Annotated in this window: 56 protein-coding genes and 1 pseudogene (2 of these 57 only partly in view); 17 read left to right on the forward strand and 40 right to left on the reverse strand. The window is 70.6% G+C overall.

Annotated features, from left to right (window positions below; genetic code table 11):
- The 16 genes from dprA to proS form a co-directional block, all read right to left on the reverse strand.
- A protein-coding gene (dprA, locus tag ACF1B9_RS25770) for a DNA-processing protein DprA (protein ID WP_391742952.1) crosses the window boundary here: on the reverse strand, positions 1–15 show its start. It extends 1,095 nt beyond the left edge of the window; the window shows 15 of its 1,110 coding nt (coding positions 1–15); its start codon is at positions 13–15; its stop codon lies beyond the left edge, outside the window.
- Positions 16–164: 149 nt separating this feature from the next.
- Positions 165–1,790 (reverse strand): YifB family Mg chelatase-like AAA ATPase, encoded by a 1,626-nt coding sequence (locus tag ACF1B9_RS25775; protein WP_391742880.1) that lies wholly within the window; start codon positions 1,788–1,790, stop codon positions 165–167.
- Positions 1,790–2,149, reverse strand: a complete 360-nt coding sequence (locus ACF1B9_RS25780) for a YraN family protein (RefSeq protein WP_365691389.1) — start codon at positions 2,147–2,149, stop codon at positions 1,790–1,792. The genes ACF1B9_RS25775 and ACF1B9_RS25780 overlap by 1 nt, the downstream gene beginning before the upstream one ends.
- A 126-nt stretch (positions 2,150–2,275) precedes the next feature.
- Positions 2,276–2,584 (reverse strand): DUF2469 domain-containing protein, encoded by a 309-nt coding sequence (locus ACF1B9_RS25785; protein ID WP_003965949.1) that lies wholly within the window; start codon positions 2,582–2,584, stop codon positions 2,276–2,278.
- Between the two features lie 64 nt (positions 2,585–2,648).
- A complete protein-coding gene (locus ACF1B9_RS25790; RefSeq protein ID WP_391742879.1) occupies positions 2,649–3,137 on the reverse strand; it encodes an NUDIX hydrolase in 489 nt (162 codons plus the stop codon).
- Positions 3,127–3,873: a signal peptidase I gene (lepB, locus tag ACF1B9_RS25795; RefSeq protein ID WP_391742877.1), complete on the reverse strand. Its 747-nt coding sequence runs from the start codon at positions 3,871–3,873 to the stop codon at positions 3,127–3,129. Before lepB (ACF1B9_RS25795) ends, ACF1B9_RS25790 begins: the two co-directional genes overlap by 11 nt.
- A gap of 51 nt (positions 3,874–3,924) precedes the next feature.
- Positions 3,925–4,824 (reverse strand): signal peptidase I, encoded by a 900-nt coding sequence (gene lepB / locus ACF1B9_RS25800; protein ID WP_391742950.1) that lies wholly within the window; start codon positions 4,822–4,824, stop codon positions 3,925–3,927.
- On the reverse strand, positions 4,721–5,800 hold the full coding sequence (lepB, locus tag ACF1B9_RS25805) for a signal peptidase I (protein ID WP_391742876.1): 1,080 nt from the start codon (positions 5,798–5,800) through the stop codon (positions 4,721–4,723). Before lepB (ACF1B9_RS25805) ends, lepB (ACF1B9_RS25800) begins: the two co-directional genes overlap by 104 nt.
- Positions 5,793–6,563, reverse strand: a complete 771-nt coding sequence (gene lepB, locus ACF1B9_RS25810) for a signal peptidase I (RefSeq protein WP_391742874.1) — start codon at positions 6,561–6,563, stop codon at positions 5,793–5,795. Before lepB (ACF1B9_RS25810) ends, lepB (ACF1B9_RS25805) begins: the two co-directional genes overlap by 8 nt.
- Positions 6,564–6,608: 45 nt before the next feature.
- Entirely contained in the window at positions 6,609–6,959 is a 351-nt protein-coding gene (gene rplS, locus ACF1B9_RS25815; protein WP_391742873.1) for a 50S ribosomal protein L19, read from the reverse strand.
- Positions 6,960–7,126: 167 nt separating this feature from the next.
- On the reverse strand, positions 7,127–7,948 hold the full coding sequence (trmD, locus tag ACF1B9_RS25820) for a tRNA (guanosine(37)-N1)-methyltransferase TrmD (protein WP_391742871.1): 822 nt from the start codon (positions 7,946–7,948) through the stop codon (positions 7,127–7,129).
- On the reverse strand, positions 7,948–8,532 hold the full coding sequence (gene rimM, locus ACF1B9_RS25825) for a ribosome maturation factor RimM (RefSeq protein WP_391742869.1): 585 nt from the start codon (positions 8,530–8,532) through the stop codon (positions 7,948–7,950). Before rimM ends, trmD begins: the two co-directional genes overlap by 1 nt.
- 79 nt (positions 8,533–8,611) lie before the next feature.
- Positions 8,612–8,851, reverse strand: a complete 240-nt coding sequence (locus ACF1B9_RS25830) for an RNA-binding protein (protein WP_020868149.1) — start codon at positions 8,849–8,851, stop codon at positions 8,612–8,614.
- Positions 8,852–8,853: 2 nt separating this feature from the next.
- Positions 8,854–9,297, reverse strand: coding sequence for a 30S ribosomal protein S16 (rpsP, locus tag ACF1B9_RS25835; protein WP_351083101.1), 444 nt, complete (start codon positions 9,295–9,297; stop codon positions 8,854–8,856).
- 157 nt (positions 9,298–9,454) lie between these two features.
- Positions 9,455–10,048 carry a hypothetical protein gene (locus ACF1B9_RS25840; protein WP_030928573.1) on the reverse strand — a complete coding sequence of 198 codons (594 nt, stop codon included), beginning with the start codon at positions 10,046–10,048 and terminating at the stop codon, positions 9,455–9,457.
- A gap of 228 nt (positions 10,049–10,276) precedes the next feature.
- Complete coding sequence (proS, locus tag ACF1B9_RS25845; protein ID WP_391742868.1) at positions 10,277–11,692, reverse strand: proline--tRNA ligase; 1,416 nt, start codon at positions 11,690–11,692, stop codon at positions 10,277–10,279.
- 239 nt (positions 11,693–11,931) lie between these two features.
- Between proS and ACF1B9_RS25850 the strand changes: the two genes are divergently transcribed.
- The gene (locus ACF1B9_RS25850) at positions 11,932–12,792 is read left to right on the forward strand and encodes a methyltransferase domain-containing protein (protein WP_391742866.1); all 861 of its coding nucleotides are present in this window, start codon (positions 11,932–11,934) and stop codon (positions 12,790–12,792) included.
- Positions 12,793–12,848: 56 nt separating this feature from the next.
- Here the strand turns inward: ACF1B9_RS25850 and ftsH are convergent, their stop codons facing one another.
- Positions 12,849–14,762: an ATP-dependent zinc metalloprotease FtsH gene (gene ftsH / locus ACF1B9_RS25855; protein WP_391742864.1), complete on the reverse strand. Its 1,914-nt coding sequence runs from the start codon at positions 14,760–14,762 to the stop codon at positions 12,849–12,851.
- Positions 14,763–14,916: 154 nt separating this feature from the next.
- On the opposite strand from ftsH, the gene yhfZ reads away from it, so the two are divergent.
- The 8 genes from yhfZ (at position 14,917) to ACF1B9_RS25895 (ending at position 22,679) form a co-directional block, all read left to right on the forward strand.
- A complete protein-coding gene (yhfZ, locus tag ACF1B9_RS25860; RefSeq protein WP_391742862.1) occupies positions 14,917–15,855 on the forward strand; it encodes a GntR family transcriptional regulator YhfZ in 939 nt (312 codons plus the stop codon).
- A 90-nt stretch (positions 15,856–15,945) separates the two neighbouring features.
- On the forward strand, positions 15,946–16,332 hold the full coding sequence (locus ACF1B9_RS25865; protein WP_391742861.1) for a PRD domain-containing protein: 387 nt from the start codon (positions 15,946–15,948) through the stop codon (positions 16,330–16,332).
- A gap of 69 nt (positions 16,333–16,401) precedes the next feature.
- On the forward strand, positions 16,402–16,758 hold the full coding sequence (locus tag ACF1B9_RS25870) for a DUF2620 domain-containing protein (RefSeq protein WP_351083089.1): 357 nt from the start codon (positions 16,402–16,404) through the stop codon (positions 16,756–16,758).
- Between the two features lie 42 nt (positions 16,759–16,800).
- Positions 16,801–18,135 (forward strand): YhfT family protein, encoded by a 1,335-nt coding sequence (locus ACF1B9_RS25875; RefSeq protein WP_391742859.1) that lies wholly within the window; start codon positions 16,801–16,803, stop codon positions 18,133–18,135.
- Positions 18,136–18,170: 35 nt separating this feature from the next.
- Complete coding sequence (locus tag ACF1B9_RS25880) at positions 18,171–19,133, forward strand: phosphotriesterase (protein WP_391742857.1); 963 nt, start codon at positions 18,171–18,173, stop codon at positions 19,131–19,133.
- Positions 19,130–20,245: an aminotransferase class V-fold PLP-dependent enzyme gene (locus ACF1B9_RS25885; protein ID WP_391742856.1), complete on the forward strand. Its 1,116-nt coding sequence runs from the start codon at positions 19,130–19,132 to the stop codon at positions 20,243–20,245. The genes ACF1B9_RS25880 and ACF1B9_RS25885 overlap by 4 nt, the downstream gene beginning before the upstream one ends.
- A 2-nt stretch (positions 20,246–20,247) precedes the next feature.
- Positions 20,248–21,411, forward strand: a complete 1,164-nt coding sequence (locus ACF1B9_RS25890) for an alanine racemase (RefSeq protein ID WP_391742854.1) — start codon at positions 20,248–20,250, stop codon at positions 21,409–21,411.
- A gap of 26 nt (positions 21,412–21,437) precedes the next feature.
- A complete protein-coding gene (locus tag ACF1B9_RS25895) occupies positions 21,438–22,679 on the forward strand; it encodes a phosphopentomutase (protein ID WP_391742853.1) in 1,242 nt (413 codons plus the stop codon).
- 71 nt (positions 22,680–22,750) lie between these two features.
- On the opposite strand, the gene ffh is transcribed toward ACF1B9_RS25895, so the two are convergent.
- The 5 genes from ffh to ACF1B9_RS25920 form a co-directional block, all read right to left on the reverse strand.
- Positions 22,751–24,298, reverse strand: coding sequence for a signal recognition particle protein (gene ffh, locus ACF1B9_RS25900; RefSeq protein WP_391742851.1), 1,548 nt, complete (start codon positions 24,296–24,298; stop codon positions 22,751–22,753).
- A gap of 132 nt (positions 24,299–24,430) precedes the next feature.
- A complete protein-coding gene (locus tag ACF1B9_RS25905; RefSeq protein ID WP_391742849.1) occupies positions 24,431–26,890 on the reverse strand; it encodes a [protein-PII] uridylyltransferase in 2,460 nt (819 codons plus the stop codon).
- 59 nt (positions 26,891–26,949) lie between these two features.
- Positions 26,950–27,288: a P-II family nitrogen regulator gene (locus tag ACF1B9_RS25910; RefSeq protein ID WP_327272692.1), complete on the reverse strand. Its 339-nt coding sequence runs from the start codon at positions 27,286–27,288 to the stop codon at positions 26,950–26,952.
- Positions 27,285–28,643: an ammonium transporter gene (locus ACF1B9_RS25915; protein ID WP_391742949.1), complete on the reverse strand. Its 1,359-nt coding sequence runs from the start codon at positions 28,641–28,643 to the stop codon at positions 27,285–27,287. The genes ACF1B9_RS25910 and ACF1B9_RS25915 overlap by 4 nt, the downstream gene beginning before the upstream one ends.
- A 370-nt stretch (positions 28,644–29,013) precedes the next feature.
- A complete protein-coding gene (locus tag ACF1B9_RS25920) occupies positions 29,014–30,489 on the reverse strand; it encodes a hypothetical protein (RefSeq protein WP_391742847.1) in 1,476 nt (491 codons plus the stop codon).
- A gap of 426 nt (positions 30,490–30,915) precedes the next feature.
- Here ACF1B9_RS25920 and ACF1B9_RS25925 point away from each other — a divergent pair, with 426 nt between their 5' ends.
- Complete coding sequence (locus tag ACF1B9_RS25925) at positions 30,916–31,575, forward strand: bifunctional DNA primase/polymerase (RefSeq protein ID WP_391742845.1); 660 nt, start codon at positions 30,916–30,918, stop codon at positions 31,573–31,575.
- 161 nt (positions 31,576–31,736) lie between these two features.
- Here ACF1B9_RS25925 and ftsY read toward each other — a convergent pair whose 3' ends face one another.
- Positions 31,737–32,948: a signal recognition particle-docking protein FtsY gene (ftsY, locus tag ACF1B9_RS25930; protein WP_351074110.1), complete on the reverse strand. Its 1,212-nt coding sequence runs from the start codon at positions 32,946–32,948 to the stop codon at positions 31,737–31,739.
- A gap of 110 nt (positions 32,949–33,058) precedes the next feature.
- Between ftsY and ACF1B9_RS25935 the strand changes: the two are divergent.
- Positions 33,059–33,453 (forward strand): annotated as a pseudogene (locus ACF1B9_RS25935) (cytosine permease); the annotation flags it as partial.
- A gap of 218 nt (positions 33,454–33,671) precedes the next feature.
- The gene (locus ACF1B9_RS25940; RefSeq protein WP_391742844.1) at positions 33,672–34,637 is read left to right on the forward strand and encodes an LLM class flavin-dependent oxidoreductase; all 966 of its coding nucleotides are present in this window, start codon (positions 33,672–33,674) and stop codon (positions 34,635–34,637) included.
- Positions 34,638–34,716: 79 nt separating this feature from the next.
- Here the strand turns inward: ACF1B9_RS25940 and ACF1B9_RS25945 are convergent, their stop codons facing one another.
- The 4 genes from ACF1B9_RS25945 to ACF1B9_RS25960 all read right to left on the reverse strand — a co-directional run bounded on the left by ACF1B9_RS25945 (position 34,717) and on the right by ACF1B9_RS25960 (position 41,373).
- Positions 34,717–36,135 carry a sugar porter family MFS transporter gene (locus ACF1B9_RS25945; protein WP_391742843.1) on the reverse strand — a complete coding sequence of 473 codons (1,419 nt, stop codon included), beginning with the start codon at positions 36,133–36,135 and terminating at the stop codon, positions 34,717–34,719.
- 220 nt (positions 36,136–36,355) lie between these two features.
- On the reverse strand, positions 36,356–40,123 hold the full coding sequence (locus tag ACF1B9_RS25950) for an AAA family ATPase (protein ID WP_391742841.1): 3,768 nt from the start codon (positions 40,121–40,123) through the stop codon (positions 36,356–36,358).
- 316 nt (positions 40,124–40,439) lie between these two features.
- Complete coding sequence (locus ACF1B9_RS25955) at positions 40,440–40,652, reverse strand: hypothetical protein (RefSeq protein ID WP_018551753.1); 213 nt, start codon at positions 40,650–40,652, stop codon at positions 40,440–40,442.
- A gap of 439 nt (positions 40,653–41,091) precedes the next feature.
- Positions 41,092–41,373 (reverse strand): acylphosphatase, encoded by a 282-nt coding sequence (locus ACF1B9_RS25960; RefSeq protein WP_030928628.1) that lies wholly within the window; start codon positions 41,371–41,373, stop codon positions 41,092–41,094.
- Positions 41,374–41,518: 145 nt separating this feature from the next.
- Here ACF1B9_RS25960 and ACF1B9_RS25965 point away from each other — a divergent pair, with 145 nt between their 5' ends.
- Together ACF1B9_RS25965 and ACF1B9_RS25970 are read left to right on the forward strand one after the other, a co-directional pair.
- Positions 41,519–42,463: a CAP domain-containing protein gene (locus tag ACF1B9_RS25965; protein ID WP_391742839.1), complete on the forward strand. Its 945-nt coding sequence runs from the start codon at positions 41,519–41,521 to the stop codon at positions 42,461–42,463.
- A gap of 71 nt (positions 42,464–42,534) precedes the next feature.
- Positions 42,535–42,939: a winged helix-turn-helix transcriptional regulator gene (locus ACF1B9_RS25970; protein ID WP_391742838.1), complete on the forward strand. Its 405-nt coding sequence runs from the start codon at positions 42,535–42,537 to the stop codon at positions 42,937–42,939.
- A 262-nt stretch (positions 42,940–43,201) separates the two neighbouring features.
- Here the strand turns inward: ACF1B9_RS25970 and ACF1B9_RS25975 are convergent, their stop codons facing one another.
- From ACF1B9_RS25975 to ACF1B9_RS26020, 10 genes are all read right to left on the reverse strand, one after another.
- Entirely contained in the window at positions 43,202–43,849 is a 648-nt protein-coding gene (locus tag ACF1B9_RS25975; RefSeq protein ID WP_391742836.1) for a LysE family translocator, read from the reverse strand.
- Positions 43,850–43,976: 127 nt separating this feature from the next.
- Positions 43,977–44,846 (reverse strand): bifunctional DNA-formamidopyrimidine glycosylase/DNA-(apurinic or apyrimidinic site) lyase, encoded by an 870-nt coding sequence (gene mutM / locus ACF1B9_RS25980; protein ID WP_391742834.1) that lies wholly within the window; start codon positions 44,844–44,846, stop codon positions 43,977–43,979.
- A gap of 105 nt (positions 44,847–44,951) precedes the next feature.
- Positions 44,952–45,776 (reverse strand): ribonuclease III, encoded by an 825-nt coding sequence (gene rnc / locus ACF1B9_RS25985; RefSeq protein ID WP_391742832.1) that lies wholly within the window; start codon positions 45,774–45,776, stop codon positions 44,952–44,954.
- 19 nt (positions 45,777–45,795) lie between these two features.
- Complete coding sequence (rpmF, locus tag ACF1B9_RS25990; RefSeq protein WP_003965982.1) at positions 45,796–45,969, reverse strand: 50S ribosomal protein L32; 174 nt, start codon at positions 45,967–45,969, stop codon at positions 45,796–45,798.
- Positions 45,970–45,971: 2 nt separating this feature from the next.
- Positions 45,972–46,643, reverse strand: a complete 672-nt coding sequence (locus tag ACF1B9_RS25995) for a YceD family protein (protein ID WP_391742831.1) — start codon at positions 46,641–46,643, stop codon at positions 45,972–45,974.
- A gap of 181 nt (positions 46,644–46,824) precedes the next feature.
- Entirely contained in the window at positions 46,825–47,898 is a 1,074-nt protein-coding gene (locus tag ACF1B9_RS26000) for a cell division initiation protein (protein ID WP_391742830.1), read from the reverse strand.
- Positions 47,899–47,996: 98 nt separating this feature from the next.
- Positions 47,997–48,476 carry a pantetheine-phosphate adenylyltransferase gene (gene coaD / locus ACF1B9_RS26005; RefSeq protein WP_391742947.1) on the reverse strand — a complete coding sequence of 160 codons (480 nt, stop codon included), beginning with the start codon at positions 48,474–48,476 and terminating at the stop codon, positions 47,997–47,999.
- A gap of 26 nt (positions 48,477–48,502) precedes the next feature.
- A complete protein-coding gene (gene rsmD / locus ACF1B9_RS26010; RefSeq protein WP_391742828.1) occupies positions 48,503–49,087 on the reverse strand; it encodes a 16S rRNA (guanine(966)-N(2))-methyltransferase RsmD in 585 nt (194 codons plus the stop codon).
- 115 nt (positions 49,088–49,202) lie between these two features.
- Positions 49,203–51,434, reverse strand: coding sequence for an ATP-dependent DNA helicase RecG (gene recG, locus ACF1B9_RS26015; protein WP_391742827.1), 2,232 nt, complete (start codon positions 51,432–51,434; stop codon positions 49,203–49,205).
- A 210-nt stretch (positions 51,435–51,644) separates the two neighbouring features.
- Entirely contained in the window at positions 51,645–53,258 is a 1,614-nt protein-coding gene (locus ACF1B9_RS26020) for a DAK2 domain-containing protein (RefSeq protein WP_391742825.1), read from the reverse strand.
- 258 nt (positions 53,259–53,516) lie between these two features.
- On the opposite strand from ACF1B9_RS26020, the gene rpmB reads away from it, so the two are divergent.
- On the forward strand, positions 53,517–53,702 hold the full coding sequence (rpmB, locus tag ACF1B9_RS26025) for a 50S ribosomal protein L28 (protein ID WP_030928661.1): 186 nt from the start codon (positions 53,517–53,519) through the stop codon (positions 53,700–53,702).
- 83 nt (positions 53,703–53,785) lie between these two features.
- Here the strand turns inward: rpmB and thiD are convergent, their stop codons facing one another.
- Both thiD and ACF1B9_RS26035 read right to left on the reverse strand, forming a co-directional pair.
- The gene (gene thiD, locus ACF1B9_RS26030; protein WP_391742823.1) at positions 53,786–54,592 is read right to left on the reverse strand and encodes a bifunctional hydroxymethylpyrimidine kinase/phosphomethylpyrimidine kinase; all 807 of its coding nucleotides are present in this window, start codon (positions 54,590–54,592) and stop codon (positions 53,786–53,788) included.
- A gap of 10 nt (positions 54,593–54,602) precedes the next feature.
- Complete coding sequence (locus ACF1B9_RS26035) at positions 54,603–55,574, reverse strand: thiamine-phosphate kinase (RefSeq protein ID WP_391742822.1); 972 nt, start codon at positions 55,572–55,574, stop codon at positions 54,603–54,605.
- Positions 55,575–55,897: 323 nt separating this feature from the next.
- Here ACF1B9_RS26035 and ACF1B9_RS26040 point away from each other — a divergent pair, with 323 nt between their 5' ends.
- Both ACF1B9_RS26040 and ACF1B9_RS26045 read left to right on the forward strand, forming a co-directional pair.
- On the forward strand, positions 55,898–56,131 hold the full coding sequence (locus ACF1B9_RS26040) for an Lrp/AsnC family transcriptional regulator (protein WP_093899132.1): 234 nt from the start codon (positions 55,898–55,900) through the stop codon (positions 56,129–56,131).
- Positions 56,132–56,151: 20 nt separating this feature from the next.
- Complete coding sequence (locus ACF1B9_RS26045; protein WP_391742819.1) at positions 56,152–56,640, forward strand: DUF3515 domain-containing protein; 489 nt, start codon at positions 56,152–56,154, stop codon at positions 56,638–56,640.
- A 48-nt stretch (positions 56,641–56,688) separates the two neighbouring features.
- Here ACF1B9_RS26045 and ACF1B9_RS26050 read toward each other — a convergent pair whose 3' ends face one another.
- On the reverse strand, positions 56,689–56,721 hold the final stretch of the coding sequence (locus ACF1B9_RS26050) for a D-alanine--D-alanine ligase family protein (RefSeq protein WP_391742818.1). The gene runs 1,125 nt beyond the window's last position; the window shows 33 of its 1,158 coding nt (coding positions 1,126–1,158); its start codon lies beyond the right edge, outside the window — the gene reads right to left on this strand; it ends in the stop codon at positions 56,689–56,691.

Genomic DNA, 56,721 nt, shown 5'->3' on the forward strand with positions numbered 1-56,721 from the left:
GTCCCCCGGTTCCATGACGCGGGTCAGTGCGGCCCGTGCCACCCGTTCCCGATCGCTCACCGCCGCTCCCGGCCGGCTCGGGGACCCCGGCACCGTGCCGTGCTCCGAGCGCCGCCCGGGAAGGTCTCCCGGCTCCTGCTCCCGGCCGCTGTCGGCGCGGGGCGTCATGACACCCCGGCATTCGTCGCGGCGCCCCGTGGAATCCCGGTCCGCAGTTCCAGTGCCACCGCGATGTCGCAGGCTTCCGGACGGTCGGCGCCGCGCAGATCGGCGACCGTCCACGCGACCCTGAGCACCCGGTCCAGGCCGCGCGCGGTGAGCAGGCCCCGCTCCATGTCCCGCTCGGCCGCCATGAGCGCGCCCGGTGCCGCGGCCAGCCTGGTGCGCAGCTCATGGCCGGGCACCTCGCTGTTGGTCGTCCACGCGGTGCCGGCCAGCCGGTCCGCGGCCCGCGCCCTGGCCTCCCGGACCCGGGCCGCCACCGTGGCCGTCGACTCTCCCCTGCCGCCCTGCCCCATCAGGTCACGACGCCCGACCGGGTCGACGCCCACCCGGAGATCCACCCGGTCGAGCAACGGCCCGGAGAGCCTCGCCTGGTAACGCCTGACCGTCGAGGGCGGGCAATCGCAACCGGCGCCACTGAGGGTGTGTCGTCCGCACGGGCAGGGATTGGCGGCGAGGACCATCAGGAACCTGGCGGGCAGCCGCACCACCCCGGCGCTGCGGGCCACCACCACGTGCCCCGACTCCAGCGGCTGGCGCAGCGCGTCGAGCGCCCGCACGGAGAATTCCGGCGCCTCGTCCAGAAAGAGAATCCCCCGGTGCGCCAGGGAGACCGCACCGGGCCGCGGCAGCCCGTTGCCCCCGCCGACCAGGGACTGCATCGTCGCCGAGTGGTGCGGTGCGCAGTACGGCGCCCGGGTGATCAGCGGTTCCCCGGGCGGCAGAATGCCCGCCACCGAGTGCACCGCGGTGACCTCCAGCGACTCCTTCCTGGTCAGCGTCGGCAGGATCGCCGACAACCGCTCGGCCAGCATGGTCTTACCGGCGCCCGGCGGTCCGGAGAGCAGCAGGTGGTGACCGCCCGCCGCGGCGACCTCCAGTGCCTTGCGCGGCCGTTCCTGCCCCGCCACGTCCGCCAGGTCCGGCGGGCTGCCATCACCGGTTCCGGCCCCCCGGGCGAGCCCGGTGCCCATACCCGCGCCGGGCACCATCAGCCCGGCCAGCATGGCGTCGGGCCGCCCCTCGTCGCAGGACACCCGCTCGTCCGGCACCGGCTCGTCGCAGAGGACCGCGATCAGTTGCCGCAGGCTCCGCACCCCGAGCACCGAGACCCCGGGCACCAGCGCCGCCTCCTCCGCGGTCTGCTCGGCCACGACGACCTGGCGGTACCCGGCCTCCGCCGCGGCGAGCACGGCGGGCAGCACGCCGCGCACCGGCCGCACTCGGCCGTCGAGCCCGAGCTCACCGATCATCACCACATCGGCGATGGCCGCCGGATCGATCCGCTCGGCGGCACCCAGCACCGCACAGGCGACCGCGAGATCGAAACCGGAGCCGCTCTTCGGCACGGAGGCGGGCGACAGCCCCACCGTGAGCTTCTTCTGCGGCCACTCGGCCCCGGAGTTCACGACCGCGGCCCTGACCCGGTCCCGGCTCTCCACCAGACTCTTGTCCGGCAGCCCCACCAGGGTGAACGCGGCGACCCCCGCCTCCAGGTCCGCCTGGACCTCCACCACCACACCCTCGACGCCGACGAGCGCCACCGAACACGCCCGCGCGAACCCCATCAGGCCACCCCGCGCGCATGCTCGGCGACGGGCGCTCCTCGCCTGGGCAGCAGCACGCCGACCAGATCGATCCGCACCCCGCCGGGTGGCGGGCCGCCGTGCCCGTGGAGCCAGATCCCGGCCAGCCTGCGCAGCCGCTCCGCCTTGACCGGTGTGACGGCCGCCATCGGATGCTCGAAGGCACCCGCCCTCCGGGTCTTCACCTCGCAGACCACGAGTGTGTCGCCGTCCATCGCGACGATGTCGATCTCACCGGCGCGACAGCGCCAGTTCCGTTCCAGTACGGACAGGCCCGCGTCGGTCAGCAGCCGCGCCGCCAGATCCTCGCCGTACCGCCCGAGTGCCCCCCGTGCGTTCATATCGGCACCACCTCCGGGACCGACTCTGGCGTGTTCGGTCCCAGCCGGTGGATCTTGGTGGACAAGTCCGCGATTGTGGATAAGCCAGCCACCCGGAAGTGGGAATCACCCCCTGGAATACGGGGCTCAGCCGCCCGGAAGTTCGAGATCGCTCTTGTTGAGCTCCTCGATGTTGACGTCCTTGAACGTCAACACCCGTACCTGCTTGACGAAGCGTGCGGGCCGGTACATGTCCCAGACCCAGGCGTCCGCCATGGATACTTCGAAGAACACCTCGCCCTGAACCGAGTGCACCTGCATCTCGTAGTCGTTGGTGAGGTAGAAGCGCCGTTCGGTCTCGATCACGTATTTGAACAGACCGACGACATCTCGGTACTCCCGGTAGAGCTTCAGCTCCATCTCGGTCTCGTACTTTTCGAGGTCCTCGGCGCTCATTGGCATGTTCCCCTTCAGCCGTGCGTGCCCCCATTGTGCGCCAGACCCGGGCACCCCCGGGCGCTTAGGCGATTTCGGGGGCCAGAACCATTGGCGTACACGGAGGCCCCTCGGCGAGCAGCGTGCGCAGCAGCTCGGCGAGCCTGGTCGGGTACACCGTCTCACGCGCCGCCGACAGTTCGGCGGAGGTCCACCACCTCAGACCCGCGACGCTGCGCTGCTCCAGCCCGGTCAGCCCGCGTGTGTCGGTGGCGGTCTGCGTCGTACGTGCCAGGTAGTACCACTCGTCCTGGTCCCAGCGGCGGCCGTCGAACGGGAACGAGCACATCCGTTGCCAGAGCAGCGGGCCCAGCTCGACGTCCGTGATCCCGGTTTCCTCCGCGAGTTCGCGCAACGCGGCCTGCTCCCGGGTCTCGTCGCCCTCCAGACCGCCACCGGGGGTGAACCACCAGGTGCTTGCAGGGTGCTCCGGTTCGAACCCGTGCATCAGGAGAATGCGGTCGTCGGGGTCCAGCAGCACCACACGGGCAACCTTCCGTTTCTCAGTGCGCACCGGCGGTCACCCGTTCACTCTTCTTCCGTGCCGACCGCGTGGACCATGCCTTGAGCGGACCGTACGCCGCTCCGCCGAGGATGAGCACCGCACCCACCGCCACGGCACCGAGCTGCAGCCGCAGCGGTCCGGGCGACGACACCCCGCCGGGGAGGGAGGCGAAGGCCTGCGGTCGCCCGACCATGCCGTTCAGCGGCCAGGCGACGGCGTCCACCCTGGCCTGTACCGCGCTGCGCGGCACGGACCCCTGTCCCGGGTCGTCCAGATGGACCCGCGAGTCCAGCGAAGCACTGCGTTCGTCCCCGAGCAGGAAGAGCTGTCCCTTGGGCACATCCGCCGTGAAGTCGCTCACCGAGGCGAGGTTCTTCGTGTGCAGATACGGTTCCTCAATGGGTTCGCCGTTGACCTCGAGGCGGCCCTTGTCGCAGCAGGCGATCGTGTCGCCGCCGATTCCCACCACCCGCTTCACCATCGGCATGTCGCCCCACGTCGGATCGGTGAAGACCAACACGTCGCCGCGGCGCACCTCGCTGCCGTCGATCCGCTCCGCGAGCACCCGGTCACCGGCGTGCACCGTCGGTGTCATCGACTCGGTCGGCACGGTGTACGGCTTGTACGCCACGGCCGCCCAGGCGAAGCCGCCGAGGAAGAGCACACAGCCGACGGCCACGGCCAGCCCCGACAGCCTGCTGCCGAGCCGACCGTGGCCGTCACCCGTACGTCCTGTTCCACTCATCCCAGCGTCCCCCACCTCGGAGATCGACAATCGCTGATCCGAGTCGGCACCCTACCCGGCGGTACGTCCGCTGGTCAGCCTCTTGCGACGCCACATCACGAGGGGCACCGCACCGGCTACACCGAGTGCTCCGGGGGCCAGACCCATCGCCGCGTTGATCCCCGGCTGGTCGAAGGTCTTCGGGACCGGCAGGGTCGCCCAGCGGTTGATCGGCCACGCCACGACGACGGCCCGGCCGACGACCTCCTTGTTGGAGACCGTGCCGCCACCCGGCAGCCCCTGGTGGTAGCGGGAGTCGAGGGAGTTCTGGCGGTGGTCGCCCATCACCCAGATGCGCCCCTCTGGCACGTTGATCGGCCCGAACGGCTCGTCATTGCAGGGCGTGTTCCCCGGGAAGATGAACGACGTGTCGTCCAGCGCCTTGCCGTTGACCACGACCGGGCCGTCCTTCTTGCACTCCACCGTGTCGCCGCCGACCGCGATGACCCGCTTGATCAGGTCCTTCTCCTCGGCGGACGGCATCAGTCCGATGAAGCTGAGGAACTTCTGCACCACATTCGGATTGCTCGTCTGGGTGCTCTCCAGCCAGCCGCCCGGGTCGTGGAAGACCACGACCTCGCCGCGCTTGGGCTCCGCGCCGAACCACGGTGTCAGCTTGTCGACCAGCACTCGGTCGCCCCGCTGCAGGGTGTTCTGCATCGAGTCCGAGGGGATCGAGAACGCCTGCACCAGAAACGTCTTGATCAGCAGCGCGAGAACCAGCGCGATACCGATGAGCAGAGGCAGCTCCTTCCAGAAGGAGCGCGGCTTCTTCACAGCCGAATCACCGCCGCCCGGGGAGTCGCCGTCACTCCCCGCGCCGTCCGCCGCCGATCCGGCGGGCTCGACATTCTCCGGATTGCCCGGCCGGTCCTCGGGTTCCCCGTGTCCGGATCGCGCGCCGACCGCCAAATCCCCCACATCCACTCCTTACTCCGTGCCACCGCCCGCGCCCTAGCCGGTGCAGGCCCACCACTCCCATAACGAGCGGGAGTTCCGCAGGGGTCGGGAGAGGGATCACTCCATTGGGATCCTTGGACGACACACTATTCGACGGGCCCGACCCAGCAGCCGTCCCGGCGCGCGCGTCAGGGACCGAGTCGAATGTCGCCGGTTCCTCCAGTTTTCGCCAGTGGCCGAAGGGCCAGGCGATGACCACGGCCCGTCCCACGACCTCGTCCTCGGAGACCGTGCCGTGCTCGGGCTCGTCCAGGTGATAGCGCGAATCGGCCGAATTGGACCGGTGGTCGCCCATCACGAAGATCCGTCCGGCCGGAACCTTTACCTCGAATTTGATGAGGGAGGGCGGATTGCCGGGGTGCAGATACGGCTCGTCGAGCGGCACGCCGTTGACGGTGATCCGGCCGTCCTTGTCACAGCACTTCACCGTGTCGCCGCCGACCGCGACCACCCGCTTGATCAGATCCTGCTCGTCGTCGGAGGGCAGCAGCCCGATGAACGTCAGCGCTTCCTTCACCTGCTTGACGACGACGGGCGAGTCCTTCTTGCCGACGTTCTCCTGGTTCAGCCAGTTCCCCGGGTCCTTGAAGACGACGACGTCGCCGCGCTCGGGCCTGGACCCGAACCAGGGCGTCAGCTTGTCCACCAGCACCCGGTCGCCGATCCGGATGGTCTGTTCCATCGATCCCGACGGGATCACGAAGGCCTGCACCAGGAAGGTCTTGAGCACGAGCGCGATCAGCAGCGCCACGGTGATGAGCAGCGGGATCTCCCGCACGGCCGAGCCGCGCCGCCGCCGTCTGACCTTGCGTGCCAGTCTGCGGCGCTCCGCCCTGGTCGGCAGTGAGCGCGCGGCCGTCGGCACGGTGCCGGCCGACAGCGGTATCTCCGGGTCGGCCCCGCCGTCCCGCCGCCCGCGGCTACCCATGGGCCCGGCCCGGCGCCCGCACCCCGGCGAAGGCGGCGCTGTCCGGCAGCGAGCCCAGCCGACCCAGCGGCCAGCCGATCCAGTCCACCCGGCCGATCACCCGGTCCACCGGAACCATGCCGCCGCCCGGTTCTCCCAGGTGGTCGCGCGAGTCGCGGGAATTACTGCGGTGGTCGCCCATCATCCACAGCGTGCCGTCGGGGACGACGATGTCGAAGCGCACCCGGGACGGCACGTCTCCCGGATACAGGTAGTCCTCGTCGACGGAACGGCCGTTCACCTCGATCCTCCCGCGCCTGTCGCAGCAGACCACCCGATCGCCGCCCACACCCACCACCCGCTTCACGTAGTCGGTCTCGGCGGGCCTCACCAGTCCGAGGGACGCTGCCGCGCCGTGCAGCAGTCCGGTGACGGGATTCTGCCGCGGCGCCTCCTGCACGAAAGAGCCGGCGCCGTCGAAGACCACCACGTCGCCGCGCTGCGGCACAGAGCCGAAACGGTACGCCAATTTGTTCACCAGCACCCTGTCCCCCACCCGCAGCGTGGACTCCATCGAGCTGCTGGGAATCAGGAAGGGCTGCACCACGAAGGCGCTGAGCAGCAGTACGAAGACCGCGCAGGCCGCGCCGAGCGCGGCGGTCCGCCGCCACGACAGCGAGACGGCCGACCGGTCCGGGATACGCGAGAAGCGCGACCCCTCCTCCGACCCTGTTGCGGGTGCGGAGGAGCGGTCGCGCTCCGAGGGCTTGGCTTCCGTGTCCATCGGGGCCAGAGCTTATCCGGCCGTGCTGTGGACCTGGGAGCTAGCTCAGTTGTCGCGCTTCTCCTTGATCTTCGCGGCCTTGCCGCGCAGCTCACGGAGGTAGTACAGCTTGGCGCGACGGACGTCACCGCGGGTGACGAGCTCGATCTTCTCGAAGATCGGGCTGTGCACCGGGAAGGTGCGCTCCACACCGACGCTGAAGGAGACCTTGCGGACCGTGAAGGTCTCGCTGACGCCGGAGCCCTGGCGGCGGATGACCACGCCCTTGAACTGCTGGATACGGGAGCGGCTGCCCTCGATCACTCGCACGTGGACATTGACGGTGTCACCGGGGCGGAACGCCGGGACGTCGGTACGCAGCGATGCGGCGTTGACGTCGTCGAGCAGGGAAGCCATGTTGTCTGCTTTCTTCGCCGATGCCACAGGTCATCGACGGGAGGTAGTGAGGAGCTGGAGGCGCTGATCGCGCCGGACGGGCGTCGGGACCGTTCCCCATGCACATGGAGAACACAGCGGTCGCTTCCCCCTGTGGCAGGGGCGCACGTCGGACGTACAGCAGCGGCCTATTCTTCCACGGCCTCGGGCCTGCGCCAAAATCGGCCCCCGGGCTCCGGTGACCATCCGAGGATGGAGAGGATCTCGCGGTCCTTCTTGTCGAAGCCGCTCGCCTCGCAGCGTTCGATGAGATCGGGCCGGTTGAGTGCCGTACGACGGAACGCCTCGTCCCGCCGCCAGCGTGCGATCTTCCCGTGGTGACCGCTGAGCAGGACGTCCGGGATGCCCCGCCCGCGCCACTCGGGCGGCTTGGTGTAGACGGGCCCCTCCAGGAGATTGGCCATCTCGCCGGGGGCGAAGGAGTCGTCCCGGTGCGACTCGGCGTTCCCAAGCACGCCGGGCAGCAGCCGGGCCACCGCTTCGGTGATCACCAGCACCGCGGCTTCCCCGCCGGCCAGCACGTAGTCACCGATGGACACCTCGACGACCGGCATCCGGGTCGCGTATTCGTCCATCACCCGGCGGTCGATGCCCTCGTAGCGGGCCGGAGTGAAGACCAGCCACGGCCGTTCGGAGAGCTCGACGGCGAGTTCCTGGGTGAACGGACGGCCGCTGGGCGTGGGGACCACGAGCACCGGGGAGTGCGCCCCGGCCTCGTACCCGCCCGCCAGGGCGTCGTCCAGCGCATCGCCCCACGGCTCGGTCTTCATGACCATGCCGGGGCCGCCGCCGTACGGGGTGTCGTCGACCGTGTTGTGCCGGTCGTACGTCCAGTCCCGCAGGTCGTGGACGTGCACGTCGAGGCGGCCGCGCGCACGGGCCTTGCCGACGAGCGAGACGTTCAGCGGTTCCAGGTACTCCGGGAAGATCGTGACGACGTCGAGGCGCATCAGGCGTCCTTCCCGGACTCGGGCGTCCCGTCCGTGTCGCCCTCTTCGTCGCGCGAGGAGGCGATCACGGCCTGGCTCTCGTCGATGAGGCCGGGCGGCGGGTTGATCACCGCGCGCTGCTCCGCCAGATCGATCTCGGTGACGATCTCCTCGACGAACGGGATCATCACCTCGCTGCCGTCCGGCCGCTCCACGATGAAGAGGTCCTGGGACGGCAGATGTGTGATCTCGGTGATCCGGCCGATTCCGGTGCCGTCGGCCAGAACCACGTCGAGGTCCATGAGCTGATGGTCGTAGAACTCCTCGGGGTCCTCGGGGAGTTCCGCCGGGTCGACCTCGGCGATCAGAAGTGTGTTGCGCAGGGCCTCGGCAGCCGTACGGTCGCGTACGCCCTCGAACCGGAGCAGCAGTCGTCCGCTGTGCACCCGGCCGGTCTCGATCGTGAGCGGTCCGGCGCCGGCCGGTTCGGTGGCGAGTACGGCCCCGGGCGCGAGCCGCAGCTCCGGCTCGTCCGTACGCACCTCGACGGTGACCTCGCCCTTGATGCCGTGGGCACGGCCGATCCGCGCGACTACCAACTGCACCTTGTGTCTCTCCTGTCATACGACGACGGGCCGGGGCGGGCGCTTGGCCCTCCCCGGCCCGTGCCGGTGTTCAACTCTGTCAGCGAACCTGATCCACATCGACGAGGTCGACGCGGATACCACGGCCGCCGATGGCGCCCACGACGGTACGCAGTGCGCGCGCGGTGCGGCCGTTGCGGCCGATCACCTTGCCGAGGTCGTCGGGGTGGACCCGGACCTCAAGCACGCGCCCACGGCGCAGGTTGCGCGAGGCGACCTGCACTTCGTCGGGGTTGTCGACGATGCCCTTCACGAGGTGCTCGAGAGCCTCCTCGAGCATGCTCAGGCCTCGGTCGACTCGGCGGCCGCGGCCGCGTCAGCAGCCTCGTCCGCCTTCTTGTCGGACTTCTTCGACTTCTGCGTGATGGCCTCGCCCTTGGACTCCTCGCCGCCGTCCTTGGCCAGGGCCTCGAACAGGGCGCGCTTGTCCGCCTTGGGCTCCGGCTGCAGCAGCGGCGCGGGGGCCGGGAGACCCTTGTGGGCCTGCCAGTCACCGGTGAGCTTCAGGATCGCGAGAACCGGCTCGGTCGGCTGGGCGCCGACGGACAGCCAGTACTGCGCACGCTCCGAGTTGACCTCGATGCGCGAGGGGTTCTGCACCGGGTGGTACAGGCCGATCTCCTCGATGGCCCGGCCGTCACGGCGGGTACGGGAGTCGGCGACGACGATGCGGTAGTGAGGCGAACGGATCTTGCCCAGACGCTTCAGCTTGATCTTGACTGCCACGGAAGTGGTGTCTCCTGGTCTATGACGTGGTTGGGCACAACGAAGATGCCACGTGGGGTTGCGGTACTCGGGTGCCCGATGGACGCGTCAGCCGGAGGAGAGAGGGGTCCTGTGCGACTGTCGAGTACAGCTAGCCATTGTGCCACACCGCATCGGGTCACCCCACCGCGACCGCGGCTTCCGGGATACGGAACGGCTTTCCGCAGCCGCCGCAGACGATCGGCGCCTGTGCCAGAACCGACGGGACGACCCGCACATTGCGTCCGCAGTCGCAGACGGCCTTGACGCGGACGCCTCCGCCGGAGGAACCGTGCCGGGCGGCCGGCCCGCGGAAGGAACGCTTGGTGTCGGCGGCGGTGGCGACCGTGTGCGCCTTGAGGGCGCGCTGCAGCCGCTCGATCGTCGGCCGGTACCTGCGCTTGGCCTCGGGGTTGAGCGTGACCAGGGAGAAGCCACTGCTGGGGTGGGGCTCCTCGGCATGATCGAGGCCCAGCTCCTCGGCGATCGCGAGGAATCGACGGTTGTGGTAGCGGCCGGCCCGCGAGGTGTCGCGGACACCTCTCGCGGCGGCGATGCCATGGACTGCCTCATGCAGCAGTCGCTCGAAGGAGAGTTCGGCGCCACAGGCGGACGAGGACTCTCCGATCAGGGACTCGGGCGCGGCTAGATCCGGCAGCTCGGGGTGGTACCGCTGAATGTCGGCCCACGCCTGCGCCAGCTCTGCGGCAAGTACAGGTGGTGTCGTGCTCACGTCGTGACAACGAGCGCGAGTGCCCCGGTGTTCCGATTCCGGGCCATCCCAAATAATTTGCACGTACCAGTCAGTTGTTGTTGATGCGTCCTGACGAGGGCGGGTGCGCAGATCTGTGGAGAATTCTCACAGCTCGCACCAAGCCGGTACGTAGTACCCCGTACGCCCGGACGCGTAGTCAACCGTCGTAGGCCGGGGTACCGAGGCAGCCGGGTGGGTGGGCGGGCGTCAGTAGGCGCGGGCCACCAGCGCGACATTACCGGGGGCGTCGTCCGAATCCGGCACCGACCCGTCCTCCGCGACCAGGCACCGCACCGAGACCCCCCGTTCCGCGAGCCGGGCCTCCCCCGCCGGGCCGAGGACCGACCAGGCGATACGTGCCCAGCCGCCCGCTGCCGCCGCCTCCGCGGCCTCCTCGACGGAGGCGGCCTCGGTGGTGGACGACTCGCGCCGGTCGCGGGACTCGCGCAGCAGCGCCGCCTGGTCCTCCTCCAGGATCGCCGGAAGGAGCGCGGGCAGGGCCTCGATCGCCACCGGCTCCTTCCCGCCGGGGACGCGCCTGGCCAGCATCGCGGTGCCGTGCTCCAGATCGCGCGGGCCGATCTCGATCCGTACCGGCACGCCCTTCAGTTCCCAGTCGACCGTGCGACGGCCGAACGGGGTGTCGGTGCGGTCGTCGACCTCGGTCCTGATCCCCGCGGCGCGCAGCCGCTCCCCGACGGAACGGGCCGCGGTCAACGCCGCCTCGTCCTCCTTGACCACGAGGACGACCGCCTGGACGGGGGCGAGCCGCGGCGGCACCCGGAGGCCGTGGTCGTCGCCGTGCGCCATGATCAGACCGCCGACCATGCGGGTCGACGAGCCCCACGAGGTCTGCCAGACGAGTTCCCGCCTGCCCTCCCTGGACAGGTAGCCGGTGTGGAAGGCCTTGGCGAAATTGGTGCCGAGCTCGTGGCTCGTACCCATCTGAAGGGCCTTGCCGTCCCGCATCATGCCTTCGAGCGTCAGGGTGTTGACGGCGCCGGCGAACCGCTCGGCCGGGGTCTTGCGGCCCAGGACCACATCGATGCCCAGGACATCGGTCATGAAATCCGCGTAGACGTCCCGCTGGATGTACGCGGCGTACTCCCGGGCCTCCTCGTAGGTGGCATGGGCGGTGTGGCCCTCCTGCCAGAGGAATTCCGTCGTACGGAGAAAGACCCGCGGCCGCATCTCCCAGCGCACCACGTTCGCCCACTGGTTGATCAGCAGCGGCAGATCCCGGTAGCTCCGCACCCATTTCGAGAAGTACTCATTGATGATCGTTTCGGACGTCGGCCGCACCACCACGGGCTCTTCGAGCTCTTTTCCGCCTCCGTGGGTCACGATCGCGAGCTCCGGCGCGAAGCCCTCGACGTGCTCGGCTTCGCGTGTCAGGTAAGACTGGGGGATGAAGAGCGGGAAGTAGGCGTTCCGGGCGCCCGCCTTTTTGATCCGGGCATCCAACTCCTGCTGCATCCGCTCCCACAGGCCGTATCCGTACGGCCGGATGACCATGGTGCCGCGCACCGGACCGTTGTCCGCGAGTTCGGCCTTGTTGATCAGATCCTGGTACCAGCGGGGAAAGTCCTCGGCCTGGGGCGTGAGAACGGGTGCCTTTGCCATGGCGCGCATCGTACGGCGACACCGCACACCACACGGAACGACGGGCCCCGCTGCCGCGGTCCGTCCCCTCGGGTGCACCGGCCAAGCACCCGGCCATTGCCGTCGGGCCCCTGGACGCGGGGGCCGATGCGCAGTTCTCTGACATACGGGGGAACGGGCGCACACGCAGAGGGGGGAGCATCCACTCGGGGCACGACCGATCGGACACGACCGACCTCTCGGCGGATTGGGGCGCTTCCATGACACCTACGCTCGTCCGGCACCACAGCCACGCGGACACGGCCACCCCGGTGGATCCCGACACCCGTGCCCGGGACTGGGCCGAGATCCAGGAGCGGATGCTCGCACCGCTGTACGAAGCGGTGTACGAGCGGCTCGAAGTGGGAACCGGCACCCGGCTGCTCTCCCTCGGCTGCGGCTCCGGTCTCGCGCTGCTGATCGCGGCCGGCCGCGGGGCCCGCGTCACGGGCGTCGACACCGACCCCGACCGGCTGGCACTCGCGCGCGCCCGGCTGCTGCACGATCCGGGCAACGAGGCCGGAACCGGGGCCGGGCATCGCCGGCTCCTCGACGGTGATCCGTCCGAGGCCGCCCCGGCCGACGGAACGCCGTACAACCTGCTCACCGCGTTCACCCCGATCGGCTGCTCGTCCGGGGACGCGGAAGGGCTGGTGTCCGCGCTGCGGTCCGCCGTGCCGCTGGCCGCCCGCGGCAGCACGGTGGTGCTGACCGGGTGGGGTCCGCCGGAGCGGTGTGCGACGGCGCCGGTGCTGCGGGTGGCGGACCGGCTCTCCGACGGGGCGCCGACGCCCCGCACGGACGGCTGGCGCGTGGCGCGCCGGGACGACCTGGAGGAAGTGGCGTTCCGGGCCGGTCTGAAACCGGACGGCTCCGGACGGGTGGCGTGCCCGTTCGGGTACGCGGACATGGACAGCGCGGTGCGGGGGCTGCTGTCGACGCGGCTCTTCGACGCGGCGGTACGGGTGACGGACCGGGCCCAGGTGGAGAAGGAGGTCGCGCAGGCCCTGCATCCACACCGGCGCCGGGACGGCACGATCTGGATGCCGAACGTCTTCCGCTATCTCGTGTGCACCACGTGATCGTGGTCCCGCGGTGCGGCACGTGAGCCCTGTGCGCGCCCGGGGCAGGGCGGCCGCTACTTGGCCAGACGGGTGATACCGGCCGCCCGGTAGGCCGCGGCCTCGTCCAGCGTCTCGTGCTCCAGCAGGGCCGCGGCCAGCGAGTCCAGCCGGTCCCGGTTCTCGCGCAGGAGCCGACACGCCGCCTCGTAGCACTCGTCGACGATCCGCCGCATCTCGCCGTCCACCGCGTCGAGCGTCGCGGGGGCGGCCGACAGACCGTACGCCTGCTGGGCATCGCCCGGGATCGCGGTCAGCCTGCCCACCTTGTGGCTCATGCCCCAGCGGCCGACCATGCCGCGGGCCAGGTGGGTGACCTGCTCCAGGTCGCTCTCCGCACCCGTGGTGATCACATCGAAGACCACCTGCTCGGCGGCCATCCCGCCGAGCGCGCCGATGATGCGGCCGCGCAGGTACTCCTCGGTGTAGGCGTACTTGTCGGCGTCCGGAGTCGAGAGGGTGACGCCCAGGGCCCGGCCGCGCGGGACGATGGTGACCTTGCGGACCGGATCGGCGCCCGGCTGGACCATGCCGAGCAGGGCGTGCCCGCTCTCGTGGTACGCGGTCCTGTGGCGCTCCTCGCCCGACATGACCAGCGAGCGTTCCGCCCCGAGCTGGACCTTCTCCAGGGCGTCCGAGAGTTCGGACTGGCTCACTTCGGACTGCCGGCGCTTGACGGCGAGCAGCGCGGCCTCATTGGCCAGGTTGGCGAGATCGGCGCCGGTCATTCCGGGGGTCGTGCCGGCCACCTGGGCCAGGTTCACGTCCTCGGCGAGCGGGATCTGCCGGGTGTGGATCTCCAGGATCGCCTCCCGGCCGCTCCTGTCCGGCGGGCTGACCTGGACGATCCGGTCGAAGCGGCCGGGCCTGGTGAGGGCGGGGTCGAGGACGTCGGCGCGGTTGGTGGCGGCGAGGACGACGACCCCTTCCGAACCGGAGAAACCGTCCATCTCGGTCAGGATCTGGTTGAGCGTCTGCTCGCGTTCGTCGTGACCGCCCATGCCGGAACCGCCGCCGCGGGCCCGGCCGATGGTGTCGATCTCGTCGATGAAGATGATGGCGGGTGCGACCTTGCGCGCCTCAGCGAACAGTTCCCGTACCCGGCTCGCGCCGACGCCGACGATCATCTCGATGAACTCGGAGGCCGAGGCCGAGAAGAACGGCACTCCGGCCTCACCCGCGACGGCCCGCGCGAGCAGGGTCTTGCCGGTGCCGGGAGGTCCCGCGAGGAGGACTCCACCGGGCATCCGGGCGCCCATCTTCCGATAGGCCTGCGGGTTCTTCAGGAAGTCCACGACATCGTTGAGTTCGCCCTCGACCTCGTCGATCCCGGCCACGTCCTGGAACGTGGTGCGCCTGGCCCCTTCCAGTTCGACGGGCTTGGGCGGCGCCTTGCGACCGAAGCCGCCCATCCCGCCGCCCATGCCCCTCGACATCCGCCGGGCGATGAACACCCAGAGCAGGACGAGCAGCAGCATGGGGGCCAGCGAGATCAGCAGATTGGCCAGGAAGCTGCGCTGCTGGACGACCGGTTCGGCGGTGACCGTGACGTCCTCCTTGACCAGTTCGGCCCAGAGGTTGTCATCCGCGAAGGCGGGCCGCTGAGTGACGAACTTGGTGTACTTCTTGTCGGTCCCGGGGACCGTCGCCTCCTTCTTCAGCTGCCCCTGGATGGCGTCGCCCTTGGAGTAGATCTTGGCGACATTGCCCGAGGTGACCTGCTTGCTGAACTCCGTGTACGCGATCGTCCGCTCCTCCGCCCCGTTGAAGAAGGACAGCACCAGATTGGCGATCAGGTAGACGGCGAGGGCGGTCAGCAGCAGCCTGCCCCAGCCGCCCGGCATCTTCCGTCTCGTCGGCGGGGGCGGCGGGGCGCCCTCGGAGCGCCACGGCTGGTCGGTTCGATCGCGGGGAGGTACGGGGTTGGTCACGCGTGCTCCTCTTCCGGCAGCCGTCAATCGTGACATTAGATGAGAAAACGGAACCAAGCCCCCTGTGGACCTCTCCAGTGGGTCCACAGGGGGAAACAAGATCGCCCGGGTGCATTCCTTGTCAATATCCAGAATCCTGTTTACTGTTTGATACGTGAACGATTTCGATGACCGCTTTCTCACTCGAAACGGCCTCGCCGCCCGGCAGCTCGCCGTCCTGCTGCTCAACCACGAGCCGGACACCCGCCTGCCCCGCGTGCGCGACTTCGCCGAAGAGCTGGGCTGCGGCAACGGGACCGTTCAGGCGGCCTTGCAGCTGCTGGAGGATTCCGGCGCGATCGAGACGACGGCCCGCGGCCATCTCGGCACCTTCCTCGTCCGGTCCGACCGCTCCGTCCTGTGGCGGCTGTCCGGACTCGGCACACTGCTCGCCGCGATGCCGCTCCCGTACTCGCGCAGGTACGAAGGGCTGGCGACCGGGCTGCGCAGCGCCTTCGAGGAGGCGGGCGCCCCGTTCGCGATCACGTTCATGCGGGGTGCCGGAGCTCGTACGGCCGCACTGCTGGAGGGCAAGGTCGACCTCGTCATCCTGTCCCGCTTCGCGGCCGACCAGCTGATCGCCGAGCATCCGGTGGAACTCGTCGCCGATCTCGGCCCCGCCACCTACGTCGGCGCGCACGGGATGCTGGTGCGGCACGGCGTCGACCTGGACTCCCCCGGGCTGCGGGTGGCCGTCGACCACGCGTCCGAGGATCTGCGGATGCTCGTGGAGCGGGTCTTCGCCGGCCGGGACGACATCGAGTGGCTGGAGGCCTCGTACATGCAGCTGCGTGATCTCTTCGCCCGCGACGAGGTCGACGCCACCGTCTGGAACCTGGACGAGGCGCAGGACCGGATCGGACCGGGCGTCGACGTGCTCCCGCTCGGCGACGAGGTCACCCGCGAGCTGTCGCTGCGCAACTCCAGTGCGGCCGTCATCGGGCGGACCGAGGGGACGAAGGCGCTCGCCGCGGTCCGGGACGCGCTCGACCTGTCCCTGGTGACCCGGCTGCAGAGCGAAGTACTGCGGGGCGAGCGCATGCCCTCGTACTGACCGGCGGGTGACGGACATCTCGCTCGTCCGGAACATTCACGCGCCCGAAAATACAGAATCCTGGTTACTGTTGATTTTGGGAGGATCACCATGGACGACCAGCTCGCACTGCGGATCCAGCTCTTCCGCGAAGGCGGTCAGGTCCGGCCCGAAGTGGCCGACTTCGTCACCGCCGAGCTGACCGCCCTCGAAGCCGACGGCCGCACGGTCACCGAAGCGACCGCGGGCATGCTGACCAGTCATCTGATGATGGCGCTCACCCGGCTCCTGGACGGGGAACCGATCGAGCAGTTCCTCACCGACGACCAGGTCGCCGCCGAACTGGCCGGACACCCCGACGCGGTCGAACGCGCCCGTGCCGTGTCCGCGCGGGCGGAGCGGGAGCTCGGCGCCGCGCTCCCCGACTCGGAGGTCAACTTCCTCGGCATGCACCTCGCCGTCCTGGCCCAGCAGTCACCGGCCGCCCCCACTTCCTGACCGGCCCCGGCGCGCGGAACAGACACGTCCCGGCACGCGGAAACAGACGCACAGAGAGAAGAGACAGAAATGACGAAGATCCTCACCGGTGGAGTCGGCAAGGTCGAGGTCGCCCAGGCCATCGCCGAGCTCGGCATCGACTCCCTCGACGTCGTCACCTCCAGCGACATGGACGCCGCGATGAAGCTCCGCGTCGGACAGGCCGACTACTACCTCGGCACCTGCCACACGGGTGCCGGTGCCTCCCTCGGCGTCCTCGTCGGCCTCATGGGCAGCGCCGCCTGCCACACCTTCGGCCGCAGCGTGCCCACCGAGGAGGAGATCACCGCCCTGATCGCCGACGGCAAGAAGGTCTTCGGCTTCTCCATGGACCAGATCGACGCCATCGCCCCCCTCATGGCGCGCGCCATCGCCGCCCGCGGCTGATCCGGCCGCCCCTCCCCCGTCCCGGGCACGAAGGAGTGACTCGTGAGCACCACACTCGCCGCCGGCACCAGCCTTGATTTCACGCTGGCGCAGCAACTGACCGTGATAGCCCTGTGCGCGCTGACCGCGTACATCTCGCACATGGCTCTGGCCGTCTTCAACGACGGCGTACGTCCGTTCCTGCTGGACTTCATCCAGGGGCGCACCACCCGCAGCGCGACGACGGCGGTCTCCTTCGGCCTCTCCGCCGGGTTCATCTTCGGGCTCGGCGCCCCCATGGCGCTCTCCACCGGCGTGCTCAACCCGTGGCTCGTCTTCCTGCCCACCGACATTCTCGGCATGCTGGCACCGAAGAAGTGGCTCGCGCCGATCCTCGGCGGCGCCTGGGGCGCCGTCGTCGTCTTCGGGCTGAACGGCGCCAACAACGTCGCGCACGACCTGCCCGTCGACTTCATCACCGCCATGCAGCAGATGTCGACGCCGATCCTCTTCCTCTTCACGCTGTTCCCGGTGCTCGCCATCACCAAGCAGTTCGGCCGCACGTGGGGCGCCATCTCCGGAGTCCTGGAATTCGCTCTGGTGGTCATGACCATGAAGGTCTGGCCGAAGATGTTCGCCGGGGCGCTGGCCATGGCCGTCGGTGTGCTGATGCTGATCGCCCTGGCCGTCGCCAAGGACATGAAGCAGCGCAAGGCCGACCGGGCCGCGGGGGTCACCGAGGTCGTCCTGGAGGACGACCCCATGGCCTCGCTCTTCAGCGCCAGCGCGGCCCGCCTGCGCACGTACCTCCCGCTGTTCATGGTGCTCGGCGCCGGAGTCTGCGTGCTGGCTCAGATGCACATATTCGGCGGCGGCGAGGCGACCAGCTTCCTGATCGCCAAGGGGCAGTACTCCGAGGCCGCCCAGGTCGACTTCTACCGGGTCTTCGGCTTCATCCCGCTGATCGCGACGACCGCGCTCGCCTCCGGTGCGTACGGCATCGCGGGATTCACTCTCGTGTACCCCATCGGCTACCTGATGCCGAACCCGTTCCTGGCAGCGGTCGTCGGTGCCGTCGTCTTCGCCGCCGAGGTCCTGGCCCTCTCGTACATCGGCAAGCTTCTCGGCAAGCTGCCCAGCGTCCGTGACTCCTCGGAGCACCTGCGCAGCGCGATCGGCGACACCCTGCAGCTCGCGATCCTCTTCGGCTCGCTGATGGCCGCCAACGCCATGGGCGGCGGGCTCGGCATCCTCGTCGTCGGCGGGCTCTACCTGCTGAACGAGGCGATGGGCCGGCCGGTCGTGAAGATGGCCGCCGCTCCCGCCGCGGTGATCGTCGGCGGCATCCTCCTCAACGTCCTGTACTGGCTCGACCTGTTCACCCCGATCAAGGGCTGAGGCCGACCGCGTACACGAAGAAGGAACCCCCCACGATGAACCACCCCGCCCCGCCCACCCTGCGCACCGTCACCGGCGATCTCCCGGCCGGTTCCGTGACCGGTCCCGCCCTCGCCCATGAGCACCTGGTCCTCGACCTGGACCACAAGGGCGACGGCGCGGCCGTCCTCGACCCGCACCGTCACACCGCGGCGGTCACCACCGAGCTCACCGCGCTCCGCGAGGAGTTCGGCCTGGGTCTCGTCGTCGAGCTGACCTGCCGCGGCATGGGCCGCGACGTCGGTGCCCTGGCCCGCATCGCCCGGGAGGCGCGGATCGCCGTCGTCGCCGCGACCGGCTGGTACTACGAACCGTTCCACACCCCCGAGATCGACGGCAGCAGCGTCGAGGAGCTCACCGACACGCTGGTCCAGGAGATCGACGGCGGCATCGGCGTCACCGGCATCCGCCCCGGTGTCCTCGGCGAGATCGGCAGCCACGGCGACAGCCCGACGGCGCCCGAGGCCAAGGTGCTGCGCGCCAGTGCGCGGGCCGCCCTCGCCACCGGCCTGTCCGTCGCCACCCACGCCCAGCTCGGCCGCGGCGGAATCGCCCAGCTGAAGCTGCTGACCGGCGAGGGCCTGCCGGCCCACCGCGTCAGCATCGGCCATCAGGATCTGCTGGACGATCCCGCCGTCCACGAGGAGCTGGCGGCGAGCGGGGCGTATGTCGCGTTCGACACCGTCGGCAAGGACGGCTACCAGAGCGACGGCACCCGGCTGCGGCTGCTGCTCGCCCTCATCGAGGCCGGGCACGCCGACCGGGTGCTGCTGAGCTGTGACATCTCCCGCCACGGCTACCTCCTGGACGAGGGCGGCCAAGGGTACGGACATCTCTTCCGGAGCTTCCTGCCCGAGGTCCGTGCCGCCGGGGTCGACGACGAGCTGATCGACCTGATGACCCGTCGCAATCCGCTGCGCTTCCTGACCGGCGCACGCGTGGAGGAGATCCGAGCATGAGTCCCGTACTTCCGCAGACCTTCCCGCTGGCGACGGTGGGGCTGGACGACGCGATCGCCAGACAGTTCCGGCTCCTGGAGGCCACCGCCACGCACTTCGAGGGCCCCCAGCTCTTCGACGCGGACGCCGGAGTCGTCCCGGGGCTCGGCCGCCCCCGCACGACCGCCCGGGTCGAGGCGGTACTCGCGGACTTCTTCGGCGCCGAGGACGCCGCCTTCGTCCAGGGCGCGGGCACCGGCGCGATCCGCTCCGCCCTCAATGCCGCCGTGCGCGCGGGCGACCCGCTGCTCATCCACCGGGCCCCCGTCTACCGCACCACCGAGGTCACGCTGCGCGGCATCGGCGTGAGGACCGTCGAGGTCGACTTCAACGACACGCGGGCGCTGCGCGAGGCCCTGGAGTCCGGCCGGTTCCGGTGGGCCTACGTCCAGCACACCCGCCAGCGGCTCGCCGACTCGTACGACCCGGCGGAGGTCCTCGCCGCCTGCCGGGCCGCCGGGGTCCGCACCCTGGTCGACGACAACTACGCCGTCATGCGCACCCCCGCCGCGGGAGTGGAGCTCGGCGCCGACGCCTCCTGCTTCTCCCTCTTCAAGCTGCACGGCCCCGAAGGCGTCGGCATCGTGGTCGGCGCACGCGACCTGGTCGGGCACATCCGCCGCGACAACTACTCCGGCGGCGGTCAGGTCCAGGGCTGGCAGGCGCTCGACGCCCTGCGCGCCCTCACGCACGTACCGGTCATGTGGTCCGTGCAGTCCCGGGTGGGCGCCGAGGTGGCCGAGCGGCTGGCCGCGGGCGAGGTGGACGGCGTCGCCGAGGTACGGATCGCCAATGCCCAGGACCGCTGCCTGCTGATCCGCCTCGACCGGCCGGTCGCGCGGGAACTGCCCGCCGTGGCCGCCCGCTTCGGGGCCGCGCCCTACCCCGTCGGCTCCAATTCCCGCTACGAGATCGCGCCGCTCTTCTACCGGATGTCCAGCTCCGCCCTGGACGACTCCCCCGAGCTGGCCGACTGGACCGTGCGCGTCAATCCGATGCGGGCGGGCGCGGATCTCGTCATCGACATCCTGCGCCGCTCGCTCGACGCCCTGAACGACCCGAAGGACGACTGACCGTGTTTCTCGACACCGTGCTCACCCGCAACCCCGAGCTCGTCGACGCCGCGGCCACCCTTCACCGGCGCGGCGAGATCCCGCCCGACAGCTATGTGATGGACCTCGACGCCATCGAGGCCAACGCCGCACTGCTGGCGGCGGAGGCCGAACGGCTGGGCATCGGCCTCTGGTTCGTCGTCAAGCAGCTGGGCCGCAACCCCGAGCTGATCAGGGCCGTCGCCCGGCACATCCCCGCGTTCGCCGCGATCGACCCGCCCGAGGCCCGCACCCTGCACGCCGCGGGCGCACGGGCCGGCAATCTCGGCCACCTCGTCCAGATCCCCCGCCGCGCACTGCCCGAGCTGCTGGCCTGGCGCCCCGAGGCCGTCACCGTCTTCGACCTCGCCAACGCGCAGGCCGTGTCCGAGGCCGCCCAGCGGCTGGGCTTCGTCCAGGACGTTCTGGTACGTCTCGAAGGCGCCCAGGGTTCGGTCTACCCCGGTCAGGAGGGCGGCGTCCCGCTCGGTCGGCTGGATGCCTTCGCCGAGGCCGCCGAACGGCTGCCCGGCATCCGGATCGCGGGCGTCACCGCCTTCCCCTGCGTCCTGTGCGACCCGGCGACCGGCGTTCCCCGCGCCACCCCCAACTTCGCGCTCGCCCTCAAGGCCCGCGAGGTCCTGGCCTCCCGCGGGCACGAGCGCCTCAGGCTGAGCGCGCCCAGCGCCACCTCGATGGCCTCCCTCCCCCTGCTCGCCGAACTCGGCGCCACCCACGGCGAACCCGGCCACGCCCTCACCGGCACCACCCCGCTGCACGCCGTCGACCCGCACCAGCCCGAGAAGCCCGCGTACGTGTACGTCAGCGAGATCGCCCACACCCTCGACGACGGCCGCCCGGCGATCCGCGGCGGCGGCTTCTACGCCCGGTCCCACATCCGCAGCGCCCTGCTGCCGCGCACCGGCGCACGCCTCGGGGTACAGGACGCGCCCGCCGAGAACATCGACTACTACCGGCTGCTCGACGCGCCCGCCGACGGCCAGGACGTCCGGCTCGGGGACACCGCGCTGCTCGCCTTCCGCACCCAGATCTTCGTCACCCGCTCGACCGTCGCCGTCGTCTCCGGACTCTCCTCCGGCACCCCCCGGCTGAACGGGCTGTACGACGCCCAGGGCCGGGCCCTGTGAGGCCCGGCCCGGAAGAGGAGGCCTCCATGGCCAAGACCGTCATCGTCGTCATCGACGGGTTCGGCATCGGCGCCATGCCCGACGCGGGCGCCCTGCGCCCCGGCGATCTCACCGCCGACACCTGCGGACACGTCCTCGACCACTGCCGCGCGGCCCTCGGCCGCCCGCTGCGTCTGCCGGTGCTCGGCGCGCTGGGTCTCGGCCTGGTCCACCCGCACCCGGATCTCGCCCGTCGCACCCTGCTGCCCGTCGCCGCGGGCCGCGCCGCGCTCGGCTATCCCGGGGCCGACACCTTCGCGGGCCACCAGACCATGATGGGCGCCGACTTCAGCCGGGTCACCGTCGCCCGGCTCGCCGACCACCTCGACGAGGTGACCAGGGCCCTGGAGGCGGCCGGGCACCATGTCGTCCCGTTGGACGGCAAGCCGCTCCTCGTGGTCGACGGGGCGGTCCTCGTCCACGACAACCTGGAGGCCGACCCCGGGATCAACTGGAACGCCTCGGGACGCCTCGACGATCTGCCCTTCGACGGCCCTGGCGGCATCCTCGCCATCGCCCGTACCGTCCGCGCGGTCGCGCCCGTCGCCCGGGTCATCGCGGTCGGCGGGCACGCGGACGGCCCGCTCGGGCGGTTCGTACGCCCCGGCGACGCGGGAACCGTCGGCCTCGACACCCCCGCCACCGGCTTCTACCGCAACGGCGGCTTGGAGGTCCAGCACCTGGGGGCCGAGCTCGACCACACCCGCCAGCTCCCCGATCTGGCCGCCCGCGCGGGTGTCCCGGTCACCCTGGTGGGGAAGGCCGCCGACATCCTGGCGTGCGAGGCGGCGCGGCGGCACCCGGCCGTCGGGACCGCCGACGTGCTCGCGCACACCCTCGAAGCGGTACGCGCCCCCGGCGCCGCGCTCGTCGTCGCCAACGTCCAGGAGACCGACCTGGCCGGGCACCAGCAGGACACCGAACGCTACGGACGCCTGCTGGAACAGGTGGACGCCGGACTCGCCGGGCTCGTGGCACTGCTCGACGGCGCCGGCGACCGGTTGATCGTCACCGCCGACCACGGGAACGACCCCACGATCGGGCACGCCTACCACACCCGTGAGTACGTGCCGGTGCTGATCCACCGGCCCGGCACGGACGGCGTGGAGCTGCTGCCGGACGCGGAGAGCCTCGCGGATGTGGGCGCGACCGCGGCCGTCTCGCTGTCCCTGGACCCGGGCGGACTGGCCAACGGCACGGCGCTGCGGCCGGGACGGCACGCCGCGTAGGAACGGACAGGAACATGAGTGAGGGGGCGCCCACCGGCGGTGGGCGCCCCCTCACTCATGTCGTCGGGCGCTCAGCCCATGAACTTCTTGAACTCGTCCGGCAGCTCGAAGTTCTTGTCCTCCTGCGCCGGCAGGCCGAACGCGCCGCCCTGCGCCGCCGCCTCGCGACGGGCCGCCGCGGCCTGCTCCTCGGCCTTGCGCTTCATCGGGTTGCCGCTCTTGCGCTTGCCCTTGGCCTGCTTGACCTGCTTCTTCTGCCGGCCGGGGCCACCGCCCATGCCCGGCATGCCGGGCATTCCCGGCATGCCGCCGCCCTGCGCCATCTTCGACATCATCTTGCGGGCGTCGAAGAACCGCTCCACCAGGTTCTTCACGGCGCTGACCTCGACACCGGAGCCCTTGGCGATACGGGCCCGACGCGAGCCGTTGATGATCGTCGGCTCGGCGCGCTCCTTCGGGGTCATCGACTTGATGATCGCGGCAGTACGGTCCACGTCGCGCTCGTCGATGTTGTTGATCTGGTCCTTGATCTGCCCCATGCCGGGCAGCATCCCGAGCAGCTTGGAGATGGAGCCCATCTTCCTGACCTGCTCCATCTGGGCCAGGAAGTCGTCGAGCGTGAAGTCCTTGCCCTTGCTGGACGCCAGCTTGGAGGCCATTTTGGCGGCCTCTTCCTGGCTGAAGGTCTTCTCCGCCTGCTCGATCAGAGTGAGCAGGTCACCCATGTCGAGGATGCGGGACGCCATGCGGTCGGGGTGGAAGGCGTCGAAGTCCTCGAGCTTCTCACCGTTCGACGCGAACATGATCTGCTTGCCCGTGACGTGGGAGATCGACAGGGCCGCACCACCGCGGGCGTCACCGTCGAGCTTGGAGAGCACCACGCCGTCGAAGCCGACGCCGTCGCGGAAGGCCTCGGCGGTGTTGACCGCGTCCTGGCCGATCATCGCGTCGACGACGAAGAGGATCTCGTCGGGGCCGACGGCGTCGCGGATGTCCGCGGCCTGCTGCATCAGCTCCTGGTCGATACCGAGGCGGCCGGCGGTGTCGACGATCACGACGTCGAACTGCTTGGTGCGGGCGTACTCGATCGAGTCCTTGGCGACCTGGACCGGATCGCCGACCCCGTTGCCCGGCTCGGGCGCGTACACCGCGACACCGGCGCGGTCGGCGACGACGCTGAGCTGGTTGACGGCGTTGGGGCGCTGGAGGTCACAGGCGACGAGCAGCGGGGAGTGGCCCTGGCCCTTGAGCCAGAGGCCGAGCTTTCCGGCGAGGGTCGTCTTACCGGCACCCTGGAGACCGGCGAGCATGATCACGGTGGGCGCGGTCTTGGCGAACCGCAGCCGCCTGGTCTCGCCGCCGAGGATGCCCACGAGCTCCTCGTTGACGATCTTGACGACCTGCTGGGCGGGGTTCAGCGCCTGGGAGACCTCGACGCCGCGCGCCCGCTCCTTGACGTTGGCGATGAAGGCGCGGACGACGGGCAGCGCGACATCCGCTTCGAGCAGGGCGATACGGATCTCGCGGGCCGTGGCGTCGATGTCCGCCTCGGACAAGCGGCCCTTGCCCCGGAGGTTCTTGAAAGTCGCGCTAAGGCGGTCGGAGAGAGTATCGAACACGGCGCTCGTCGGTCCTCAGGGTCGGGGGCTGGGGCAGGTCGGTCGTCCCCAAGGGTATCCGGACCCCGGGAAACGCGAAGCCCTCGCCCGGTTCTCATGCCGTACGAGGGCCCGCGGGCCGGGCGGCGGCGCTCAGCCCAGCGCCTTCTCGACCTCCCGCGCCACCTCGGCCGCCCGCACCTCGGTCAGCGGCTCCCCGTCGGTGTCCGTGACGTAGAAGGCGTCCACCGCGTTCGCGCCCAGCGTCGACACGTGCGCGCTGCGCACCCGGACCCCGCTGTGTTCCAGCGCCCGGCCGATCCGGTGCAGCAGTCCCGGGGCGTCCTGGGCCCGTACCTCGATCACCGTCGCCAGCCGTGAGCCGGCCGCGGCGACCGTCACCCTCGGCGGCGGGGCCTTCACCCCGCGCCGCCTGGGGTAGGCGGCCTCGCGCTCGGCGAGCCGGGCACGGATGTCCAGGGAGCCGTCCAGGGCGCGTACGAGGTCGGCGCGCAGACGGCCCGCCTGCGGCAGGGAGCCGTACTCGGCCGCGACCCGCCAGCTGAGCAGCAGCAGGTCGGCGGATTCGTCCGCGCCGAGTTCGGTGGGGAGTTCCACGGCGCGCAGGTCGGCGGCGCGCACGGTGAGGCGGTGCAGGGCGAGGACGCCCGCCGCGGCCGGCAGCACGCCGGGGCGGTCGGGCAGGGCGATGAGGAGTTCGACGCCGACCGGTTCCGGTTCGCCGTCCTCGTCCGGGGTCCCGGACTGGGCGTGCAGGGCGAGGACGGGTTCGCCGGTGCGCAGGGCCTCGACGGCGAGGCGTTCCTGTTCGGCGCTGGGCACGGCGGGGGCCGGTTCTTCGGGGGCCTGGCCGTCGAGCACGGCGGCGGCGCGCTCGACGAGGTCGGCGACGAGGGCGGCACGCCAGGAGGACCAGGCCGCGGGCCCGGTGGCGAGGGCGTCGGCCTCGGTGAGGGCGTGCAGGAGTTCCAGGGTGGAGGCGGTGGAGACGGCGTTCGCGACGGAGTGGACGGTCGCCGGGTCGTCGAGGTCACGGCGGGTGGCGGTCTCGACGAGCAGCAGATGATGGCGCACGAGGGTGGCGATGACGCCGACGTCGTGCTGGTCGAAGCCGATCCGGGCGGCCATGTCCCGGGCGATGACCTCCCCGGCGGCGCAGTGGTCGCCGGGCCAGCCCTTGCCGATGTCGTGCAGGAGCGCGGCGACGAGGAGCAGGTCGGGGCGGCCGACGCGGCGGGTGAGCGAGGAGGCGCGGACCGCCGCTTCGACGAGGTGACGGTCGACGGTCCAGGTGTGGACGGGGTTGCGCTGAGGACGGCAGTGGACGCGTTCCCAGTCCGGGAGCAGCCGGGTGATCAGGCCCTCCGCTTCGAGCGCCTCCCAGACGGGAACGGTGGCCTCGCCCGCGCCGAGGAGGGTGACGAGTTCCTCACGGGCCTCGGCGGGCCAGGGCACCGGCAGCGGGCGGGCGGTGGTGGCGAGGTGGCGTACGAGGTGCCGGGAGAGCGGGAGTTCGGACTGTGCGGCGGCCGCGGCGGCCCGCAGCACGAGCACGGGGTCGCGTTCGAGGCGGGCGGTGCGGGCGAGCACGACTTCACCGTCCGCCTCGACGACGCCGTCGGCGAGCGGGGTGCGTTCGGCCGCGGTGGTCCTGCCGCCGCCCAGAATCGCGCGCAGCCGGGGGCGCGCCGAGCGGGCCCGCAGCACGCGGTTGACCTCGCGCCAGGTGACGTCGGTGGCGTACGAGACGGTGCGGGCGGCCTCGTAGACCTGGCGGAGCAGGGCGTCCGCGTCGAGGAGGCCGAGCTCGGCGGCGGCCTGGTCCTGGTCCTGGAGTCCGAGACGGTCGGTGGCGCGGCCGGTGGTGAGGTGGAGGGCGTCGCGGGCGTCGAGGAGGACGCGGCGGGCTTCGGCGAGGCCCTCGCGGGGGGCGTCGGCGACCCAGGAGGCGGCGACGGCGCGCAGTGCGGTGACATCGCGCAGTCCGCCGCGGGCCTCCTTGAGGTCCGGTTCGAGGAGGAACTGGAGCTCGCCCTGGCGTTCGGCGCGTTCGCGGCAGAGCTCGTCGAGTGCGGGGAGGCGTTTGGCGGCCTGGTTGCGCCAGTCGGCGAAGATCGCGGTGCGCAGCGTGGCGACGAGGCCGAGGTCTCCGGCGACGGGCCGGGCGTCGAGCAGCCCGAGCTGGACCTTGAGGTCCTCGCCGGCCGTTCTGCGGGCCTCCGCGGGGGTGCGCACGGAGTGGTCGAGGGCAAGGCCGAGGTCCCAGACGGGGTACCAGACGCGGTCGGCCAGGGCGGCGACGGCGGCCGTGTCGGCGTGGCCGTCGTGCAGCAGCAGGAGGTCGAGGTCGCTGCGCGGGGAGAGTTCACCGCGGCCGTAGCCGCCGACGGCGACGAGGGCGACGCCGCGGACGCCGGTCTGTTCGGCGCCGGCAGTGAACAGCGCGGTGAGCCAGTCGTCGGTGAGCGAGGCGAGGGCCGCACGGCGCGGCGGCCCGGACCGCGCCTTCCCTTGGAGGAGGCGCAGCCGGGACGCCGCGTAGCCGCTGGGTTCCGAGTCCTCGGATCCGGTGGTCGATTCGGTGCTCGTCACCCGGCTGCCTTTCGTTTCGGGGCCGTCGGCCTTCGGACGGTGGTCGTCGTGGCCGTCGGTCAGAGGGCGTCCGGGCCGCGTTCGCCCGTCCGTACGCGGATCGCGGTGTCGACCGGCACGCTCCAGACCTTGCCGTCACCGATCTTGCCGGTCCGCGCGGCCTTCACGACGACGTCGATGAGCTCTTCGGAGTCCTCGTCCTCGACCAGGACCTCGATGCGGATCTTGGGGACGAGGTCGACGGTGTACTCGGCGCCCCGGTAGACCTCGGTGTGGCCGCGCTGACGCCCGTACCCGCTGGCCTCCGTCACCGTGAGGCCCTGGATGCCGAAGGCCTGGAGGGCCTCCTTGATCTCGTCGAGCCGGTGCGGCTTCACGACTGCGGTGATGAGCTTCATGCGTCCACCTTCTTGGTCTGCGTTGCTGCCGTCGTACCCGGTGCCGTCGCGGAGGCCGTGGTGCGCGGGGCCGCGCCGCCGCCCGCTCCGCTGAAGTCGTACGCCGTCTCGGCGTGTTCGACCTGGTCGATGCCGGAGATCTCGTCGTCCTCGTCGACCCGCATCCCGATCGTCCTGTCCAGGAGGAAGGCGAGTGCCGCGGAGACGACCAGAGAGTACGCGAGGACGGCGAAGACCCCGACGGCCTGCTTCCCGAGCTGGTCGAGGCCACCGCCGTAGAAGAGGCCCTTGGCGTCGGACTGCACACCGCCGGTGGCGAAGAAGCCGATGAGGAGGGAGCCCGCGACACCGCCGACGAGGTGGACACCGACGACGTCCAGGGAGTCGTCGTAACCGAACCTGTACTTCAGGCCGACGGCCATGGCGCACAGGACACCGGCGATGGCACCGACCGCGATGGCGCCGAGCGGACTGACGGCGCCGCCGGACGGGGTGATGGCGACGAGGCCGGCGACCGCGCCGGAGGCCGCGCCGAGGGTGGTGAAGGAGCCGTGGCGGAGCTTCTCGTAACCGAGCCAGGCGAGCATCGCGGCGGCGGTGGCGACCTGGGTGTTGACGAACATGACCGCGCCGACGCCGTCGTCGTTGCCGAGCCACGAGCCGGCGTTGAAACCGAACCAGCCGAACCAGAGCAGTCCGGCACCGAGCATGACGAGCGGCAGGCTGTGCGGGCGCATCAGGTCCTTCTTGAAGCCGACGCGCTTGCCGATGACGAGGATCACGCCGAGCGCGGCGGCACCCGCGTTGATGTGGACCGCCGTGCCCCCGGCGAAGTCGATGACGCCGAGCTCGAACAGCCAGCCGCCCGCGCCCCAGACCCAGTGGGCGACGGGGAAGTAGACGACGGTGGCCCAGAGCGTGATGAACAGGGCCCAGGAGGTGAACTTCACCCGGTCGGCGAGGGCACCGCTGATCAGCGCGGGAGTGATGACGGCGAACATCAGCTGGAAGACGGCGAAGACGTAGACGGGGATCGTGTATCCGTCCCAGAGCTGGGTGATGCCGATCCCGCTGAGGCCGACGTAGTCCGAGCTCCAGCCGAGGACGGAACCGACGTCGGTGCCGAAGGCGAGGCTGAACCCGTAGAGCACCCACAGGATCGTGACGATCCCGAGGCTGATGAAGCTCATCATCAGCATGTTGAGGGTGCTCTTGACGCGGACCATGCCTCCGTAGAAGAAGGCCAGGGCCGGGGTCATGAGCATCACCAGGGCGGAGCAGATGAGCATGAACCCGGTGTTGGCGGCAGACAGCGTCGGGGTGTCTGCGGCAAGCGTCGTGATGCCTGGGGGCATCGGCGTCTCCTCGTCGTCGGTGCGGCCGCGTGCGGGCGGGATGAGCTGCACCACGTGCGGGACCACTGGGGAAAAGGTGCGGGCCGGTTATGCGCCATGAGACTCGCCCAGCGCGGTTTCCGCCGATGCCGCACGGTGTTTCGCGGTAGTGACGAAGAGGTCGGGTGTGTTACGTCCCCATGAAGCGGTGGTGGCGTATCCGGTGCGGGGCCTGCTTCGCGACCGGGTCCGCATACGGTGCGGTGACGACTCTCCCGTACGGGAACGGCAACGCGAACCGGCCACGCCGACCACCCGCTGACCTGGCGATGGGGGAGCCGAAGTCGGTCTGTGCGGGGTGGTCGTCGTGGCCGGGGTCAGGGGGTGTCGCTCAGACCGCCTCTGCGGTCTCGGGCAGTTGCTCGGTGAGCATCTCGGTGAGCCGGGCGACATCGGGAATGTCCCCGAAGTCCCTGGCGGCGGTGTCGACCGTCTTGCGGAGCCGGGTGTTGACGCGCTCGGAGCGGATCTTCCTGGCCACGCGCAGAGCCTGCTCGGCCGGCACCGTGGACTGCTCGGGCTCGCCCTTGAGGAGATGGACGGTGGCGAGGCCGATCAGGTTGAGTGCGTACGACCGCTGGTGCTCGTCGTCCTCGCCGAAGAGCTCGACGGCCTTTTGCATGCGGGATTCGGCGAGCGTGGCGTAGGTGGGGCTGCGGCCCGCGACATAGGCGAGGTCGCGGAACGAGTGGGAGTTCTCGCCGTTGAGCTCGGCCTCGGAGAAGAAACGGATCCAGTCGGGCTCGGGCTCGCCGTCGATGCCGACGTCGAGAAAGGTGTCCTCGGCCATCCGGACGGCTCGTTTGCACTTGCTGGGCTGGCCCATGTTGGCGTACGCGCGGGCCTCCATCGCATACAGCATGGCCTGGGTACGCGGGGTGGCGCAGTCCCGGCTGCCGTACTGCGCCAGGTGGATCAGTTCGAGCGCGTCGTCGGGCCGGCCGAGATGGATCATCTGGCGGCTCATGCTCGACAGAACATACGAACCGAGCGGTTTGTCGCCGGCCTCTTTCGAGGCATGGAGCGCGAGAACGAAATACTTCTGGGCGGTGGGCTGGAGGCCGACGTCGTAGCTCATCCAGCCGGCCAGCTCCGCCAGTTCGGCGGCGCAGCGGAAGAGCCGCTTGGCGGTGGCGGCCGGCTGCGGTTCCTGCAGCAGGTCGGTGACCTCGTGGAGTTGCCCGACGACGGCCTTGCGGCGCAGTCCGCCGCCGCACTGCGCGTCCCACTGGCGGAACATCGCGGTGGTGGACTCCAGGAGGTCGAGCTCGGGACCGGAGAGCCTGGAGGGGCGGCGGTCCGCGGCGGACGGCTCCGGCTCCGCCGGTACGGCGGCGGCGACGGGCACCAGCCAGCGCTGCATGGGCTCGATCAGGGCGGGCCCCGCGGCCAGGACGAGCGAGGAGCCGAGGAACCCGCGACGGGCGAGCATCAGATCGCTGCGGGAGAACTCACTGATCAGGGCGACGGTCTGCGGACCCGCCCAGGGCAGGTCGACACCGGACACGGATGGTGACTGGTGCGTCGAGCGCAGTCCGAGGTCCTCGATCGCGACGACGGAGCCGAAGCGCTCCGAGAAGAGCTCCGAGAGGATGCGCGGGATCGGCTCGCGCGGCTGTTCACCGTCGAGCCAGCGCCGCACCCGGGAGGTGTCGGTGCTGATGTGGTGGGCGCCCATCTGGCGCGCCCGGCGGTTCACCTGCCGCGCGAGCTCGCCCTTCGACCAGCCGCTGCGCACGAACCATGAGCTCAATTGCTCATTGGGGCGCTTACCGGCATTCGAATCGCCTGCGCCGCTGCCACTCACTGGAAGGCCCCCATTCCCGCCGAAATGCTGTCGCGCGAACCACTGTCGGAATGCCCTGGCCCATTGCCGCCCATACGAAGGTTGCGCGCAATGGAACAGGAAATCGGGTTGCCTCCGGCATACCCATGGGCGCACATACTTCCATGGTTCGTGTACCGACGGTAATCCTACGATCACCGGCCCGACGAGGGCACTGACAGAAACGCCACCATTCGCCACCCCTTCGGATGAACGCCGCCACCACCCGGCGCGATTCACTTGACACACGACGATCGTCAGTCGGTGCAGTGATGCACCTCGGAGCGCACACCCGGCGTCGCACGCCCCCGAGCGCGCCGGGCGCACCACGGATCCACCAAGACTCCGGAGAATCACATCTCGGCTCCACGTCGTAACCACCGGCAAGCCGGACCCGTTGGAGGGGGCATGGGCTTCACGATCGGCGGCATCCGCGAGATGCGCACCGGCTCACGGCGCCGCGGCCGTGCGGCCGAGTGCATGGCATTGGCCGAGTACACGGGACTGTGGGGCTGGGCCGTCGTGCCGGGGACGCGGACCGCCTCCGGCCGCTGCTCGTGCGGGGAGCAAGCGTGCCCCTCCCCCGGCGCCCATCCGCTGGACTTCGCGCCAGAGGTCCCCGCGGGCGCGACGCTCGACGCGGCGACGGCGGCCTGGGCCAGGGTTCCGGGCGCCTCGATGCTGCTGCCGGTGGGCCGCACCTTCGATATCCTCGACGTCGCCGAAGCGGCCGGACGCCGGGCCCTGGTCCGGATGGAGCGGATGGGGCTGCCGCTCGGCCCGGTCGCGGTGACGCCGTCCGGACGGGCACGGTTCTTCGTGGCCCCGGGGGCCGCCGCGGAACTTCCGCAACTGCTGTACCGGATGGGCTGGGACGACTCGGGGCTCGATCTGCGGGCGCTGGGGCCCGGCTGTCACATCACTGCCCCGCCGTCCGACGAGGGCGGCCTCGGCCCGGTCCGGTGGCTGCGCCCGCCGGTGCTGGACACGGCGGCCGCGCCGCCGCAGGCACGACTGCTGCTGGGCACGCTGGCGTACAGCTGCCATCGCGCACCTCTCTGCGGCTGAACCACCCCTCCGCGAAGGAGGCGCTCACCGACGGTGCCGTCGCGCCACGGACGGCCGCCCCCGAAGCGACCGCCGGCCGCTCCCGAGAACGGCCGCTCCTGAAACGGAAGAGCCCGGCCGCAGCTGCCTCATGCGGTCGGGCTCCTCGTGTACGCGCGGCGTCAGTCCCCGATCAGGGCGTCCACGAACGCCCCCGGCTCGAACGGAGCCAGATCGTCCGGCCCCTCACCGAGACCGACCAGCTTCACCGGTACGCCCAGCTCGCGCTGGACGGCGACGACGATGCCGCCCTTGGCGGTGCCGTCCAGCTTGGTGAGCACGATGCCGGTGATGTCGACGACCTCGGCGAACACCCGGGCCTGCACGAGGCCGTTCTGCCCGGTCGTGGCGTCGAGGACGAGCAGGATCTCGTCCAGCGGCCCGTGCTTCTCGACGACCCGCTTGACCTTGCCGAGCTCGTCCATCAGCCCGGTCTTGGTGTGCAGGCGTCCGGCGGTGTCGATGAGGACGACATCCGCACCCTCGGCGATGCCTTCCTTCACCGCGTCGAAGGCGATCGACGCGGGGTCGCCGCCCTCGGGACCGCGCACGGTGCGGGCACCGACGCGCTCGCCCCAGGTCTGCAGCTGGTCGGCGGCGGCGGCCCGGAAGGTGTCGGCGGCACCGAGCACGACACTGCGGCCGTCGGCGACGAGCACCCGGGCCAGCTTGCCGGTGGTGGTGGTCTTGCCGGTTCCGTTGACGCCGACGACCATCACGACGCCGGGGGTGTCGACACCGCTCTCCGTCTTGACCTCACGGTCGAAGTCCGTACCCAGCAGGGTGAGGAGCTCCTCGCGGAGCAACGTGCGCAGCCCTTCGGGCGTACGCGTGCCGAGGACACGGACGCGTTCCCGGAGCCGTTCCACCAGTTCCTGGGTGGGCGCGACGCCCACATCGGCGGTGAGGAGCGTGTCCTCGATCTCCTCCCACGTCTCCTCGTCGAGGTTGTCGCGGGACAGGAGCGTGAGCAGCCCCTTGCCGAGGGAGTTCTGCGAGCGGGCGAGCCGGGCACGCAGCCGTACCAGTCGGCCGGCGGTCGGCTCGGGCACTTCGAGGGCGGGGGCGGCGGGCGCCTCCGGCTCGACGGCCTCGGGGACCTCCTCGGCAGGAGCCTCGGCCGAAGGGGGGCCGACCTCCTCGATGGTGCGGCGCGGTTCCTCGCGCGGCGTCTCGGCCTCCTCGCCGACATGAGGTTCGGCGGGAGGAGTGATGGTCGGCGTGCTCGACGGCGCCGGGGGCAGCTGCTTCTTCTTGCGGCCGCTGACCACGAGCCCGCTGATCACGCCGACCGCGACCAGGGCGATGACTACAGCAAGGATGACGAATTCCATAACCCACCCAGTATCGGTCACGACCGCCCGCACGGACCGCCCCGAAGGACCACCCTCACATCCACTCCAACCGTTATGCACCTTTTGGCGGTAAAGATACGACCCTGTCCGTGGAGACCCGCGGCCTGGAGCCCGTACCCGACAGCGAGCGCACCGGCCGGGTCCGGACCCTCTTCGCCACCTGGGCCGGTGCGAATCCGGCCGTGCTGCCGCTCACCATGGGCGCGGGGCTCATCGTCTTCGAGGACTGAACTTCTGGCAGGTGCTCATCGTCGTGATCGTGGCGCCGGTCATCAGTTTCGGACTGGTCGGCCCGGTCTCGGTCGCGAGCCGGGAGGGTGGGGCTCCCGGCAGGGCGCTCTCCCGGGCCGTCTTCGGCCGGCGCGGCAATCTGCTGCCCGGCGCGCCGATCCGGATCGCCCGCTGGGGCTGGGAGACGGTGAACGCGATCACCGGCACCTACGCCCTGCTCGCCGTACTGAATCTGCTCTTCTCCCTCACGAGCGGCAGCATCCGGCCCGTTCGCCGACTCCTGGACCGGGCGCCACGGACTGGGCCGGGCGGCCACGATCGTCGTCTCCGCCGCGCTGTACGCGATCCTGCCGCGCCCCGCCGTGCAGGAGAGCGGGAGCGGACCCGGAGGCGACGCGTCCCTACCCTTCTGACGCTTCGTCAGCTAGTGTCCCGGCTCGCCGAGCCCGCCCGACGAAGGGGACAAGCGTCATGGCTTTCACAGTGGTCCGGTTCAATCTCGTCGCTCCCGACGCCACCCGCGAGTCGCTCTCGGCCCGCTACCGCGCCGCGCTGGAGATGGCCTCGTACGCCGACGAGCACGGCGTCGACACGGTACAGACCGAGGAGCACCACGGCGTCGCCGACTCCTGGCTCCCCTCCCCCTTCGTCTTCGCGGGCTCGGTCTTCGGCGCCACCCGCCGGATCGCGGTCACCGTCTCGGCGATCATCGGCCCGCTGCACGACCCGCTGCGGCTGGCCGAGGACATCGCGGTCCTGGACCTGCTGAGCACGGGCCGGCTGGTCACCGTGGCGGGGATCGGCTACCGGCCGGAGGAGTACGAACAGGCGGGCGTCGAGTGGGGCAGGCGCGGCAGGCTCCAGGACGAGCTGCTGGAGACCCTGCTGCAGGCGTGGACCGGGGAGCCGTTCCCGTACCGGGGCCGTACGGTCCGGATCACTCCGCGCCCGTACACCCGGCCGCATCCGCTGCTGCTGGTGGGCGGCAGTTCGCGGGCCGCGGCGCGGCGCGCGGCCCGGTTCGGGCTGCCGTTCTTCCCGAGCGCGCATCTGCCGGAGCTGGAGGCGTACTACCACGAGCAGCGTGCGCGGTTCGGGACGGACGGCTTCTGCATGATGCCGGCCGCCCGGACACCGCTGCTGCATGTGTCCGAGGACCCGGACCGGACGTGGGCAGAGTACGGCGAGCACTTCCTCCACGAGGCGCGCACGTACGCCTCCTGGCAGTCCAAGGACATCCGCTCGGCCGTGCGTTCGGCGGCGACGACGGTGACGGAGCTGCGGGACGAAGGGGTCTACCGGGTCGTCACACCGGACGAGTGCGCCGCCGCCGCCGAGGAAGCGGAGAACCTGGTGCTGCATCCGCTGTGCGGCGGGATGCCGGTCGAGGAGGGATGGCGCAGTCTGCGGCTGTTCTGCGGCGCGGTCGCGCGCTGACCGCGCCGCGCCCGGAACCGCCCCGGCTCCGCGGGTGCGGGCCGGGGCGCTCCATGGACGAGGGGAGGGACAGCGGGGATCAGCCCATCTCCTCCAACGCCTTGCCCTTGGTCTCCTTCACGAACTTGAGCACGAAGGGGATCGAGAGCGTGGCGAAGCATGCGTAGATGATGTACGTGCCCGACAGGTTCCAGTCGGACAGGCTCGGGAAGCTCGCGGTGATGGCCCAGTTGGCGATCCACTGCGCGGACGCGGCGACACCGAGCGCCGCGGCGCGGATCCTGTTCGGGAACATCTCGCCGAGGAAGACCCAGACCACCACACCCCACGACAGGGCGAAGAAGAGCACGAACACATGGGCCGCGACCAGTGCCACGACTCCGTGGGTGTGGGGCAGTTTGCCGTCGACCAGGTGGGCAGAGAAGGCCCAGGCCTCGAAGGCGAGGGCGATGGCCATACCGGTCGAGCCGACCAGCGCGAGCGGCTTGCGGCCCACCCGGTCCACCAGAACCATGGCGACCACGGTGCCGATGATGTTGATGATCGACGTGGTGAACGAGTAGAAGAACGAGGCCGACGGGTCGATACCGACGGACTGCCAGAGCGTCGCCGAGTAGTAGAACGCCACGTTGATGCCGACGAGTTGCTGGAAGACCGAGAGGCCGATGCCGACCCAGACGATCGGCAGGAAGCCGACGCGTCCGCCGAGCAGGTCCGTGAACTTGGACTTGTGCTCACGGCGCATGGCGGTCTCGATCTCGGCCACCCGGGCGTCGAGGTCGACGGACGTGCCCTCGACCTCCGCCAGGATCTGCCGGGCGCGGTCCTTCCTGCCGGCCGAGATCAGGAACCGCGGCGACTCGGGAATCGCCAGCGACAGCAGCCCGTACAGGACGGCGGGGACGACCATCACGCCGAGCATCCACTGCCAGGCCTCGATGCCGCCGATCCTGCCGCGCTGATCGCCGCCGGCGAGCTGCAGGATGCCGTAGTTGACCAGTTGGGAGATGGCGATGCCGACGACGATCGCGGCCTGCTGGAAGGAGCCGAGGCGACCGCGGTAGGCGGGCGGCGAGACCTCGGCGATGTACGCCGGGCCGATCACCGAGGCCATGCCGATGGCGAAGCCGCCGATGATGCGCCACATCGCCAGGTCCCAGAGCGCGAACGGGAGCGCGGAACCGACGGCGCTGATGGTGAAGAGCACGGAGGCGATCTGCATGCAGCGGATGCGGCCGATGCGGTCGGCGATGCGTCCCGCCGTGGCCGCGCCGATCGCGCAGCCGATCAGGGCGATGGCGATGACCTGGGCGAGCGTTCCCGAACCGATCTCGTACCGGCTGCGGATGGCCTCGACCGCGCCGTTGATCACGGAGCTGTCGTAGCCGAACAGGAAACCGCCCATCGCCGCGGCCGCCGTGATGAAGATGACATGGCCGAGGTGGTCCGGATGGGACGCTCGGGCTCCGGACGCCGGTCCCTGCGAGATGCTGGTCACTTGAACTCCTGATGCCTGGCCGCGTCGTCAGGTGTGGGGGACGAGCTCTTGTGGGGCGCGAGCTCCTCCAAGTGGCGCATAACTTTCCTTCTGCCACCACTTGAATATAAAGACGACGTTGCAGAGACTATTCGTTCAAATTTCGAAGTCAACTTCGATCATTTGCGTGAGCTGTCCCGCAGCAATCTGCGAGCGTATTGAAGCCTTGAAGGATGGGAGCTCAGCGCAGCCGCTGGCTGATGACCTTGGAGACCCCGTCACCCTGCATCGAGACGCCGTACAGTGCGTCGGCGACCTCCATCGTCCGCTTCTGGTGCGTGATCACGATCAGCTGCGAGCTCTCCTGGAGCTCCTCCATGATCCGGATCAGCCGCTGCAGGTTGGTGTCGTCGAGCGCCGCCTCGACCTCGTCCATCACGTAGAACGGACTCGGGCGGGCCTTGAAGATCGAGACCAGCAACGCCACCGCCGTCAGTGAGCGTTCCCCGCCGGACAGCAGCGAGAGCCGCTTGACCTTCTTGCCGGGCGGCCGGGCCTCGACGTCCACACCGGTCGCGAGCATGTTGTCCGGGTCGGTCAGGACGAGCCGCCCCTCACCGCCCGGGAAGAGGCGCGAGAAGACACCCTCGAACTCACGGGCCGTGTCCCGGTACGCCTCGGTGAACACCTGCTCGACCCGCTCGTCGACCTCCTTGATGACCTGTATGAGATCGGCCCGGGTCTTCTTCAGGTCTTCGAGCTGCTCGGAGAGGAACTTGTGCCGTTCCTCCAGCGCCGAGAACTCCTCAAGGGCAAGCGGATTCACCTTTCCGAGTTGCTGGTACGCCCGTTCGGCCGACTTCAGCCGCTTCTCCTGCTCGGATCTGACGAAGGGCTTCGGCTGGTTGCGCGGATGCTCCGGATCCTCCGGCAGCTCCTCGCCCTCCGCCGCCGGCGACGGCGGTACGAGCTGGTCGGGGCCGTACTCGGCGGCCAGCCCGGCCGGCTCGACGCCCAGTTCCTCCAGCGCCTTCGCCTCCAGTTGCTCTATGCGCAGCCGCTTCTCGGCACCGAGCACCTCGCCGCGGTGGACGGAGTCGGTCAGCTTGTCCAGCTCGCTCTTGAGCTCTCGGCCCTGGTTGCGCTCGGCCGCCAGCTCCCGCTCCCGCTCCGCCTTCGCCGCCTCGGCCGCCCCCCGCTCCTGCTCGGCCCGCACGACGGACACCTCGACATGGGCGAGCAGCTGACGGGCGCCGGACGCGACGGCCGACGCCACCGCCGCCTCGTGCCGCAGCCGGGCGCGGCGCCGCTCGGCGCGGGCGCGAGCCTCCCGTTCGGCTCGGGCGCCCCGGTCGAGGGCTTCCGCGCGGCCCGCGAGCCCCTTGACCCTCTCCTCGTGAGTACGTACCTGGAGGCGGGCCTCCATCTCGGTCTGACGGGCGTTGGCACCGTCGGCGGCGAGCCGGTCACGCACGGAGGTGTCCGGCTCCGCCTCGACCGGCATCTCCTCGGCGACCAGCAGCCGCTCGGCCAGTTCCTCGGCTTCCTCCGTCGCCCGCTCCAGCGCCTCCTGGGCTCGGGCGGCCGACGCGGTCATCCGCTCCGCCTCGCCTGCGGCGCCACGGGCCTGCCCGGCGAGGCGCCCGAGCTGCTGGGCCACCCCGGACTTCTCCCGCTCGGCGGCCCGGCGCCGCTCCCCCAGCTCCTCGACCAGTCCGGCACTCGTCCTGCGCCGCTCCGTCGCGAGGCGCTGCTCCTCGGTCAACTCCGCGCACCGCACTGCCAGTTCCTCCAGCTGGAGGGCGGCTTCGTCGACCGAGGCCTGCACTTCGAGGAGGCTCGGCGCACCGGCGGAACCGCCGTGCGCGAAGTGCGCCGAGAGGATGTCCCCCTCGGCGGTCACAGCCGTCAGCTCCGGGCGCACGGCGACGAGGTCCTCGGCATCCTCCAAGGTGCCGACGACCACCATGTCCCGCACCAGCCTCCGTACGGCGTCCACCAGTTCGACGGGCCCGCGGACGAGGTCGGCCACGGCGGGCGGACCTCCGGCGGTCGCTCCGGCCACGGCGATGTGTGAGGAGCGGGCGGGCGCGTGGAGCCCGTCCGCCCGGCCATGCGTCTGCCCGGGCAGGTGCACAGCAGACGCATCAGCGCTACCGGCACCACCGGTCTCAACAGCACCACCGGCACCACTGGGCTCAGCAGCACCACCAGCACCACCAGCAGCACCAGAATCCGCATCAGTGACACCGGCATCAGGGGCCCCACCCTGATCGGGGACGCCGACGCGCACCCCGCCCAGCAGCATCGCCGCCCGGCCCGCGTCCTGCTTGCGCAGCAGCCGGATCGCCTCCGCAGCCGTGGCCGGATCCGTCACCGCGACCGCGTCCGCCGCCGCGCCCAGGGCCGCCGCCACCGCCACCTCGTGCCCCGGCGCCACCGTCAGGAGTTCGGCGGCCGGGCCGAGCAAGCCCGCCAGGTGGTCCTGCGCGCCGAGCAGCACGCCCGTGCCGTCCTTGCGGCGCAGGCCGAGGGCCAGTGCGTCATGGCGGGCCGCGACCGCCGCCCGCTTCCGTTCAGCGGCGGTTGCGGACTCCCGGGCCGTGGAGAGCGCCGCCTCCGCCTCCGCGAGTTCCCGCTTGGCGGCCTCGTGCCGCTCGCCCAGCTCCGCGTCGTCCGCGTCCAACCCATCGACCTCGGCCTTGAGCTGTTCGTACTCCTCCTGTGCGGCGACGGCCCGCTCCTGCGCCTCGTCACGGGAGGCAGCCAGCCGGTCGATCTCCGCCTGCGCCGAACCGGCCCGGCTGCGGGCCGCGTTGACCTGCCCGTTCAGCCGGGCAAGTCCTTCGCGTCGGTCCGCGATGGCCCGCGCGGCGTCCTTGAGCCTGCGCTCCTCGGCCGCCAACTCCCTTTCCAGGTCACCACGGTGGGCGGCCGTGTCCTCCAGCGCGTGTTGCGCCGCCTCCAGCGCGGCCTCCAGCTCCGCCTCCTGCTCACGGATGCGGGCCGCCTCCCGCTCCATCTCCTCCGGATCACGGCCGCGCCGCTCCTCCTGCGGTGCCGCTCCGGCGCTCTTGACCCGGGCGTCGGCCAGCGAGATCGTGCCGCGCACCCGCTCGGCCAGCTGGGACAGCTCGTACCAGGTCTGCTGGGCCCGCTGGAGCCGCGGCGCCAGCCGCCGTACCTCGTCCTCCAGCTCCGCCTCGCGCGCCAGGGCTGTCCTGAGCTCCGCCTCCGCGGCCTCCCTGCGCTGCTTGAGCGCCGCTTCGTCGGCGATCTCGCTGCGCAACGCGGTGTGCAGTCGCACCAGGTCGTCGGCGAGCAGTCGCAGCCTGGCGTCGCGCAGATCGGCCTGGATGACTGCGGCCCGGCGTGCCACGGCCGCCTGCCGGCCCAGCGGTTTCAGCTGGCGTCGCAGCTCGTCGGTCAGGTCCTGGACGCGGGCCAGATTGGCTCCCATCGCGTCCAGTTTCCGCAGCGCCTTCTCTTTCCGCTTGCGGTGCTTGAGCACGCCCGCGGCTTCCTCGATGAATGCGCGCCGCCCCATCGGATCGGCGTGGAGCACGGAGTCCAGCTGCCCCTGCCCGACAATGACATGCATCTCCCGGCCGATACCGGAATCCGAGAGGAGTTCCTGGATGTCCAGGAGTCGGCAGGTGTCGCCATTGATCTGGTATTCGCTGCCACCGTTGCGGAACATGATCCGAGTGATCGTCACTTCGGCGTACTCGATGGGCAGCGCTCCATCGGAATTGTCGATGGTCAGCGAAACCTCGGCCCGCCCGAGCGGCGGCCGACCGGTGGTGCCGGCGAAGATTACGTCTTCCATCTTGCCGCCGCGCAATGATTTGGCACCCTGTTCCCCCATGACCCAGGAGAGCGCGTCCACCACATTGGACTTGCCCGACCCGTTGGGACCGACGACGCACGTGATACCGGGTTCGAACCGCAGCGTCGTGGCGGAGGCGAACGATTTGAAACCGCGCAGGGTCAGGGCCTTGAGGTGCACGCCGCCGGACTCTACCTTTCACTCTCGGTTTCGCTGATGAAGGTGCAGGGCACATCAGACGGTAAGGGAAGGGGTCCGCGTCCGGGGCGGGGCCGCACAGGTCCGAAGGGAAAGAAAGAAGGGACGCCGGAGCGCCCCTTTAAATCTTGTGCGGTGTTGCGTGTGCGGTGTACTGGTGCAGCGGCACATGACGGATCAAGGACATGTCACGAAGGTGACAGATCAAGAGCAGTGATCTTCAATGATCCGGCGACGATCCGGGTGATGATCTCGGACGGCTGACGCGGGGCAGCCCGACCGGCCCTGTGGCCATCGGTCAGGTCAGCGCCGGCTCCGCCTGAGGTACGTCGATGTCGATGCTGTCGAGCAGCGACTCTTGGTGCTGGGCGGCGGCGTTGAGCGCGTCGTTCTCGTCCTGAATCCGTACAAGCTCGGATTCGAGATCCTGGACGCGCTGCTGGAGCCGTCGCATCTCGGCGAGGAGTCGCGGGTCGGAACCGCCGACGTAACCGAGAAGCGCCTTTGCCATGATGGATGGTCCTCCACACTGAGTGACCGACCGATGCGGTGTGGGTCGTGAGGGATTCGCACCCGCGGTGCTCGGCAGTGCTCTGTATTCACTGCTGTTCTGCTGCCAAACAGCTCTGCCGAACAGCTAAGGTGCGCGGGGATTTCAGCGTCTCACCAAAAAGTTTGACGGTCAACACGATCACACCCTGTAGAGACGGGCAGCCCTGGGGCGCGCGGCTTCACCATCATGCGGCGCGACTCTCCTGCGGGGCCCTGGAGGGCGTGGAGATCATCCTTACTGCCGCAGCCTGGCACGCCAACCGATTCTTGGCAACCACCCGGTCATTTCGCAGGTCATTTCATGTGTACGCAGATGAGCACCCCGCCCCGTCACCGCGCGCCGCGCGTCGAACACCGTCCGAACACAGCGCTCGCGTCGGACCCGTTCCGGGCTCGGATCAGCGGATCGCGAAACCCTCGTAACCGCCGCGCGGCGTGTCCCAGATCTCAGTGACTCCGTCAACGCGCCCGGGTGTGTCGTCCGAGCGCAGCCACTCCAGCAGACGGTGGCAATTCTCACGCCGGCCCTCGGCGACGACCTGCACCCTGCCGTCGTCGAGATTGAGGGCGAACCCGGTGAGACCACCGATCTCCAGGGCGTTTGCCCTGGTGAACCAGCGGAAGCCGACTTGCTGCACGCGGCCGCGCACCCAGGCGGTGAGTCGTACGTCTTCGTTCATGCCCGAACGCTAACCGGCCGATTGCTCTCGGAGCACCTTGCTCCAATAGCCCATGGCGTACAGTCCCGTCGCAATAGCCTCACCCGATCGGGTGAGGCATGTTGACGCCGAGAGCGGCGTACAGATCGTCGGAAGGGCTCAGCAGATGGGACGTCATCGACGCTCCGCAGCAGCTCCTGCCGCTCAGGACCCCGCGACGGGGGACACCGGTCGGCACCGGGGCAAGCACCACGGGAAGCGGTCCGGAGCATCTGTGCGTACGGGGCTGGTCGGCGTCTCCGCTGCCCTTGCCGTGGGAGCCGTGGCGGTCGCCTCCGGTCTGCTGCCCGGCGGTGACACGCACACGAACGGCGGCTCGGCCGCCGACCGGGTGCGCACCGAGGGGGCTCCAAATCTGCTGGGCCAGGGCGGCTTGTCCACCGCGCCCGCCGACCGCTCCACCGCGTCGACCGAGGCAGGCCGCGGTGCCGGACGCACCGATGGGCCGACGAGCGCACGGTCCCGGGCAGGCTCCCCGTCGTCCGGTTCCCCGTCGGAGACGTCCCGGCCGAAGGGGCGGGCGAACCCGTCCCCGTCGACCTCGGCGCCGAAGACCGGCGCGGCGGAAGCCGGGAAGAGCGCCGCCCCGGCCGCTTCCGAAGCGTCGTCGGCCGCTCCGGAGACCTCCGCGCCCTCGGCTCCGGCCGCCCGCAGGTCCACGGCGTCGGCCGCGGCCGACTCCGCCCAGGCCGCCGTGCTCGCCCTGGTCGACCAGGAGCGCGCGAAGGTCGGCTGCAGTCCGGTGACGGCCGACTCCGCACTGACCTTGCTCGCCCAGAACTTCAGCGACGACATGGCCGCCCGCGGCTTCTTCGACCACACCGACCCGGATGGCCGGACCCCCTGGGCCCGTGCGTCGAAGGCCGGCGTGCAGGGACTCGGGGGCGAGAACATCGCCCGGGGCCAGGCCGACGCACAGGCCGTGATGGACTCCTGGATGAACAGCGACGGCCACCGGGCGAACATTCTCAATTGCGACTACAAGACGCTCGGCGTCGGCGTGCACTACGGCGCGGGCGGCCCCTGGTGGACGCAGGACTTCGGTTTCTGAGCCGCAGCACCCACCCACCACAAGAAAGCGCGACCCGATGGTGAGCGCTGTGCGGACGTAAGCTCGTGCGTATGGACGAGAATTCCCGTCTGGACGCGCTCGCCTTCGATGTGTTCTCCCGGCAGTGCCCCTCGCGCGGCACGCTGGAGCATGTCACCGGGCGCTGGGGCAGCCTGACGCTGGGAGCGCTGTACGAGGGCGGCTTCCGCTTCAACGAGCTGCGCCGCCGGGTCGACGGGGTGAGCGAGAAGATGCTCTCGCAGACGCTCCACGCCCTGGAGCGGGACGGCCTGGTGCACCGCGAGGCCCAGCCGACCAATCCCCCGCGCGTCGACTACGAACTGACGCCCCTGGGCCGACAGGTCGCCGAGCGGCTGCTCGGGCTGATCCAACTCGTCGAGGGCCGGATGCCCGAGGTGCTGCGGGCCCGTGACCGCTACGACGAGGCCCACCCGGGCCCGGAAGGCCGGGGCTGAGGGCCGTCCCGTAATCCCTGGCGGGTGCACGACGACAGCTACGGCACCTCGCCGCGTTGTCGGAACGTCCGCATGCATCCGGTATGCGGACGTCCCTCCGCCGTACGATCCACAGCACCGGGCCCCGCTCGCCGATGCGGCCTGATCCGAACGAGAAACCTCAGGGCCTGGCCCGGGTCAGTTCGCACCTCCCGTCCGCGCAGGACCGGCGCAGCCGCCCGGCCGAGACGGTCTCCCCGAGGCCGGGTCCGGCCGGGGGACCTCAGTCCTTGCGGCCGGTCACGGCGACAGTCAGACCGAGGCCGATCATCGTGAACCCACCGACCCCGCCGATCAGGGCGAGCCGCCGCGGTGAGCGGGCGAACCAGCTTCGCGTGGTGGCCGCGACCAACCCCCACACGGTGTCGGAGGCCACCGCGATGACATTGAAGACCAGACCGAGCACCAGCATTTGAACGGTGACGTGCCCCTGATCACGGTCGACGAACTGGGGCAGTACGGCGGCGAAGAACACGATGGTCTTGGGGTTGGCCACGCCGACCGCGAACCCCTCCCACAACGTGCGCAGACTGCCGCGCGCGGGACCATCACCGGTGAACGCGGCATGCAACGCCCCGCGCTGCCGCACCGCCTTGACACCGAGATGCACCAGGTACGCGGCGCCCAGGAGCTTCAGCGCCGTGAAGACGAGGACCGAGCGTTCGACCACGGCCCCGACCCCGAGCGCCACGGCCACGACGAGTACGTAGGCCCCGAGCGTGTTCCCCGCGACCGTGGTCAGCGCGGCCCGGCGCCCCTGCGCCAGTGCCCGCCCGATCACGAACAGCACGCTGGGGCCGGGAACCACGATCAGCAGGAACGACATGGCCGCGAAGGCCAGCAGTCGGTCGGTGGACACCATGACACCCATGTAACACGGGGGTCAGGCATGCCCGCAGCCAATTCCGTGGAACGGCCCCGCGCCGGTCGGAGAGACCCACCCGCGACGTGCGCCGTCGGAGGCCGGGGCTCTGCGGCGCCGACTCGCCGGACAGCCCTCAGGAAGCCGTGCGCGGCGGACGCTGGCAGCGCGGGCAGAAGTAGCTGGAGCGGTTCATCCACGCCCGGCGCCGCATCGGCGTACCGCAGCGGTGGCAGGGCTCGCCCTCGCGTCCATAGGCGTCGAGCGAGCGGTCGAAGTAACCGGACTCGCCGTTCACATTGACATAGAGGCTGTCGAAGCTGGTGCCGCCCTGGTCGAGCGCCGCGCTCATCACGTCACGGACATGCCCCAGCAACTCGGCGGACCTGGGGCGGGTGAGGGTGGCGGTCGGCCGGTCGTAGTGCAGTTTGGTGCGCCACAGCGCCTCGTCCGCGTAGATGTTGCCGACTCCGCTGATCAGCGACTGATCGAGCAGAGCGCGCTTGATCGTCGTCCGGCGCAGCCGCAGGGCCGTCTGGAACGCCGCGTCGTCGAATGCCGGGTCCAGGGGATCGCGGGCGATGTGCGCGATGGTGTCGGGCAGCCCGTCCGTGCTGTCGGCTGCGCACTCGTGGAGCGAGAGCCCGCCGAAGGTCCGCTGGTCGACGAAGCGCAGTTCGGTACCGAGGTCGTCGTCGAAGCGGATCCGGATGCGCAGGTGCTTCTCGTCGAGGGCGTCCTGCGGCTGCACGAGCAGTTGTCCGCTCATGCCGAGGTGGCCGAGCAGCGAGCTGGACGCGTCGTTCAGCGGTATCCAGAGGTACTTCCCGCGGCGCATGGCCGTTCCGAAGCGGGCACCGCCGAGCCGGGCCGCGAAGTCCACTCCGCCCGCGAGATGGCGGCGGACCGCACGCGGGTGCAGCACCTCGACCTCGCCGACCGTACGGCCGGTGACCCAGCGCGCGAGACCCCGTCGTACGACCTCGACCTCGGGCAGCTCGGGCACGGTGTCGCTCCTGGAGAAGTGCGAGAAGTGAACAACGGGGAGATGAAAAGCATATGCGGGCAGGAAAACCCCCTCGGTGCGCAGGGCTCCGAGGGGGTTCTCGGGTCAGGCCGGAGCGACGTCCGTGGACGGCGAGGGGTCGGCAGGGGTGTCGGCGGCCCCTCCGTCGGCAGCGGCCTTCGCCGCGGCCTCCCGTGCTTCCGCGGCGGCGCTGATCCCGCGCCAGGCGGACTCCGCCGCCTGCTGCTCCGCTTCCTTCTTGCTACGGCCGGTGCCGGTGCCGTACGAGACACCACCGACGCGAGCAGCAGCAGTAAAGGTCTTCTCGTGGTCCGGGCCGGTCTCCGTGACGAGGTACTCGGGGACGCCGAGGCTCTCGCTCGCGGTGAGTTCCTGGAGGCTGGTCTTCCAGTCCAGGCCGGCGCCGAGGTTGGAGGACCTGTCGATCAGCGGGTCGAAGAGCCGGTGGACCAGCTCCGAGGCCGCGCCGAGCCCCTGGTCGAGATAGACCGCGCCGATCACCGCTTCGAGGGTGTCGGCGAGGATGGACGCCTTGTCCCTGCCGCCCGTGCCCTCTTCACCGCGGCCGAGCCGGATGAAGGAGCCGAGTTCGAGGCCGCGGCCCACTTCCGCCAGCGCACGCGAGTTGACCACCGCGGCCCGCAATTTGGCCAGCTGGCCTTCAGGCAGGTCGGGGTGGGTGCGGTACAGCGTGTCCGTGACCACCAGGCCGAGCACCGAATCCCCGAGGAATTCGAGGCGCTCGTTGGTGGGCAGACCGCCGTTCTCGTACGCGTAGGAGCGATGGGTCAGCGCACGCACCAGAAGGGCGGACTCGAGGTGATACCCGAGCCGCCCTTCCAGAAGCGTGTGGGACGAGGCTGTGTTGACGTTGTCTGCCTGCTTCTTGGCGTTGGACAACTCAGACATCGGGCCTCTCACCAGCCGCTCAGACTTCGAGGACCTGGCGCTTGTTGTACGTGCCGCAGCTGGGGCACGCGATGTGCTGCAGCTTCGGCTCCTGGCAACGCTCGCACGAAACCAGGGTGGGGACCGCAGCCTTCCACTGCGACCGGCGGTGGCGCGTGTTGCTGCGCGACATCTTCCGCTTCGGAACAGCCACGGCTACTTCTCCTGCTTCTCGTCGACGCCCGCTTCGGCGCCGCCCATGTTGTCCTTCTCGCCGTCCTGAACGGTGTCGGCGAGTCCTTGCAGTGCCGCCCAACGAATGTCGACGGCATCGTGGTGGTGACCGGGGTTCTCGTCCAGCCTGATTCCGCATTCGGAACACAGACCGGCACAGGACTCCCGGCACACCGGCTGCATCGGCAGTGCGAGCACCACCGCATCGCGCAGCACTGGTTCGAGGTCGAACAGGCCGTCCTCGATGAAGAGCCTGTCCTCGTCGTCCTCGGCGTCGTCGGCCGGTTCCGCCTTGCTGCTGCGGCCACGGTCATCGGCGTCAGGGTACGAGAACATCTCCTGGAAGTCCGCCGCGACCTCTTGGTGCAGCGGCTCCAGACACCTTACGCACTCCCCCTCGGCCGACGCACGGGCGGTGCCTGTGACGAGCACCCCTTCCATGACGGATTCGAGGCGCAGGTCCAACTCCACGGGCGCGCCTTCCGGCACACCGATGACCTCGTCGATACCGAGGGCCGGCGAACCGGGTGCGTCCACCGTGCGGGTGAGCCGCTGGAGGGCACCGGGACGCCGACCCAGCTCGTGCGTGTCGAACACGAGGGGGTTTCGGTGGTCGAGGTGGCCGTTCAGGGCTTTTCCTGCTTTCGAAATCATGTGCGTCACGCAGCGTGGGGAGGGCTGACCGGATTCGGATTCGAATCGGGCAGCAGGGATCGCGGTCATACGCGCGACCGAAGAGCCAGGATACTGGACGCACCGCTCAGCTCCCAATCCGGTCCGCCGGTCCCCCGCAAGGCCCGGACCGCCGTGGCGACCGGACCGCCGCGGGGACCGGTCAGCGCTCCTGTTCGTACCGGCGGAGCTGATCCAGATCGATCATGCTGGTGTCGAACAGGCTGGTCTCGTCGAGGGCACTCTCACCCTGCGGCTGAAGGGTCTGCTGGGGGTGCACGGGCTGCTGCTGCCAGCCGTCGTAGTTCTGGGCCTGCGGCTGGGCCTGGCTCTGGTCGTAGCCCTGCTGCTGATAGGCGGCGTACGGGTCCGGCTGCTGCTGGTACTGGTAGACGTCCTGCTGCGGCTGCTCCTGGTACCCGTACGTCTCCGCGTAGCTCGGCTGGGCCTGGGCCGGGAAGTGCGGCTGGACCTGCTGGTGCGCGGGCTGCGGCTCCGGGGTGGCGAGCTCGGCGAGGCCGGCCCAGTGGTCCTCGTCGCTCATGTGCCCCTGGTTGCCCGCCGCGTCCTGGGCGGCCATGTGCGCGCCGAGTTCGTCGGTGGCGACCCGGCCGTGCAGCTTCTGCCGACCGCGGCCGACCGCCTCCAGGGTCTTGGCCAGCACGGCCTCGAAGGCACCGAGCTTGGTGTCCACGTACTCGTCGGCACGGCGCTGGAGCGTGGCCGGATCGGTGCTGCGCTCGGGGGCCTCGGCGAAGTCCGGGTCCTCGTACCCCTGCTCGTCGAAGGCCTGGCCGCGGCCGAGGAGCTTCTCGCGGCCCCGGTCGACGGAGCCGATGGTCTTGGTGAGGACGACCTCGAAGTTGGCGAGCTTGCTGTCGACGTACTCGTCGGCCTCGGCGCGGACCTCCGCGGCCTCCCGGCGGGCCTCGTCGAGGATGCGGTCGGCCTCGCTGCGCGACTGCACGGCGACCTCGGTCCCGGCGATCAGCGAGGTGCGTTCGGCGTGCGCGGCCTCGATGATCCGTTCGGCCTCCTGACGGGCCTGCTCGGCCAGCTGCTCGTGCCCGCCGATGAGCTCCTGGGCCTGGGCGAGCGAGCCGGGCAGGGCCTCGCGCACCTCTTCGAGCATCGCGAGCAGCTCGGCGCGGTTGACCACGCACGAAGCCGACATGGGCATGGACCGGGCGCTGCCGACCGCCTCGACGATCTCGTCGAGCTTCTTCTGCACGTCCACCGTGTGCTCGCCACTCTCTACAGCCGATTGGAGACGGACGGGACGACTGTACGGCCAGTCGGCGCCCGCCCGACACCTGGTGACGGACAGTCAGTGCCTCAGCGCCCGGCGAGACGCTCGGTGAGGGCCTGGTGGACCACGGGGGGAAGCAGGTGGGAGACGTCCCCGCCCCAGGTGGCGACCTCCTTGACCAGGGAGGACGACAGGAAGCTGTAGGTGGGATTGGTCGGCACGAAGAGCGTTTCGACGCCGGAGAGGCCGTTGTTCATCTGGGCCATCTGCAGCTCGTAGTCGAAGTCGCTGACGGCCCGCAGGCCCTTCACGATCGCCGGGATGTCGCGCTGCTTGCAGAAGTCGACCAGGAGCCCGTGGAAGGACTCGACCTGGACGTTGCCGAAGTCCGCGGTCACCTGACGGATCAGGTCGATCCGCTCGTCGACCGTGAACAGACCCTTCTTGGACTGGTTGATCATCACCGCGACGTGTACGACGTCGTACAGTTTCGAGGCACGGCCAATGATGTCGAGGTGTCCATTGGTGATGGGGTCGAATGACCCCGGACAGACGGCGCGGCGCAACTTGGTTCCCTCGCTCTCCGGTCCGGTCATCGTGCGTCTTCGCACGTAGAGGCGGCGCGACCGTACCAAAGCGTTCCCTCGCCGTAGCGACGGGCCCGCAGTGGCTCGAATCCCTCGGGCCAGTTGAATTCTCCGCCTCGGGTGCTCCGTTCCACGGTGACGAGCGCGTCGACCGTGAGCCACCCCTGAGCACGGAGTGTGAGCAGTATCTCCCCGAGATCGCCGTCGGTCACGACGTACGGCGGGTCCAGGAACACGACGTCGTACGGCTCGGCGGGCGCCGGTCCGGTCACGATCTGTTCCGCTCTGCCGGTACGGACCTCGGCGCCGGGCAGGCCGAGCGTGCGGACGTTGTCCCGGACGATGCGGACGGCCTTGGAGTCGGCCTCGACGAGCAGTGCGTGGACCGCGCCGCGGGAGAGCGCCTCCAGGCCGACGGCGCCCGAGCCCGCGTACAGATCCGCGACTCGGGTGCCGTGGAGGCTGCCCAGGAACGCCTCCCAGGTGGAGAAGAGTCCCTCGCGCGCACGGTCGGAGGTGGGGCGGGTGCCGGTGCCGGGCGGGACGGCCAGGCGGCGTCCGCCGGCCGAGCCGGCGATCACGCGGGTCATGGGTGTCTGGTCCTCGGTTCGTGGGTGGCCCACAGGGTGCTGCGGCGCCGTGGCACCCACGATATGGCGTCGTGGCGGATCGGGCCCGCGCACCCGTCGCCCGCTGCCGGACCCGTCAGCCCTTGTCGAGGTACTGCTCGCGCTCCTTGTCGAGCAGCGCGTCCAGCGCGATCCGCAGTTCGGGCAGACGCTCCAGCTCCGGGTCGGCCGCGACGATCCCCACGGCCTCCTCGCGGGCGGCGGCGATGACCTCCTCGTCGTCGATGACGGTGAGCATCCGCAGCGAGGAGCGGACGCCGGACTGGGCCTGGCCCAGGACATCGCCCTCGCGCCGCTGTTCGAGGTCGATCCGGGACAGCTCGAAGCCGTCGAGCGTGGCGGCGACGGCGGAGAGCCGGGCACGGGCGGGACTGGCCTCATGGGCCTCGCTGACCAGCAGACAGAGCCCGGGGGCCGAGCCACGGCCGACCCGGCCGCGCAGCTGGTGCAGCTGGGAGACGCCGAACCGGTCGGCGTCCATGATCACCATGGCGGTGGCATTGGGGACGTTGACCCCGACCTCGATGACGGTGGTGGCGACGAGGACGTCGACCTGGCCCGCGGCGAAGCGGCGCATCACGTCGTCCTTGTCGTCGGGATTCATCCTGCCGTGCAGCACCTCGATGCGCAGACCGGCCAGGGGGCCCTTGGCGAGCTGTTCGGCGATCTCCAGGACGGCGAGCGGCGGGCGCTTCTCGCCGTCGTCCTCGGGTGCCTTCTTCTTCCCCTTCCCGCCGGCCGCCTCGTCCTCGGCGTCGTCGCCGATGCGGGGGCAGACCACATAGGCCTGGTGCCCGTTCTCCACTTCCTCCCGGACCCGTTCCCAGGCGCGGCTGAGGAAGTGCGGCTTGTCCTTGGCGGGGACGACATGGCTGGCGATCGGCGAGCGGCCGGCCGGGAGCTGGTCCAGTACGGACGTCTCCAGGTCGCCGAAGACGGTCATGGCGACCGTGCGGGGAATGGGGGTGGCGGTCATGACCAGCAGATGCGGGGGCCTCCTTTCCCCCTGGGCGTTCTCCTTGGACCGAAGGGCGTCGCGCTGTTCCACCCCGAAGCGGTGCTGTTCGTCGACGACGACCAGGCCCAGGTCGTGGAACTGCACCTTGTCCTCGATCAGCGCGTGTGTGCCGATCACGATCCCGGCCTCGCCGGTGACGAGGTCGAGCAGCGCCTGACGGCGGGCCGCGACCCCCATGGAGCCGGTGAGCAGCACCACCTTCGTGCCCTGTTCGGAGCCGCCCAGCATTCCCCCCTCGGCCAGCTCGCCCATCATTTCGGTGATGGACCGGTGGTGCTGCTGGGCGAGCACCTCGGTGGGCGCGAGCATGGCGGCCTGTCCGCCCGCGTCGACGACGCCGAGCATGGCGCGCAGGGCGACCATCGTCTTCCCGGAGCCGACCTCGCCCTGGAGGAGCCGGTGCATCGGGTGCTCGGTCGCCAGGTCGTCGAAGATCTCTCCGGAGACCTTCCGCTGTCCTTCGGTGAGAGTGAAGGGCAGCTTGGCGTCGAAGGCGTCGAGCAGTCCGTCGGGCCGGGGTCTGCGCGCCACCGCCGGGAGCTGGGTGTCCGCGTATCTGCGGCGGGCCAGCGCGACCTGGAGGACGAACGCTTCGTCCCACTTCAGGCGGTCCCTGGCCTGCGCGATGTCCGCCTTGGTCTGCGGGCGGTGGACCTTCAGCAGTGCTTCCGGGAGCGAGGTGAATCCGCGGCCCTCGCGCAGACCCGGTGGCAGCGGGTCGACGGCCTCCGCGGCACTGGGCAGCACGGTGTCGACGGCCTTGGCGATCCGCCAGGAGTCCAGTTGCTTGCAGGCCGGGTAGATCGGCAGCAGCCGCCCGGCGAAGGCGTCCACCGCCTCCGTGGCCTCGGCCCCGTCGATGGACTCGGCGTCCAGCAGCTGGTACGTGGGGTGGGCCAGCTGCATCTTCCGGTTGAAGACGGAGACCTTGCCCGCGAACATCGCGCGCCGTCCCGGCAGCAGCTCCTTGTGCGGCTTGTGGACGCCGTGGCCGAAGAAGACCAGCTGGAGGCGGCCGTTGCCGTCGGTGAGGGTCACTTCGAGGCGCTTGCCGCGGCCGTTGTTGAACATCAGGATGCGGGCGTCGGCGACCTGGGCGACCACCGTCACGTGCTCGTCCAGCGGGAGGTCGGCCAGGGCGGTGAGCCGGCCGCGCTCCTCGTACCGCCGCGGGTAGTGGTGCAGCAGATCACCGACCGTGTGCAGGTCGAGATGTTCGGCCATCACCTTCGCGGTGGCTCCGCCGAGCAGCTTCTTGAGGGGTTCATCGAACGCAGACACGCGATCCATTGCACACCACACCACTGACAGATGTCCGGCGGGCACCACCGGGATCACCGGAATCCCCTGGTCGGCGGCCCCGAGCAGGGCGGTGGACGCGCCGCTCGACGCCCCTGCTGCGGGACGGGCCCAGCTGCACCTCGGGCTCGCCGAAGTCCTCGGCGGCGCCGGGCAGTTCGACGAGGCGGCCGAGCGCGCGCCGGACGTCCCGCCCCGGCCCTACTCCACGCCGATCAGCAGGGGAGCGCGCTGGTGGCCGCCCCGGTACACCACCGTGTCGACCGCCAGATAGCCCTCGCGCACGTGCTCCTCCAGCGCGTCGGCCAGGCTGTCGGGGACGTCCTCGCCCAGAACCAGGGTGACCAGTTCACCGCCCGCCGCCAGCATGCGGTCCAGCACGGTGCGGGCCGTTTCCGGCACGTCCTCGCCGATCACCGCGACATCGCCGTCGATCAGGCCCAGGACGTCGCCGGCCTGGCAGATGCCCGCCATGGTCCACGACTGCCGCTCGGCGACGGCCAGTTCGGCGTAGCGGGTGGCACCGGCGGCGGCGGTCATCGCCACCACGTCCTCGTCGAAGCTGCGGTCGGGTTCGTGGACGGCGAGGGCGGCGATGCCCTGGACGGCGGCCCGGGTCGGGATCAGGGCGACCCTGACTCCCCCCGCGCGGGCCTGTTCGGCGGCGGCGGCCGCGGTGTGGCGCAACTCGGCGTCGTTGGGCAGCAGAACCACTTCGCGGGCGTGCGCCCGGCGGATCGCGTCGACCAGTTCGCCGCTGGCGGGCGGCTCGCCGGGGCGCGCCAGGACCGTCGTCGCGCCGGCCTCCTTGCACAGCCCGCGAAGGCCGTCGCCGGGGACCACCACGACGACCGCGCGCTGCACGGGCTCGGCCTGGGCGTGCACCCGGTCCGCACCGAAGTGGGTGATCCGGATCCGGTACGGCCGCCCCGCCTCGACGCCCGCCTCCACCGCCGCACCCGCGTCGTCGACATGCACATGGACGTTCCACAGCCCGTCGCCGCCCACCACCACGAGCGAGTCGCCGAGCCGGTCGAGCCGGTTCCGCAGCCGGTCCACGGCGTCGTCCGCGGCCTCCAGCAGGTAGATGACCTCGAAGGCCGGTCCGCCCTGCGCGCAGCTCTCCACCACCGCGACCTGGGGCGCGGGCGCGGCCGGGTACATGTGCTCGGGCGCCCTCCCGGAGACCGCTTCGACGAGCGCCCCGAGCACCGTCACCAGGCCCCGGCCACCGGCGTCCACGACGCCTGCGCGCCCGAGGACCTCCAGCTGTCCGGGCGTCTCCTCCAGGGCCGCCCGCGCCCCCTCGTACGCCGCCCGTGCGACCTCTGCGGTTCCGGCGTCGTCCGCCGTGCGCCCGGCGGCCTCGGCGGCCGCGGAGGCCACCGTCAGCACGGTGCCCTCGACAGGGTGGGCGACGGCCTGCCGGGCGGCGGCAGCGGCGGCGGTGAGCGCCCGGCGCAGATGGTCCGCGTCGTGGCCGTCGCCCAGCACCCCCGCCATCCCGCGCAGCAGCTGGGCCAGGATCGTGCCGGAGTTCCCGCGGGCGCCGATCAGCGCCCCGTGCGCCATGGCCCGTACCGCGTCGGCGGCGACGGGGGCCGTCGTGCCGGTCTCGTGTGCGGCGAAGACCGCTTCGACGGCCTGGGTCGCGGACTCCACCGTCAGATAGAGGTTCGTCCCGGTGTCCCCGTCCGCGACCGGGTACACATTGATCGCGTCGATCGCCGCGCGCTCCCGGCCCAGCGCCTCCAGGGCCAGTGAGCACCAGGTACGCACCGCGACGGCGTCCATGTCGTCGGCGGTCTGCGGCACCTGTCGGTCCTCCTCGGAATCGGCCGTACGTGGCCGGCTGCACCGCAGAGTAGTCCCCGAGCGCCGGGTCCGGCGGAGACAGGGGCGGGCGGGGGGCGGCGGAACCCATGGTAGTTTCGTTCCACCGACGCGGCCGTTGTATGCTGCTTCGGTTGCCCGACGAGAGTCGGGCCATTCCTCCGGTACCGCCACTTCAGTCACATGAATCCGGCGCGCCGGAATTCACTGTAAGTGCACCTGAAGTCTTTGGAGTGACCCGTGGCTGCCAACTGCGACGTCTGCGGCAAGGGGCCGGGCTTCGGCAACAACATTTCGCACTCGCACCGCCGTACGTCCCGTCGCTGGAATCCCAACATCCAGCGCGTGCGTGCCGTGGTCGGTCGGACGCCGAAGCGGCTCAACGTCTGCACCTCGTGCATCAAGGCCGGCAAGGTCGCGCGCTGACGTTCCCGTCGTAGCGCAGCCTTCCGGTTGCCCAAAAAGCCGGTCCGCCTCGGTGGACCGGCTTTTTGCTGTGCCCAGCGTGCTCACACGGTGCGCGTCCGCCAGCCGTGGTCGACGGGGCCGATCCCGGCGCCCAGCGGGAAGCCCGCCGCGATCGCCCCGGTGACATAGTCCTTCGCGCTCCGCACCGCTGTCGGTACGTCCTGCCCCAGGGCCAGTCCGCAGGCGATGGCGGAGGCGAGTGTGCAGCCGGTGCCGTGCGTGTGCCGGTTGTCGTGCCTCGGCGCGCGCAGCCAGTGCTCCCGCGCGCCGTCCGTCACCAGATCCACGGGTTCGCCGGACAGGTGCCCGCCCTTGATGACGACCCAGCGCGGCCCGAACCCGAGCATCTCGGTGGCGGCCTGCCGCATTCCGGTCTCGTCCGTGACGTTCACACCGGTGAGCTGCGCGACTTCGTCCAGGTTCGGGGTGGCGACCGTGGCGACCGGGAGCAGTTTCGTCCGTACCGAATCGAGTGCCTCGGCGGCCAGCAGCGGGTCCCCGTGCTTGGAGACCCCGACCGGGTCCACGACGACCGGGGCGTCGGTGTCCGCGAGGAGTTCGGCCACGGTCTCCACGAGCGCGGCCGACGACAGCATGCCGGTCTTCACCGCCCGCACACCGATGTCGTCCACCACACTGCGGTACTGGGCGCGTACGGCCTCGACGGGCAACTCCCAGGCGCCCTGCACCCCCAGCGAGTTCTGGGCCGTGACGGCGGTCAGCACGCTCATGCCGTGCACACCGAGCGCCAGCATCGTCTTCAGATCGGCCTGAATGCCCGCGCCGCCGCCGGAGTCGGATCCGGCGACGGTGAGCACACGGGCGGGTACGGCAGCAGTCGAGGGCATGTGCCTGAATCTACTGCGCGTCCTCGATGTCCCCGAAATGGTCCCAGCCGCTCTTGCTGGTCCAGGGCGCTCCGTCGACCGTCACCTGCGGCAGCGCCGAGGGGTTGAGGACTTCGCCGATCACCTTCCAGCGGGCGGGCAGCTTCACGTCCGGCGGGAAGGTGGCGACGATCGCGTGGTCCTCTCCCCCGGTCAGCACCCACTGCAGCGGATCCACGCCGACGGCCTGTCCGATGTCGGACATCTGCGAGGGGATGTCGATCAGTCCGGAACGCAGATCGATCCGGACCTTGCTGGCCTCGGCGATGTGCCCGAGGTCCGCGACGAGTCCGTCGCTCACGTCCGTCATCGCGGTGGCGCCGAGACCGGCGGCCGCGGGGCCCGCGTGGTACGGCGGTTCGGGGCGGCGGTGGGCCTCGACGAAGGCGCGCGGCGAGCGGAAACCGCGGGAGAGCACGGCGTACCCGGCGGCGGACCAGCCGAGCCAGCCGGTGACGGCGACGACGTCGCCGGGCTGGGCACCGGACCTGGTGACCGGTTCGTGGTTGCGCAGATCACCGAGTGCGGTGATCGAGACGGTGATCGTCTCGCCGCGCACCACGTCCCCGCCGACCACGGCCGCGCCGGCGACCTGGCACTCGTCACGGAGGCCGTCCATCAGCTCGCCGGCCCAGGTGACCGGGAGTTCGGCGGGGACGACCAGGCCGAGCAGCAGCGCGGTGGGCACGGCACCCATGGCGGCGATGTCTGCGAGATTCTGGGCGGCGGCCTTGCGGCCGACGTCGTACGCCGTCGACCAGTCGCGGCGGAAGTGCCGTCCCTCCAACAGGATGTCCGTACTGGCCACGACCCTGCGGTCGGGGGCCGACACGACCGCGGCGTCGTCGCCGGGACCGAGCCGTACCGCCGGAGTGGTGGTGAGCCGGGAAGTCAGCTCCCTGATGAGCCCGAACTCCCCCAACTCGCCCACGGTTCCCTTCACCGAGTCTCACCTCTCATCTATCGCGCCGGACGATCGTCCGGGCTGCTTCAGCGACCGGGGGTCCGGATCGTGGACCGGCCGCCGTCGCAGGGAGCAGTCTGCACCGGTTCTCATCGGCATGCCCGTCCCCCGTTCGCACCGCTGCGTTCGCGCTCGCGGGCCGTCCCTGCTGTCGGTACTGTCAAGAGATACGTCAACCTGTGTCTTGCGTACGCCACGCTGTGGACGTCAACCGGCCCGTAGGTCTCCCCGCGGCCCGCGGCAACGCGATACCGTGGCGTCCCTTTCCCCCACATGATCCTCGTGGCCGCCCTGGAGGTTCCGTGGTACAGGCGTACATCCTTATTCAGACCGAGGTGGGCAAGGCGTCGACCGTCGCCGAGACCATCGCCAAAGTTCCGGGAGTGATCCAGGCAGAGGACGTCACCGGCCCCTACGACGTGATCGTGCGTGCCCAGGCCGACACGGTCGATGAACTCGGCCGCATGGTGGTCGCCAAGGTCCAGCAGGTGGAAGGCATCACCCGAACCCTGACCTGCCCGGTCGTTCATTTGTAGTCCCCGTCTACGCTGGGTCGGTGACATCACTGCGCCGCCGGTTCGGCCACCCACTGTTTCTCGGTCCGTCCGTTGCCGCGCTGCTGCTGGCCGCGGCGGGCTGCTCCTCGACGGACGCCACGGCGTCGGTCACAGTTCCCACTCCGTCTCCGGAAGCCGCAGCCTACTGTCGTGCGCTGCACAAGGAACTGCCGAGGACCGTTGCCGGTCTCGACCGTGGTGACACCGGGACGAAGTCCGAACTGACCGCCGAGTGGGGGGACGGAGCGATCGTACTGCGCTGCGGCGTCCCCCGGCCCGCGAAGATGGACGACCCGATGGCGAAGGGGGCCGAGGCGGACGGCGTCAACTGGCTGCTGGAGCAGCCGGAGGACGCCGGCCCGCGCTTCACGACGACCTATCGCAAGGCATACGTCGAGGTCAGCCTCTCGACGGCGTACGCCCATGACGCGAGCCCGTTGGCCGCGTTCGCCCCTGCTGTCAAGAAGACGGTCCCCAGCAGCCCGTAGGGCGTGCACCCCGCGTCGCGAGTGCACGCCCCACGGTGCGAAGCCGTCTCAGCGCAGGCCGGTCGACCGGTTCAAGGCGGC

The organism is Streptomyces sp. NPDC014727, from assembly GCF_043083485.1.
GTDB lineage: Bacteria > Actinomycetota > Actinomycetes > Streptomycetales > Streptomycetaceae > Streptomyces.

What these genes read in the sequence shown, in the direction of transcription:
- ACF1B9_RS25960 (WP_030928628.1), bottom strand. Translation starts at nt 41,373, where the DNA reads ATGAACGAAGACGTACGACTCACCGCCTGGGTGCGCGGCCGCGTGCAG.
- ACF1B9_RS25780 (WP_365691389.1), bottom strand. Translation starts at nt 2,149, where the DNA reads ATGAACGCACGGGGGGCACTCGGGCGGTACGGCGAGGATCTGGCGGCG.
- ACF1B9_RS25975 (WP_391742836.1), bottom strand. Translation starts at nt 43,849, where the DNA reads ATGGGTGTCATGGTGTCCACCGACCGACTGCTGGCCTTCGCGGCCATG.
- ACF1B9_RS25830 (WP_020868149.1), bottom strand. Translation starts at nt 8,851, where the DNA reads ATGCTCGAGGAGGCTCTCGAGCACCTCGTGAAGGGCATCGTCGACAAC.
- recG (WP_391742827.1), bottom strand. Translation starts at nt 51,434, where the DNA reads ATGGATCGCGTGTCTGCGTTCGATGAACCCCTCAAGAAGCTGCTCGGC.
- ACF1B9_RS25775 (WP_391742880.1), bottom strand. Translation starts at nt 1,790, where the DNA reads ATGGGGTTCGCGCGGGCGTGTTCGGTGGCGCTCGTCGGCGTCGAGGGT.
- ACF1B9_RS25965 (WP_391742839.1), top strand. Translation starts at nt 41,519, where the DNA reads ATGGGACGTCATCGACGCTCCGCAGCAGCTCCTGCCGCTCAGGACCCC.
- proS (WP_391742868.1), bottom strand. Translation starts at nt 11,692, where the DNA reads ATGGCAAAGGCACCCGTTCTCACGCCCCAGGCCGAGGACTTTCCCCGC.
- lepB (WP_391742874.1), bottom strand. Translation starts at nt 6,563, where the DNA reads ATGGACACGGAAGCCAAGCCCTCGGAGCGCGACCGCTCCTCCGCACCC.
- trmD (WP_391742871.1), bottom strand. Translation starts at nt 7,948, where the DNA reads ATGCGCCTCGACGTCGTCACGATCTTCCCGGAGTACCTGGAACCGCTG.
- ACF1B9_RS25885 (WP_391742856.1), top strand. Translation starts at nt 19,130, where the DNA reads ATGAGTCCCGTACTTCCGCAGACCTTCCCGCTGGCGACGGTGGGGCTG.
- rnc (WP_391742832.1), bottom strand. Translation starts at nt 45,776, where the DNA reads ATGTCTGAGTTGTCCAACGCCAAGAAGCAGGCAGACAACGTCAACACA.
- rsmD (WP_391742828.1), bottom strand. Translation starts at nt 49,087, where the DNA reads ATGACCCGCGTGATCGCCGGCTCGGCCGGCGGACGCCGCCTGGCCGTC.
- ACF1B9_RS25955 (WP_018551753.1), bottom strand. Translation starts at nt 40,652, where the DNA reads ATGGCAAAGGCGCTTCTCGGTTACGTCGGCGGTTCCGACCCGCGACTC.
- ACF1B9_RS25940 (WP_391742844.1), top strand. Translation starts at nt 33,672, where the DNA reads ATGGCTTTCACAGTGGTCCGGTTCAATCTCGTCGCTCCCGACGCCACC.
- ACF1B9_RS25870 (WP_351083089.1), top strand. Translation starts at nt 16,402, where the DNA reads ATGACGAAGATCCTCACCGGTGGAGTCGGCAAGGTCGAGGTCGCCCAG.
- ACF1B9_RS25970 (WP_391742838.1), top strand. Translation starts at nt 42,535, where the DNA reads ATGGACGAGAATTCCCGTCTGGACGCGCTCGCCTTCGATGTGTTCTCC.
- ACF1B9_RS25995 (WP_391742831.1), bottom strand. Translation starts at nt 46,643, where the DNA reads ATGATTTCGAAAGCAGGAAAAGCCCTGAACGGCCACCTCGACCACCGA.
- lepB (WP_391742876.1), bottom strand. Translation starts at nt 5,800, where the DNA reads ATGGGTAGCCGCGGGCGGCGGGACGGCGGGGCCGACCCGGAGATACCG.
- lepB (WP_391742877.1), bottom strand. Translation starts at nt 3,873, where the DNA reads ATGAGTGGAACAGGACGTACGGGTGACGGCCACGGTCGGCTCGGCAGC.
- ACF1B9_RS25865 (WP_391742861.1), top strand. Translation starts at nt 15,946, where the DNA reads ATGGACGACCAGCTCGCACTGCGGATCCAGCTCTTCCGCGAAGGCGGT.
- rplS (WP_391742873.1), bottom strand. Translation starts at nt 6,959, where the DNA reads ATGGCTTCCCTGCTCGACGACGTCAACGCCGCATCGCTGCGTACCGAC.
- ACF1B9_RS25895 (WP_391742853.1), top strand. Translation starts at nt 21,438, where the DNA reads ATGGCCAAGACCGTCATCGTCGTCATCGACGGGTTCGGCATCGGCGCC.
- ACF1B9_RS25910 (WP_327272692.1), bottom strand. Translation starts at nt 27,288, where the DNA reads ATGAAGCTCATCACCGCAGTCGTGAAGCCGCACCGGCTCGACGAGATC.
- ACF1B9_RS25880 (WP_391742857.1), top strand. Translation starts at nt 18,171, where the DNA reads ATGAACCACCCCGCCCCGCCCACCCTGCGCACCGTCACCGGCGATCTC.
- ACF1B9_RS25925 (WP_391742845.1), top strand. Translation starts at nt 30,916, where the DNA reads ATGGGCTTCACGATCGGCGGCATCCGCGAGATGCGCACCGGCTCACGG.
- ftsY (WP_351074110.1), bottom strand. Translation starts at nt 32,948, where the DNA reads ATGGAATTCGTCATCCTTGCTGTAGTCATCGCCCTGGTCGCGGTCGGC.
- ACF1B9_RS25785 (WP_003965949.1), bottom strand. Translation starts at nt 2,584, where the DNA reads ATGAGCGCCGAGGACCTCGAAAAGTACGAGACCGAGATGGAGCTGAAG.
- ACF1B9_RS25915 (WP_391742949.1), bottom strand. Translation starts at nt 28,643, where the DNA reads ATGCCCCCAGGCATCACGACGCTTGCCGCAGACACCCCGACGCTGTCT.
- thiD (WP_391742823.1), bottom strand. Translation starts at nt 54,592, where the DNA reads ATGCCCTCGACTGCTGCCGTACCCGCCCGTGTGCTCACCGTCGCCGGA.
- ACF1B9_RS25850 (WP_391742866.1), top strand. Translation starts at nt 11,932, where the DNA reads ATGACACCTACGCTCGTCCGGCACCACAGCCACGCGGACACGGCCACC.